Origin of the sequence: Streptomyces sclerotialus (genome assembly GCF_040907265.1) — a bacterium.
Taxonomy (GTDB): domain Bacteria; phylum Actinomycetota; class Actinomycetes; order Streptomycetales; family Streptomycetaceae; genus Streptomyces; species Streptomyces sclerotialus.
The window spans coordinates 2,132,501-2,187,842 of sequence record NZ_JBFOHP010000002.1 but is presented as its reverse complement, the minus strand read 5'-3'; the positions used below and the strand labels follow the sequence as shown (position 1 = coordinate 2,187,842).

The window sequence follows — 55,342 nt, the reverse complement described above, 5'->3', positions numbered from 1 at the left end:
GGCGCCCGGCACAGCACCGCGCCGCCCGGCCAGGACCCGCCGTACACGGACCTGCTGCACCGCGCGCTCAAGGACGCGGCGCCCCGCCCGCGCAGCCCGCACTACGCCACGTACAGCAAGGTCGTCCAGCTGTACGTCTCCGACTACCTCACCGGCACGGACGACGCGTCCATCGCCGACGCGCTCGCCGAGGAAGCGACGAAGGCGCTCAGCGGCCGCGGAGAACGCGGACGCTGAGCGCCTTCGGGGCGGGTGCGGGGCGTCGTGCCCCTGCGGTCAGCCGGCGACGATCAGGTAGATGCCGTAGCCGACGGCCGCGAGGCAGAGCGCGAAGCAGGCGTACCCGCCGGTGCGGGCCACGGCCGAGGAGCCGCTGCCGGCGACGGCGGCGGAGCCGGCCTCACCCTCCTGCGGGGCCTTGCGGGAGGTCCCCACGATGCCCAGGGTGAACAGGCCCACCATCGCGACCGTCACCACGAGGGTGGTGCCGAAGACCTGGCCGAGTGCGGCCCAGTCGATGTTCATGGCGTCAGTTCCTTCACGCGAGCGTCCGGGTCAGCGGACGGCCGAGGTGGCACGGGCGGGGGAGGGGGAGCCGGACTGCTGCGCCGGGATGCCGTCGATGGTGCCGGCGCCGGTCGTCGTGGCGCTCGCGGGCGGCGGGGCGACCGACTGGAAGGCGGTGGTGACGACGCCGGCCGGCGTGGCGGACTCGACGGGCTCCACGTCGTTGACGTTGCTGTGGTCCACCGGCTTGCGGCGGGAGGCGGCCCAGATGCCGCCGCAGATCACGACGCCGAGCACGGCGACGGTGACGATGCCCCAGGTGCCCTGGCCGGCGAGGAAGGCGGCGCCGGCGGCGACCAGCCCGGCGGCCGGCAGCGTCAGGCCCCAGGCGATCACCATGCGGCCGGCCGTGGACCAGCGCACCACGCCGCCCTTGCGGCCGAGACCCGAGCCCATGACGGCACCGGAGCAGACCTGGGTGGTGGAGAGCGCGAAGCCCAGGTGCGAGGAGGCCAGGATGGTGACCGCGGCGCTGGTCTGGGCGGCGAAGCCCTGCGGGGGCTGGATGTCGGTGATGCCCTTGCCCATCGTGCGGATGATCCGCCAGCCGCCCAGGTACGTGCCGAGGGCGATGGCGATGCCGGCCGAGGCGATGACCCACAGGGGCGGGTCGGCCTGCGGGGCGAGCGCGCCGCCGGTGATCAGGGCGAGGGTGATGACGCCCATCGTCTTCTGGGCGTCGTTCGTGCCGTGGGCGAGGGAGACCAGGGCGGCCGAGGCGATCTGCCCGGCGCGGTAGCCCTTGGCGGTGTCCTCCTCGGCGCGGTTGCGGGCCAGCCGGTAGGTCAGCCGGGTGGCGGCCGTCGCGGCGATGCCCGCGACGATCGGCGCGGCCACGGCCGGGATGAGGACCTTCATGACGACGGCGTCCGCGTTGACCCCGCTCATGCCGACGGACACCAGGGTCGCGCCGATCAGGCCGCCGAAGAGGGCGTGCGAGGAGCTGGAGGGGAGGCCGGCGAGCCAGGTCAGGAGGTTCCAGACGATGGCGCCGACGAGACCGGCGAAGATCACCTCTGGTCTGATGCCGGCGCCTTCGTCGATGATCCCGCCGGAAATGGTCTTGGCGACCTCCACGGAGAGGAATGCGCCGACGAGGTTGAGCACCGCCGACATCGCCACCGCGACTTTGGGCTTCAGTGCCCCGGTGGAGATGGTGGTGGCCATGGCGTTGGCCGTGTCGTGGAAGCCGTTCGTGAAGTCGAACACCAAGGCCGTGACGATCACGATCCCGATGAGAAGCGTGATGTGTTCCATTCACCCAGGCAATCAGTTCGATGGTCAGTGACGCGAGCGACCGTACGGACGGTGGGTGAACGGAAGATGAACGACAACGGGCCTGGTGGTGACGCCCCCGCCGTTTTCGTGCGGAGGCGTCTCACCCGTCACTTGAGGTTCATCCCGTGGTGCCCTCGGTGTGCTTCGCGCCGGGCCTTCCGGGACGCTGCGCGCCTACCCTCCGGCGAACTTACGGAGCTGCCCGAAGGAGCCGTTCCAGGCGTTCTGGTCGCCCGGCAACGTGCCCTTGTTCGAGTACTGCCAGATGCTCAGGAAGGACCATCCCTTCGGCAGCTCGCCAGGCCTGCCGTGCCAGGACGCCAGCCACAGCGGGTGGCTCTGCGCGAAGGCCCCGCTGCCGCCGGTGCAGGTGTTCCACCAGCGGGTGGTCGTGTAGATCACCGGCCGGCGCCCGGTCTGCCGCTTGATCTCGTCGCTGAAGTCCCAGATCCAGGAGACCATCTTCTTCTTGCTCACGCCGTAGCACTTGTGCTTCTTGCTGTACGGGTTGTGCTCGATGTCCAGCGCGGGCGGCAGCGTCCAGCCGTCCGCCGTCCAGCCGCCGCCGTTGCGCAGGAAGTACCGGGCCTGCGCCGCGCCGGAGGACTGGTTGGGCACCGCGAAGTGGTACGCGCCGCGCAGCAGACCGGCCCCGCGGGCACCGTCGTACTGCTGGTCGAAGTAGGGGTTGGTGTAGTCGGTGGACTCGCTGGCCTTGACGTAGACGAAGCGCGCGCCCTTCGCGCGGGCCTTGGCCCAGTCGACGTTCTTCTGGTGCGAGGAGACGTCGTGGCCGCGCGGCACGCCGGCCGCGGCCGACGGGCTCGCGGCGGCGAGCTCGGTCAGCGCCGTGCCGGCCAGCGCGGCCAGTGCGAGGGCGGTGCCGGTGGCGACGGATGCCAGCCGGCGACGCGGGTGCGGAGGGGTGGACGGGGGCCTGCGGGTGCGGGCACTAGGGGACGGTTTGCGATCACGAGCCATGGTTCCCCCCGGATGGCGACGTGCATGACAAAACATCCAGAGGCTATGGGAAGATCCCGAGATGCCGGATGACCTCCGGCCATTCGCTGGTTACCACCGAGATATCCCGGTTTGCGGGATACCGGAGCGGAATGGTCCGGCTTACAGTGCCGCGGCTGCGCGCGGTACGACCGGTACGGTGCGCGCCGCGGGGGTTTCCAGGAGGGAGCGGGGCGGATGACGGAGCGGGAACCGGGACCGGCGCAAGAGGTGGCGGAGGCGTGGGACGCGCTGGTGGCCACCGCGCGGCGCACGGTGACGGACGGACTGGTGGTCGGCACGTCGGGCAATGTTTCCGTGCGCGCCGGAGGGCTGGTGCTCGTCACGCCCAGCGGCGTCCCGTACGACCGGCTCGGGCCTGCCGACGTGGTGGCGGTGGACCCGGTGGACGGACGGCAGGTGGCCGGCGCGCTGAAGCCGACGAGCGAGCTGCCGATGCACCTCGCGGTGTACCGCCACACCGGTGCCACCGCTGTCGTCCACACCCACGCGGTGCACGCCACCGCGGTGTCCACACTGGTCCCCGAACTCCCGCCGGTGCACTACATGACCGCGGCCCTCGGCGGTACCGTCCGGGTCGCCCCGTATGCGGCGTACGGCAGCCAGGAGTTGGCCGACAACATGCTGCGGGCCCTGCGCGACCGCACCGGCGTGCTGCTGCAGAACCACGGGACGCTCACCTACGGCGACACCCTCGACCAGGCGTACGACCGTACGGCGCAGCTGGAATGGATGTGCCGGCTCTGGCTGACGGCCGCGTCCGTCCCCGGCCGTTCGCCGTCCCTGCTCTCCGCGGGACAACTGGCCGAGGCCGCCGAACGGCTGCGGGGATACGGGCAACGGGACTGACCCCCGTACCCGCGCGGGGAGCGCGGCGCCCCGCCGGTGGCCGGGTCCGTCACCCGGCCGGGCCGGTCCACTGGCCACGGGCCGCCGGGCTCCCCAGACTGGGGAGGGTGCGCCTGGGAACCGCGGCGGCAGCGGCCGTCTCCACCGTGATCGGTACCGGCGCGGCCGCCCTCGCGGCCGGCCGGTACGCCAGCGATGTCGCCCTGAAGCCCGCCCCCGACCGGCCGTTGCCGGGCGACGGGCGGCTGACGGTGCACGCCACCACCGCCGACCGGATCACCCTCACCCGCAGCCTGTCCGCGCTGCGGCCGGGCCGGTACGGGCTGATGGGCCGCGGCTGCCACGCCGTCGTCGGGCCGGTGGCCGACGACGTGCCGCACGAGGCCGACACCGTCGTCCGGCGCCTGGAGCGGGTCACCCACGGGGCCCTCGGGCGCGGCACGCGCGTGTGGCTGACCCCGCAGGTGCACATCGGCAATCCGTCCGACGCGCTCGGCCTGGAGTGCGCCGACGTCGACGTGCCCGGCGAACTGGGCGCGCTGCCGACGTGGTTCCTGCCCGGCGAGCGGGTGACCTGGGTCATCACGGTGCACGGCCTCGGCACGACCCGGGAGCACCCGATGGTCGTCATGCCGTTCCTCCAGCGCCACCACTTCCCGGTGCTGGACCCGGCCTACCGCAACGACCTCGGCGCGCCGCGCACCGCCGACGGCATGGCCCACCTCGGGGACGCCGAGTGGCGCGACGTGGACGCGGTGATCCGGTACGCGCTGCGGTACGGCGCCCGCCAGGTGATCCTGCACGGCTGGTCCACTGGCGCGACCATGGCGCTGCACGCCGCCGCCCACTCCGCGCTGCGGGACCGGATCGCCGGACTGGTGCTGGACTCACCGGTACTGGACTGGCGCGCGACGGTACGGGCGCTGGCGACGGCCCGGCGGGTGCCGCGCCCCGTGCTGCCGCTGGCCGTGCGGGCCGCGGAGGGGAGCACGGGCCTGCACTCCGACCGGCTGGCCGAGGCACGCGACCCGGCGCTGCTCTCCGTACCGACGCTGATCTTCCACGGCCCCGGCGACACCGTCGCCCCGTGGTCGGCCTCCCGCCGGCTGGCCGCCGCCCGCCCCGACCTGGTCAGCCTGCACACCGTCAGGGACGCCCCGCACGGCGCCATGTGGAACGCCGGTCCCGACAGCTACGAAGAGGCGCTCCGCCGGTTCCTGACGCCGTTGATGTGACGGCCGGGGGAGCGGCCGGGGCTCCCGGCGCGGGGAGGCTCTGCCCCTGTGCCTCTGTACCCCTGTACGGCTGTGGCACCGAGGGCCGGAGGGTGTGGCACGGGGTGTCGCGGGGAAGGGTGCGATCATGGGCGGAACGGGCAGGAACGGCGCTTCCGGAGAACGCAAAGCGACTTCCGATTGGGTTTTCGGGCGCACAAGAGCAAGACTGCTCCTGTGACGTCCCGTACTCCGCGCGACTCCCGGCTCCGCCTCGTCCCCAGACAACCGATCGCCGCCGCCCGCCGTGCGGTGAGCACGCGGACCACCAGGCCCGCGCCACGGCCGCCCGAGGGCACCCCGCCGCCCGCCGAGCTGGCCCGGATGGCACGCGGCGGGCTGGCGAGCGCCGTCCGGGTGGCCCGCTGGGCCGCCCGCGAGCGGGGCGAGGGAACCGGCGCGCGCGCCGCCGCCGACGGCTCGCTCCCGGACGCCGCGGCCGAGCAGGCCGCCGCCGCACTGGAACTGACGCCGCAGCAGGTCCGGGCCGACTGGGACCGGGCCCGGCTGGCCGGCCTCATCGAGCTGCACGGCGGGGTGGCCCGGCCGGGCTGGCGGCTGCGCGCCTGGGACCGTGACGACTCCGCCGCGCTGCGCGGCTGGGTCGCGCTCTTCGACGCCTGGTCGCTGGCGCGGCCCGCACCGGCGGACGCGAGCCCGGGAGCGGTCGCCGAGGTGATCGAGGCGCTGCCGCAGGTGCTGTCGCTGCTCTACCTCTCGGCGGGCCCGGTCCAGGTGGCCGACCTCCTGGAACTCCTCGACCAGCGCATCGCCGAACTCCGCACGGAACGCTGCGAGGTCCCGTACGACCGCACGCTTCGCCAGGAGCCGGGCCGGGCCCCGGAGCCCGGCCCGGCCGCGGTTACCGGCCCGGCCGCGGAGACCGGCCCGGAACTGACGCCCGGCCCGGGGCCGGTGCCGACGCCTGCCCCGGAGTCCGGCGGTACGGCTGGTCCGGGAGCCGACGGCACGCCCGGCCCGGGGCCGGTGGCGACGCCCGGCCCGGGGGCGGCCGGTGACGGTGCCGTCCCGGATGCCGATGGCCAGGCCACTGAACACTGGAACGGCCGGCCGGAACCCGGCGGCCCGGACGGCGGCGCTGACGGCGGCCCGGACGGCGGCGCGGGGGCGTCGTCCGCGGCCCTGCTGGACTGGGCGCTGGACGCACTGGCCGCGGTCGGCGCGCTGGTCGTACCGGGCGGGAGCGGCGCCCGTACGCGCGGCGCCGGGGACGCCGCCGCACTGCTGCGCGGCGGCGAGCCGGCCGGCGAGCGGCAGGCGCAGCTCACCCCGCTCGGCAGCTGGGCCGTCTGGGTCAAGCTCGAACAGATCTGCGTGGCCGCGCAGAGCCCCGCCGGCAACATCGAGCAGTCCGCCGAGGCGATGCTGCGCGGCTGCGCGCGGCTCACCCCGGGACCCGCCCGCGCGGAGTACCGGGCATGGCTGGCCGCGCGCTCCGTCGGCAGCGCGGTCGAGGAGCTGCTGGAGGTCGCCCGCGGCGAGGACGCCCTGCTGCGCGGGCTCGCCTTCGAGGCGCTGCGGACGGTCGGCGCACCGGCCGAGCCCGCCGTACGCGCCGCGGCCGACGAGCCGGGCCTGCGGCCGTACGCCCTGCTGTGGCTGGTCGAGCACGAGGGCGGCGACCCCGAGACCGCGCCGGACGTGCTCACCCGGGAGGAGTCGACCTGGCTCTGGGTGGACACCGCGGCCGCCGTCGCCGACCACGGGGAGAGCCGGCTGCTCGTACGGCACCTGGACTCCGCCGTGCAGGGCTCCGTGCCGCGCCTGCTGGAGGAGGTGCGCGCCGTCGGGCATCCGCGCACCGTCCAGGTCCTCGTGGCACTGGCCGCCGCCCACCCGGACCCGGCACTCGCCAAGGCCGTCCGCCGGGCCGCCTTCCAGGTCCACACCGGCGGCGCCTGACCCCGGGCCGGACGGCCGCCCGGCCCGCGCCCGCCCGGCCCTGCCGGGCGGGCGGGCGCGGCTCAGCCCTCCGTCCCGTCGGCGTCCCTGGTCGTCGGGGCGTACGTGCCGAAGCTCCAGATGTTGCCCTCCTGGTCGCGGGCCATGTAGTCGCGGGAGCCGTAGTCCTGGTCGGTGGGCGGCATCAGGATTTCCGCGCCGGCCGCCGCGGCCCGCGCGTGATGGGCGTCGACGTCGGGCACGGCGACGTAGACACCGGTCGGCCCGGCGTCGCCCATCGCCTCGGCGAAGACGCCGCCGCGGCCCTTGGCGCCGAGCATGACCGTGCCGTTGCCGTAGGACAGCTCGGCGTGCAGCACGGTGCCGGACTCGTCCTCGTACAGCGCGCCCCTGCTGAAGCCGAAGGCGGCCGTCAGGAGCTCGATCGCGCCCTTGGGATCGCGGTAGAGAAGGGTCGGGCAGATGGAGGGGGACGGGATGGCGGGCATGGCTCGGTCCCTTCGAGAGCCGGTGTGGCCTGACTCACATCAGTCTGCCAGTGGGGTCTGACAACGCCATGTGACCTGGGCCTACGCCCCGAGTGAGGCATCGTGAGGAGCGCGCGGCGCCGCCGGTGCCGCCGGGAAAAACTGCTTGCACACCACCGTTAGACTGGCCCTATGGCAATTCTCCTTGTGCATTAGACGGCGCAGGCCCGTCCGCGCTCCCACGGAGCGCGCCGCGTTGCGGCTTCTTCCGCCCGTCCGTCCCGCCGTCCACCCTGCCCTGGAGTCTTCCCGTGATCACCGCCTCCGGCCTCGAGCTGCGCGCCGGCGCCCGAGTCCTCATCGAGTCCGCCTCTTTCCGCATCGCCAAGGGCGACCGCATCGGCCTGGTCGGCCGTAACGGCGCGGGCAAGACCACCCTGACCAAGGTGCTGGCCGGCGAGGGCATCCCCGCGGGCGGCACGGTCACCCGGTCCGGTGAGGTCGGCTACCTCCCGCAGGACCCGCGCACCGGTGACCTGGACGTCCTGGCCCGTGACCGGGTGCTCTCCGCCCGCGGCCTGGACGAGGTCCTGCGCAAGATGCGCGAGAACGAGGACCGGATGTCCAACGGCAAGGGCGCCACCCGCGAGCGCGCGATGAAGAAGTACGAGCGCCTGGAGACGGAGTTCCTGACCAAGGGCGGATACGCCGCCGAGGCGGAGGCCGCGACCATCTGCGCCAGCCTCGGCCTGCCCGACCGTGTCCTCGGCCAGCCCCTGCACACGCTCTCCGGTGGTCAGCGCCGCCGTGTCGAGCTGGCCCGGATCCTCTTCTCGGACTCCGACACGCTCCTCCTGGACGAGCCGACCAACCACCTCGACGCCGACTCGATCCTCTGGCTGCGGGACTACCTCAAGACCTACCGCGGCGGCTTCATCGTCATCTCCCACGACGTGGACCTCGTCGAGACGGTCGTCAACAAGGTGTTCTACCTGGACGCCAACCGGTCCCAGATCGACATCTACAACATGGGCTGGAAGCTGTACCAGCAGCAGCGCGAGGCCGACGAGAAGCGCCGCAAGCGCGAGCGCGCCAACGCCGAGAAGAAGGCCGCCGCGCTGAACTCCCAGGCGGACAAGATGCGCGCCAAGGCGACGAAGACCGTCGCCGCGCAGAACATGGCCAAGCGCGCCGAGAAGCTGCTGGCCGGCCTGGAGGAGGTGCGGCAGTCCGACAAGGTCGCCAAGCTGCGCTTCCCGAAGCCCGCGCCGTGCGGCAAGACCCCGCTCACGGCGGCGGGCCTGTCCAAGTCGTACGGCTCGCTGGAGATCTTCACCGACGTCGACCTGGCCATCGACAAGGGCTCCCGGGTGGTCATCCTCGGCCTGAACGGCGCGGGCAAGACGACCCTGCTGCGGCTGCTGGCCGGAGCCGAGAAGCCCGACACCGGCTCGGTCACCCCCGGACACGGCCTCAAGCTCGGCTACTACGCGCAGGAGCACGAGACGCTCGACCCGGACCGCACGGTCCTGGAGAACATGCGCTCGGCAGCGCCGGATCTGGACCTGGTCGAGGTCCGCAAGACCCTGGGTTCCTTCCTGTTCTCCGGTGACGACGTGGACAAGCCGGCGGGCGTGCTCTCCGGTGGCGAGAAGACCCGCCTCGCGCTCGCCACCCTGGTCGTCTCCTCCGCGAACGTCCTCCTTCTGGACGAGCCCACCAACAACCTGGACCCGGCCAGCCGCGAGGAGATCCTCGGGGCGCTGCGCACGTACGAGGGCGCGGTGGTCCTGGTGACGCACGACGAGGGTGCGGTGGACGCGCTGGAGCCGGAGCGGATCATCCTGCTGCCGGACGGCGTGGAGGACCTGTGGGGCCCGGACTACGCGGATCTGGTGGCGCTGGCCTGAGGTCACGCGCCGGGCCTGCCGGGGCGTCCCGCTCCGGCCCGCCGCAGCGCCCGGCACCGATCGGCACGGGCCGTAGGACATCTTGATCAACGCGGTATGGATCATTCGGCCGACGGGTGATCCATCATCTGAGTGAGAACGGCTCGTACCCGGCGCGGCGCGCCGCGCGGGAAAAGGCGGACGGTCACGGATTCGCTCTTGTTCCGCCCCGCACCCCCTGACCTGGCGCTTCTTCGCGCCGCTCGGGCGAGGCGCCGCAGTAAGGCCCTTGGAATCCTCGATTCCAGGCGGTCGTGCGCCGCTCCTCGCGCCAAACGATGTCCTACGGACCTTGCCGAATGGGTGGCCAGGACGGGCGGGAGGGGTGATCATGAGAGTCCAGAGCGCACTTCCCATGAGGAGGCACGGGTGGCCGAGACTCTGAAGAAGGGCAGCCGGGTGACCGGCGCCGCGCGCGAGAAGCTCGCGGCAGACCTGAAGAAGAAGTACGACTCCGGAGCGAGCATCCGGGCGCTGGCCGAGGAAACCGGCCGCTCCTACGGGTTCGTGCACCGGATGCTCAGCGAATCCGGTGTGGTCCTGCGTGGTCGTGGCGGGGCCACGAGGGGCAAGAAGGCCGCCTCGGCCTGACTTGAGGCGGCCCGCGACTCCGAAGAGCCGACGGTGCCACCCGGTCGAAGAAGTGATCGACCGGGTGGTTACTGTTCAGTTAACTTAGCGGTTGCTGTTCAGTAGCCGAGGTGGACCCGGAGGCGCTCCATGACCCTGCTCGACAAGGACGGTGTCCGGCTCACCGTTGACGACGCCGTCGCCACGGTGACCCTCACCAACCCCGCCAAGCGCAACGCACAGTCGCCCGCCCTGTGGCGGGCCCTGGCCGAGGCGGGGCGGCAGCTGCCCGGCAGCGTGCGGGTCGTCGTGCTGCGCGGCGAGGGCAAGTCCTTCTCCGCCGGCCTGGACCGCCAGGCCTTCACCCCCGAGGGCTTCGAGGGCGAGCCGTCCTACCTCGACATGGGACACGGCCCGGAGCACGAACTCGACGCGCTGATCGCCGAGTACCAAGAGGCGTTCACGTGGTGGCGGCGGAACGACATCATCACGATCGCGGCCGTCCAGGGACACGCCATCGGCGCCGGCTTCCAGCTCGCGCTCGCCTGCGACCTGCGGGTGTGCGCACAGGACGTGCAGTTCGCGATGCGTGAGACGAGCCTGGGGCTGGTGCCGGACCTGACCGGTACGCAGCCGCTCGTCCATCTGGTGGGCTACGCCCGGGCGCTGGAGATCTGCGCCACCGGGCGGTACGTCCACGCCGACGAGGCCGAGCGCACCGGCCTCGCCAATCTCGTGGTGCCCGGGGAGCAGCTCGACGGCGCCGTCGCGGACCTCGCCGCTGCGCTGCTCGCCGCGCCCAGGGACGCCGTCATCGAGACCAAGGCCCTGCTGGCCGGGGCCGGTGCGCGCACGTTCGACGAGCAGCGCGCCGCGGAACGCGCGGCGCAGGGCCGCCGGCTGCGTGACCTCGCGGGCGCCGGCGAGTAACCCGGCAGTCCCCGCCCGCGGGGCGCGCCGTGCCGTCCCGCGGGCGCGTGACCGACCGGCCCGCGCCGTTCATCCGCCCTCTCAGCCGCCCACTCGGCGTATCCCGGCGGTATCCCGGCGGCGGTTCGCGCCGACCGCGCCTAATGTGGGCTCCGGAGCGCACGCCAGGTGTGTCCGCTCCTTCCTGCCCGCGGAAAGGGACGATGCGATGAGCGACACCGCACAGGGCGGCCGGCCGCACGGCGAGGGAGCCGCCCGCAAGACCCTCGGTTCCGAGCGCGGCGGAGGCGATCCGGCGACCCGGGGACGCACGACCATCGCGGACGGCGTCGTCGAGAAGATCGCCGGCATGGCCGCCCGGGACGTCATGGGCGTCCACGCGATGGGCAGTGGCCTCGCCCGCACCTTCGGCGCGGTACGGGACCGGGTGCCCGGCGGCCGTTCCGTCACGCGCGGCGTGAAGGCCGAGGTCGGCGAGGTGCAGACGGCACTGGACCTGGAGATCGTCGTCGAGTACGGCGTGGCGATCGCCGAGGTGGCCAGGGCGGTACGGGAGAACGTCATCGCGGCGGTCGAGCGGATGACGGGCCTGGAGGTCGTCGAGGTCAACATCGCGGTCAGCGACGTGAAGCTGCCGGACGAGGAAGAGGAAGAGGAGACGGAGTCCCGGCTCCAGTAGCGGTTCGAGCCGTTCGGGCGGCCGGGCCGGCCGAACGGGCGGTACGGATGCCGGCGGCCGTTCCGGGTTCCGGCAGGTCCGCCATCCCGGTGGGGTGGCAGCGAGGGAGTGCACGATGAGCATGGCCGTGGCCGGTCTGTTGGCCGGCATGGCACTGGGCTTCGCCGGGTACTTCGGCGGATTCGGGGCCTTCTTGCTGGTGGCGGCGCTGGGCGCGGTCGGGTTCGTGGCCGGGCGGTTCCTGGACGGCGACCTGGAGCCCGGCGAGTTCTTCCGGCGCCCGGGAGGCCGCGACCGCGACGTCCGGCGGCGGTGAGGCGTGGCCGGACAGTTTCCGGAGCCCGCCGTCGCGGCGGGGCAGCGCGGCGCGACGCGGATCGCGGACCGGGTGGTGGCCAAGATCGCGGCCCAGGCGGCCCGGGAGGCGCTGCGCCGCGGTCCCGACGACGGGCCGGGCAACGGCAGCGGAGCGCACGCGGCCGACCGCCCGTACACAGACGCGCCGGGCGGCGGCACAGGCACCGGCGCACCGGGCCCCGGCGGCACGGACAACGATGCCGCGCCCGCGCCCGACGACACGGCGCCCGCCCTGACCGGCCCCCCTCCGGGTGCGGTCCGTCCCGGTGACGCCGACGCCTCCGTCGTCGTACGGCGGCACAACACCCTGGACACCTTCGGCGAGGCCCGGGTACGGATCTCCGTCGAGCTCGGCTACCCCGGCGACATCGGCGCGCAGTGCGGCGCGGTGCGTCGGCGGGTGACCGAACGGGTATGGGCGTTGGCGGGCATGACGGTGCCCGAGGTGGCGATCCAGGTGACCCGCCTGCACTCGCCACAGCTGAAGCGGGCCGGGCAGGGGAGAGTGCGATGACACGTACGGTGACCCGGGCGACGGGACGCGGGGCATGAGCGAGCCGGACACCACACGGCGGCTCCCGACGCTGGAGAAGACGGAGCGGGGCCCCGGCGGCCCGGACGGCCCCGAGCAGTCCGCCTCCGCCGCCGCGTACACCTCCGGTGCCGGCAGCGGCCGGGCCGGGCGCTTCTGGTCGGCCCGGCGGCTGCCGGCCGCACTGGTGGCCCTGGTGCTGCTCGCGGTGGCCGGGCTGTTCCTGTACGACGTGGCCGCCGTGCGGGCCGGGCAGTCCGCGATGGCCTGGCGCCGTCGGCTCGCCGACGAGCTCGCGAGCCGCCCGCTGGAGGACCCCTGGGTGCTGGCCGCCGCCGCGCTCGCCATGGCCCTGGGCCTCTGGCTGCTCGTGCTCGCGGTGACGCCCGGGCTGCGCGGCGTCCTGCCGATGCGGCCCGCGACGCCTGCGACGCGCGCCGGCCTGGACCGCTCCGCCGCCGCGCTGGTGCTGCGCGACCGGGTCATGGAGGTGCCGGGCGTGCAGTCCGTACGGATCAAGGTGTCGCGCCGCAAGGTGAAGGCGCGCGCGTTCGCGCACTTCCGCGAGCTGGACGAGGTGCGCGGCGACGTGGACGCCGCGCTCGCCGACGGCCTGGACCGGCTCGGTCTCGCCCGGCCGCCGGGGATGTCCGTCCACGTACGCCGTGCCGGGAAGAGGTGAACGGTGGCGATGCGTCAGGTACGGCGGACGGTCAACCGGGTGCTGCTCGGACTGACCGGACTGGTGCTGCTGGGGGCCGGCGGGCTGGTGCTGGCAGGTGGTCTGGGGGTGCCGGAGAAGGGGCGCGGGCTGCCGGCCGGGTGGCCGTGGGACGCGCCCGGCGACGTGCTGCTGCGGGCGGCCGACCGGACCCGCTGGGCGGGTTCGGGCTGGTGGTGGCCGGTGGTGATCGCCGTGCTGGCCGTGCTGGTGCTGCTCGCCCTGTGGTGGCTGCTGGCCCAGTTCCGCAACCGGCGGCTGCGTGAGGTGCTGGTCGACACCGGGGACGGTGAGGGGGCGCTGCTCCGCGGGCGTGCGCTGGAGGACGTGCTCGCCGCCGAGGCGGAGAGCGCGGACGGTGTGCACCGTGCCGTCATGCGCCTGACGGGCCGCCGCCGGGAGCCCCACGTCCGGGCACGCCTCCTGCTGGAACCGCACGCGGACCCGGCCGGTGCGGTGCACCTGCTGAGCACCCGGGCGGTGGCCCACGCGCGTGAGGCGACGGGCCTGCCGGAGCTCCCGGCCGAGGTCAGGCTGCGCGCCGTACGGCACCGGGCCGAACGGGTCACCTGAAGCCCCGGCGTCCCCGGGCGGCAGCACTCCCGCCGCCCGGGAAGCCCGGAAGCCCCGGAACGGGACGCGTCAGAAGCCGTGCCGCGCGCCGCCGTCGACCGGCACCATGACGCCGGTGACGTAGGACGCCGCCGGGGAGAGCAGGAAGGCGGCGGTACGGCCGTACTCCTCCGGGGTGCCGTAGCGGCGCAGCGGGATCGACGCGGTGTTGCGGGCGCGCGCGGCCTCCGGATCGCCCGACTTCTCGTCCAGCTGCTTCATGCGGTCGGTGGCGATGCGGCCGGGCAGGACGCCGACGACGCGGATGCCCTTCGGGCCCAGCTCGGCCGCGAGCGACTTGGCGAAGCCGGCCAGGCCGGGGCGGAGCCCGTTGGAGAGGGCGAGGCCGGGGATGGGTTCGTGCACGGAGCCGGAGAGCACGAAGCCGATGACGCCGCCCTCGCCGAGCGCCCCGGCCGCCGTACGGGCCAGCCGGACCGCGCCCAGGAAGACCGACTCGAAGGCGTCCCGCCACTGTTCGTCGGTGTGGGAGGTGCCGGTGCCCGGGGGCGGGCCGCCGACGCTGATGAGGATGCCGTCCAGGCCGCCGAAGCGGTCGCGGGCCGCGTCCACCAGGCGCTGGGCCGCGGCCGGGTCGGCGTTGTCGGCGCCGATGCCCAGGGCACGCGGCCCGAGCTTCTCCGCGGCTTCGGTGGCCGCCTCTTCCGTGCGGCCGGTGATCACGACGTTCGCGCCGTCGGCGACGAGCGCACTGGCCGTGGCGTGCCCCAGGCCGCGGGTGGCGCCGGTGACGATGTACGTCCGGTCGGTGAGTCCAAGATCCATGGGGTCAGTCTGCCTTGGGCATCCCCGCCATGGTGAAGGCGGTACCGATCAGGCCGACATGGCTGAACGCCTGCGGGAAGTTGCCCAGCTGGCAGCCGGTGACCGGGTCGTACTCCTCGGCCAGCAGCCCGAGGTCGGTACGGAGGTCCAGCAGGCGGTCGAAGAGCTCGCGCGCCTCCTTCTGCCGCCCGGTGAGGTACAGCGCGTCGGCGAGCCAGAAGGAGCACACCAGGAACGCGCCCTCCTCGCCCGGCAGCCCGTCGGTCGCGTGCTCCCCGTCGGCCCGCTGGGCGCTGTACCGGCGCACCAGCCCGGTGGGGGCACCTCCCATGCTTTTGGGGCCATGGGGGAGGGTGAGCTCCCGGCGGACCGCGTCGACCGTGCCGATGACGCGCGGGTCGTCGCCCGGCAGGAAGCCGACGCGCGGGATGAGGAGCGTCGCGGCGTCCAGTTCCTCCGAGCCGTAGTACTGGGTGAACGTCCCGCGCTCGGGGTCGTACCCCTTCTCGCACACCTCCCGGTGCACCTCGTCCCGCATCGCGCGCCAGTCGTCGAGGTCCGCCTTCAGGCCCGGGTGCGCCTCGGCGGTGCGGATGGCGCGGTCGGCGGCGGCCCAGGCCATGACCTTGGAGTGCACGAAGTGCCGGCGCGGGCCGCGCACCTCCCACAGGCCCTCGTCCGGGCGCCGCCAGTTCTTCCGGAGGAAGGCGAGCAGGGCGCACTGGATGTTCCAGGCGTGCGGCTTGTCCTCCAGGCCCGCGTTGCGGGCGAGGAACAGGGAGTCCAGGACCTCGCCGTAGACGTCGAGCTGGAGCTGGTCGACGGCGGCGTTGCCGATGCGGACGGGCGTGGAGCCGGAGTACCCGTCCAGCCAGGGCAGCTCCGCCTCGGGGAGCCGCCGCTCGCCCGCCAGCCCGTACATGATCTGGAGGTCGGCGGGGGAGCCGGCCACCGCGCGCAGCAGCCAGTCGCGCCAGGCCCTGGCCTCCTCGGTGTACCCGGCGGAGAGCAGCGCGTTGAGGGTGAGGGTGGCGTCGCGCAGCCAGCAGTAGCGGTAGTCCCAGTTGCGGACGCCGCCGACCTCCTCGGGCAGCGAGGTGGTGGGGGCGGCGACGATGCCGCCGGTGGGCGCGTACGTCAGCGCCTTGAGCGTGATCAGGGAGCGGATGACGGCCTCGCGGTGCGGCCCCTCGTACGTACAGTGGGCCGCCCACTCCTTCCAGTCGTCCAGGGTGCACTGCAGCGCCTCGTAGGGGTCGATGCGGCGGGGCGGGGACTGGTGCGAGGGGTGCCAGGTGAGGACGGCGGCGACCTTCTCGCCCGCCTGGACGGTGAAGTCCGAGCGGGTACTGAAGCCCTGGCCGTACGTCGTCACCTCCGGCTCGGAGTGCAGCCAGACCGAGTCGGGCCCGGCGACGGCGACCCGGCAGTCCCCGACGTGCCGGACCCAGGGGACGACCCGTCCGTAGTCGAAGCGCAGCCGCAGTACGCCGCGCATCTCGACGCTGCCCTCCAGGCCTTCGACGATGCGGACGACGTCGGGCGCGCGGTCCCGCTGCGGCATGAAGTCGGTGACCCGGACGCGGCCGGTGCCGGTCGTCCAGTCGGTGTCCAGCACGAGCGAGTCGCCCCGGTACGAGCGCTCGGCGCGTGCCTCGTGGTCGGCGGGGGCGAGCCGCCAGTGGCCGTTGTCGCGGTTGCCCAGCAGCGCGGCGAAGCAGGCGGCGGAGTCGAAGCGGGGCAGGCAGAGCCAGTCGATGGAGCCGTCGCGGCCGACGAGCCCGGCGGTCTGCAGGTCCCCGATGAGCGCGTAGTCCTCGATAGGTGGATGCACGCTGTCACGACTGCCCGGCGGGGGCGGGGGCTATGCAGTACCCGGCTCCGGGCGGTGTCGGCTCAGAGCCTGCGTGCCAGGCGGCGGGCGCCCGGCCGGGGTGCTGACACAGGCTCTCAGTCCTTGGCCGCGGCCCCGGCCGTCTCCTGCGGCCGCTCCGGTTCGGCCGGTGCGGCGGCGTCGTCGGCGGTGGCGGCAGCGGCGCGGTCCCGGCGCTCACGGCGTACGAGGACCACCCAGCCGACCGGTACGGCGGCGGCGAAGAGCCACCACTGGACGGCGTACGCCATGTGCGGGCCGATGCTGTCGTGGTCCGGCTCGGGGACCAGCTCGGGCTTGCCGCTCTTGGGCTCGGGCGCGGTCTGCTCGATGTAGCCGCCGAGCACCGGACGGTGCAGCCGCTCGGCCGCCTGCTTGCTGTTGATCAGCATGACCTGGCGGTCGGGGAGGCCCTTGGTGTCCTTGATCCCGCTCTTGGCGGTGGTCTCGTCGGGGATCGCCCGTCCGGTGACGGTGACCGTTCCCTTCGGCGCCGGCGGCACGTCGGGGAAGGTGGTGAGCGCGCCGCCGCTGGGCGCGATCCAGCCGCGGTTGACCAGGACGGTGCCGCCGCCGGTCAGCCGCAGCGGGGTGAGGACGTAGTAGCCGATGGTCTGCTCGTCGGCGGCGGTGCGGTTGCGCACCACGACCTCGCCCTCGGTGTCGTACCGGCCCGTGGCCTTCACCGGGTGCCAGCGGTCCGCCTCCGGCAGGTCGCGCCCCGGCTTCGCGAGGTCCGTGACCGGCACCGGCTTCGCGTGCAGCGCCTTGGCGATCTGGGCGTTCTGCGCGACCTTGTGCTCATGGCGGTGCAGCTGCCAGTAGCCCAGCTTGACCATGACGGGGATCAGGACGAGGCCCAGGAGGGTGAGGATCACCCACTGCCGGGACAACAGGAAGCGGTACACGGTATTGACGGTACCTGTCACGATTCGGCCCCCGACGGCAGGGTCCCGCCGAAGGCTGCCCGGGGCCGAACCGCCCCGGCCGTCAGACCCGGTCGACGATGCCCACCTTCCCCTCCGCGCGGGCGCAGTGGGCGCAGCAGTACCAGTGGCCGTCGGCCTCGACGCCGTGGCCGATGACCTGGGCCCGGCAGTGCTCGCAGATGGGTGCCATGCGGTGGATGGCGCAGGAGAAGCAGTCGAAGACGTGCACCGCGCCCTGCGCGTGCACCTCGAACGTCATGCCGTAGTCGTTTCCGCAGACCTCGCAACGTGCCATGCGCCCCAGGGTGGGGCGCCGTTTTCCGGGGGGCCAGCCCCATGTGGGGTGTGTTGTCCGGCTTCACCCGGACGGTGGCCGGGGCCCTCGGCTGCCCGCCGTAGGGGCTTCGGACGTTGCCCGGCCGGCCGCCGTGGTGGTTCGCGCAGCTCCCCACGCCCCTTACGGGGCTCACTCTGCGGGAAGCACGTCCTGGAGGAGTTGCATGAAGGCGGCCTCGTCGATCACGGGGGTGCCGAAGGAGCGGGCCTTGGCGGTCTTGGACGTGGGGGAGTCCGGGTCGTTGGTGACCAGCAGGCTGGTCAGCCGGGAGACGCTGGTCGCGACGTGCAGTCCGGCCTCGGTCGCGCGGTCCTCCAGCAGCTCGCGGTCCACGGAGGTGTCCCCCGAGAAGGCGACCCGCATGCCCTGCATCAGCCGGCCGCCGGGCTCGTACCGCCCGGGGTTCGGATACGGGCAGGCCGGGCGCTTGCGGGAGGGGCGCCAGGTCGTCGGGCGGTAGCCGTACCCGGAGCGCTGCGCGGGCGGACGCGGCGCGTCGGTCCACTCGGTCAGCGGCTGGCAGGCCAGCAGCGGCAGCCGGAGGTTCTCCTCGGCGGCCAGCCGGAGGCTCGGCCGGAACGCCTCGGCGAGGACGCGGGCGTCGTCCAGTGCGTGGTGCGCCTGCTGCTGCACGACGCCGTAGTGCGCCGCCAGGGACTCCAGCTTGTGGTTGGGGAGGGGGAGCTTCAGCTCCTTGGAGAGCGCGATCGTGCACAGTCGCTGGCGGACGGGTGCCTGGGCCTTCGCGCGGGCGTACTCGCGGGCGATCATCGACCAGTCGAACATCGCGTTGTGCGCGACGAGGACGCGGCCCGCCAGGCGCCGGGACAGCTCGGGGACGATCTCCGGGAAGAGCGGGGCGCTCTCCAGCACCTCGCTCGTGAGCCCGTGGATCCACACCGGGCCGGGGTCGCGCTCGGGATTGACGAGGGTGTACCAGCGGTCCTGGACCTCGCCGCGGGCGTCCAGTTGATACACGGCGGCTGAGATGATCCGGTCGTCGCGGGCCAGGCCGGTGGTCTCCACGTCGACCACCGCGTACCCCTCGGGATACGCGGTGGGCCAGTCGGCCTGTTCCTCCTGCGGGGCCGGCTGCCGCACGATCTCCGGGGAGAGCGGGCGGTCGGCTGCCGTGCGGTCTTCGAGCATGGTCCATGAGGATACGGGCCGGGACTGACAGCGCCGCCCTGCGGGGGCGCACAGATACGCGCTTGGGGATGATTCGGACATCGCGCGCCCCGTCCGTACCCCGTTCCCCGAAAGGGCGTCAGGTCCCCTGTGGCGCGTGGGTCCTCGGCGCCACCGGTCGTTTCCGGCCGGATCCTGTGCGGGCACCTCGTCGCCGCGGCGCTCCGCGAGGAGTGGAACGGCCGTTTCCACAGGCCCCGTTCGCGTACCGGCGCGAGCGGCGGTGGCCGGCCGTGCTCCTGACCGGTGCACGTCTCTTTACCCCTCACGCGGTCTCGCTGTACCCCTGTTGCAGCACGGGCACGACATGCACGCGACACACGCGTGCGGGACCACCTCGAACGTTTCGTACCGGACCGACCGAGGAGCCGCGATGACGGACCCGACCGACCCGTACCTCATCATCTCCGCCGCCTGCCACGCCGGGCTGCCCACCGAGCGGTACCGGCCCTATCTGGAGGCCGCGCACCACCGCGCCTTCGACGACTGGCTCGGGCAGCGGGGCGCCCGGCGCGCCGGCGCGGTCCGGCGCGGCACACGGAACGAGACGTCCGTCATGAAGTGGTACGAGGACAACGAGGAGGGGCTGCGGGGCGGCTGGGACGCCACACAGCGCGTCAAGGAGCTGGACGGTGACGGGGTGGCCGCCGAGGTCGTGTTCCCCGACGCGGACACCGTGGACGGCGGCACGGCGCCGCCCTTCGGTGCGGGGCTGGACGCGTCCGCCGCGCAGGACCCGGAGGCGGCCGTGGCGGGCGCCCGGGCGTACAACCGGTGGCTGGCGGAGTTCTGCGCCACCGACGCCGAGCGGCACTGCGGCGTCGCCGTCCTCCCGGTCACCGCCGAAGTGGACGCGGTCGTCGCGGAGATCCACCGGGCCAGGGAGTCGGGCCTCGGTGCGCTGCTGATCCCCGCCGGCTGGGACGACGCGGCGCCTTACCACGACCGCCGGTACGACCCGGTGTGGGCGGCCGCCGCCGAGACCGCCATGCCCCTCCTCACGCACGCGGGCGCCGTGCCCCGCCCCGAGTACGGCGGCCACCTCGGCATCCAGCTCTCCGAGGCCGCGTGGTGGCCGGCCCGGCCGCTGTGGTTCCTGCTGTGGTCCGGTGCCTTCGAGCGCCATCCCGGGCTGCGCTTCGGGGTCGCCGGGGCCGGCTGCTGGTGGCTGCCGGACCTGCTGTGGCACATGGACCGGCTGTACCTGGGCGCGCACGGCGGCAGGCCACTCTCGCCGTTCGCCGCGCTGAAGCGGTCCCCGCACGAGTACCTGGACCGCCAGATCTTCGTCTGCGCCACCGCCCCCACCCGGCACGAGCTCGCGCGGCGCTACGAGATCGGCGTGGACAACGTCCTCTGGGGCTCCGGTTTCCCGCACCCCGAGGGCACCTGGCCGCACACGGGGGAATGGCTGCGCAGGGCCTTCCACGACGTCCCGGTGGGGGAGACCCGCCGGCTGCTGGGCGAGTCGGCGGCCGAGGCCTTCGGCTTCGACAAGTCCGCGCTCGTACCGGTCGCGCGCCGCATCGGGCCGGTGCCGGACGACCTGGGGCAGCCGCGCAACCAGGCGCCGGTGGAGGCGTCCTGGCGGCGGGCCCGGGAGACCGGGCGGCACTGGCTGACGGGCTTCGACTTCCCGTTCGTCGGCGTCGGTGAGTGAGGTGAAGCAACCAAGGGAGGCCGGCGTGCCGACCTGAGCGTACCGGCGGTAACTACGGCTGATACTCATTGGTAACAACCTCTAGCCGAGTCGTCGTACGCCGCTTTAAGGTGCCCCACATGCCGCACCTGCCCGATGTCGTGTTGTGGTCCATACCGGCCTTCGTCCTGCTCACCGTCCTGGAGATGGTGAGCTACCGGCTGCATCCGGACGAAGAAGCCGCCGGATACGAGACCAAGGACGCCGCCACCAGCATCGGCATGGGGCTCGGCAGCCTGGTCTTCGACGCGCTGTGGAAGATCCCGATCGTGGCGATCTACGCCGCCGTCTACGAGCTGACGCCGCTGCGCATACCCGTGCTGTGGTGGACGCTGCCCCTGATGCTGCTCGCGCAGGACTTCTTCTACTACTGGTCGCACCGCGGCCACCACGTCATCCGCATCCTGTGGGCCTGCCACGTGGTGCACCACTCCAGCCGGAAGTTCAACCTCACCACCGCGCTCCGCCAGCCCTGGACCAGCTGGACGGTCTGGCCGTTCTACGTACCGATGATCGCGCTCGGCGTGCACCCGGCGGCGGTCGCCTTCTGCTCCTCGGCGAACCTCGTGTACCAGTTCTGGGTGCACACCGAGCGGGTCGGCAAGCTGCCGCGCCCGTTCGAGTACGTGTTCAACACGCCCTCGCACCACCGCGTCCACCACGCCTCCCAGGGCGGCTACCTGGACCGCAACTTCGGGGGCATCCTCATCGTCTGGGACCGGCTGTTCGGCTCGTTCGTCGCGGAGACGGAACGGCCCGTCTTCGGGCTCACGAAGAACATCGACACCTTCAACCCGCTGCGCGTCGCCACGCACGAGTACGCGGCCATCGCCCGGGACGTACGGGCAGCGCGCAGCTGGCGGGAGCGCGCCGGACGCGTCTTCCGGGGGCCGGGGTGGCAGCCCGCAGGGAACGGCGACGACGCCGCGCCCCGGGTGCCGGGCCCCGGCGCCGAGACGTCCGCCGCATGACCCGTGGGACGGCCGCACGTGCTCTCCTCGCCGCCTTCGGAGTGCTCGCAGCGGTCCACCTCGGCGCCCTGCTCGCCGGGGCCGGCACGGTGGAGGTGGTGACCAAGCCGGCCCTGATGCCGGTCCTCGCCGCATACGTGCTCGCCCGCGGCGGCCCCGTACTGCTCGCCGCCGCGCTGCTCTTCGGGTGCGGCGGCGACACGCTCCTCCAGGCGGGCGGCGACACCGCCTTCCTGGTGGGGATGGCGTCCTTCGCGGCCGGGCACGTCTGCTACCTGGTGCTGTTCGTACGGCGGGGCGCCGCACCGGAATGGGGCCGCAGGTGGCCGCAGGCCGCGGTGGCCGCCGGGTACGCCGTGGCCTGGCTCGGCACCGTGGCCCTGCTGTGGCCGGACCTGACGGCCGATCTGCGCGGCCCGGTCGCCGGGTACAGCCTGCTGCTCACCGCGATGGCGTACGGGGCGCTGCGGGCCGGACCGCGGGCCCTCCTCGGCGGCCTGCTCTTCCTGGGTTCCGACACCCTGATCGCGAGCGGGATCGCGCACTGGCCGCAGCCGCCGGCCCCGCAGTTCTGCATCATGCTCGGCTACCTCGCGGCCCAGTGGCTGCTGGCCGACGGGGTGCTGCGGACGGTGCGCCCGGCTGCCGCCGCACAGTAGGCCGCTGCGGTCCGCCCGCCCCAGGGACGGGCGGACCGCCCGGCCGCCGGGACCCGGCTGCCACGGGCCCCGGCGCCGATCAGGTCAGCGCTGTTCGACGGCGTCCAGCGCGTCCACGATCCCGTACCCGTAGTGGCCGTTGACGTGCTGAGTACCGGTGCACGTCGCGTCACCCTGGGGGCAGCCCGGGTTGTCGGCGTCCTTCTTCAGCAGCCACTGGATCTCCTGCGGGCTGCTCTTCGGGTGCGCGCTCTTCACCAGCGCCGCGACGCCCGCCACATGGGGCGAGGCCATCGACGTGCCCGCCAGGTAGGCCCAGTCGCCGCCCGGCATGGTGGAGAGGATGTTGCCGTTCTTCGCCGGGAGCTCCGGGACCTGCCGGCTGTCGCCGCCCGGCGCGGCCACGTCGATCACGCCGTTGCCGTAGTTGGAGTAGTACGACTTGAGCTTCTTCACGCCGGTCGCGGCGACCGTGACGGTGCCCGGGAGCTGGGTGGGCACGTCCCAGCACTTCGACGGGTCGATCTTCCGCTCCACCGGAGTGGTGTCGTTCGGGCTCGACTTGTCGGTGAGCTCCTTCGCCGCCAGGTCGAGGTTGGAGTTGCCGGCAGCGGCGACGTTGATCGCGCCCTTGCGCTCGGCGTACTTGGCCGCCCGGCCCACCGCGTCGACGATGGCGCCCTGGTCGGCGTCGTCCTTGCAGTTGAACATCCACGGGTCGACGTAGTAGCTGTTGTTGGTGACCTCGACGCCGTGGTCGGCCGCGAACATGAAGGCACAGACCACGCTCTCGGCGTAGAACAGGCTCGTCTTCGGCTCGCTGACCTTGATGGCGGAGATCTTCACGTTCGGGGCGACGCCGGCCATGCCCGCGCCGTTGCGCGCGGCGGCTATCGTGCCCGCGACGTGCGTGCCGTGGTAGTCCTCGGCGGGGTCGTACGGGCGCCAGGAGCCGCGGGTGGTGTCGGCCACGCCGCCCACGCAGTTGGCGGACTGCCCGGCGGAGAAGTTGGGCTTCAGGTCCGGGTGGGTGTCGTCCACGCCGGTGTCGATGACCGCGACGGTGACCTTCCGGCTGCCCGGGTTCACCTTCGCCGCCTGGTCGGCCTTGATGGCGGGCAGATCCCACTGGAGGGACTCCAGGGGCTCCTCGCCGGCCGCCTGGGCCCTGGCGCCGGCCAGCTTCGCGGCCTTGCTCAGATCGGCCTTCTGCGGCTTCCCGATGTCGGTGGTGCCGGAGGCCTTCAGGGGGCGGTGCGGGTGGCGCCGGCCGACTGGACGTCGCGCACCGTGCGTATCGCCTCGGCGAACTGCGGGTTCGCCGAGTGGACGACTATCACGCCTATCTTCTCGTGGGCGATCACCACCTTGCCGCCGGCCGCGCGTATCGCCTTGCCGACCCGGGCCACCGAGGCCTTGCCGGGCGTGGCGTTGACGACGTACGAGAGCAGCGGACCGTCGGCCGCTGCCGTGGCCCGGGGCGTCTCCTGAGGGGCGGCGGTGGCCGCTTGCGGGAGGAAGCCGAGGGAGGCCACGAGGGCCAGTCCGACCGGTACGGCGAGCGCGCGCACCCGTCTGGATCTCAGATGTGCCATGGGTACTCCACATCATCTCTGACCGCTCGCGGGCAGGTCGCGCGCGAGCCGGTTCGTGACGAGTGAAGCTATCCGTGATCACCCGGACAGTTCAACGGTCGGCAAAGAAAACCCGCCCGCCGGCGGGGGAAAACCCGTCAACTGCCGCAGGTGCGGGCTCCGTCACCCGCATCGGCGGCGGCGCAGCGCGCCGATGCTCAGCAGCGGCAGCGTGATCCGCCGGCCGTCCCAGCGCCGGGCATCGGCCCAGGCAGGGCGGGGTGGCACAGATGGAGCGGCGGCGACCGGGGAGGGCAACCGCACGGCGCCGTACGGCAGTCGGCCCGGTCCTGGCGGCTGCCGGGGCGGCGGAGGCGTCACACCCGGACAACGATCCGGCACGCCGCCGGTGGCGGCCGTACCCCCCGATTTCCTGGGGATTTCGGGCCCTGCCCCTGTCGTAAGGCGGTCGCGCACCCTTAGCATGCGTGATCCGCATCACTGATCTGAACTTTATGTCTTCGGACAGAATCCGCCAGAAACAGGAGACCGCGTGAGCACCGCCGCCCAGCCGCCCGCCGAACCCGGGCCGCGCAAGGACCACGAGGCGCCGCACGACGCGCCGCACGAGGCGCCGCCCTTCACCGAAGTGCAGTCCGGCGCGGAGTTCACCGAACTGCGCCGCTCCTACCGTTCGTTCGCCTTCCCGCTGACCGTCGCCTTCGTCCTCTGGTACCTGCTGTACGTGCTGCTCAGCAACTACGCGGGCGGCTTCATGGGCACCAAGGTCGTCGGCAACGTCAACGTCGCGTTCGTCTTCGGCATCGCCCAGTTCGTGACGACCTTCCTCATCGCCTGGTGGTACTCCCGGCACGCCGCCGCGAAGCTCGACCCCAAGGCCGAGGCGATCAGGGCCCGACTGGAGAACGGCACCGCGCGCGGGGAGGGTGACGCATGAGCCTCACGTACCAGCTCGCCGCCGGGACCCCGGCGCTGGCCGCCGAGGGCGCGGGCCAGCACCGCGCGCTGATCATCACGATCTTCGCGCTGTTCGTCGCCGCCACCCTGGCCATCACCGTGTGGGCCGGGCGGCAGACCAAGGGCGCCGAGGACTTCTACGCCGGCGGCCGGCAGTTCTCCGGCTTCCAGAACGGCCTGGCGATCTCCGGCGACTACATGTCCGCCGCGTCCTTCCTCGGCATCGCGGGCGCCATCGCCCTCTTCGGCTACGACGGCTTCCTGTACTCCATCGGCTTCCTCGTCGCCTGGCTGGTCGCGCTGCTGCTGGTCGCCGAGCCGCTGCGCAACTCCGGCCGCTTCACCATGGGCGACGTGCTCGCCTACCGGATGCGGCAGCGCCCCGTGCGCACCGCGGCGGGCGTCTCCACCATCGTCGTCTCGATCTTCTACCTGCTGGCCCAGATGGCGGGCGCCGGCGCCCTGGTCACGCTGCTGCTCGGGATCACCAGCGAGGCCGGCAAGATGCTCGTCGTCGTCCTCGTCGGCATCGTGATGATCCTGTACGTCTCCATCGGCGGCATGAAGGGCACCACCTGGGTGCAGATGGTCAAGGCCGTCCTGCTGATCGCGGGCACCCTGCTCATCACGTTCCTGGTCATGCTGAAGTTCAACTTCAACATCTCCGAGCTGCTCGGCAGGGCCGCCGAGGAGAGCGGCAAGGGCGCGGCGTTCCTGGAGCCGGGCCTGAAGTACGGCGCCACCGCCACCTCGAAGATCGACTTCATCTCGCTGGGCATCGCGCTGGTCCTGGGCACCGCGGGCCTGCCGCACATCCTCATCCGCTTCTACACCGTGCCCACGGCCAAGGCCGCCCGTAAGTCCGTGAACTGGGCCATCGGCATCATCGGCGTCTTCTACCTGATGACCATCGCGCTCGGCTTCGGCGCCGCGGCCCTGGTCGGGCCCAAGACGATCACCGAGTCCAACCCGGCGGGCAACACGGCGGCCACCCTGCTCGCCCAGGAGATCGGCGGCGGCGCGGACTCCACCGGCGGCGCGATCCTGCTCGCCGTCATCTCGGCGGTCGCCTTCGCCACCATCCTCGCGGTGGTCGCCGGACTCACCCTGGCCTCCTCCTCGTCCTTCGCGCACGACCTGTACGTCAACGTGATCAAGAAGGGCAAGGCGTCGGAGAAGGAAGAGGTCCGGGCAGCCCGCTGGGCCACGGTCGGCATCGGCGCCGTCGCGATCGTCCTGGGCGTCTTCGCCCGCGGCCTGAACGTCGCGGGCCTGGTCGCCCTGGCCTTCGCGGTCGCCGCCTCCGCCAACCTGCCCACGATCCTCTACAGCCTCTTCTGGAAGCGGTTCACCACGAGCGGGGCCCTGTGGTCCATCTACGGCGGACTGATCTCCTCGGTCCTCCTGGTGCTCTTCTCGCCGGTCGTCTCCGGCAAGGAGACCTCGATGTTTCCCGGCGCCGACTTCGCCGTCTTCCCGCTGGAGAACCCGGGCCTGATCTCCATCCCGCTGGGCTTCCTGCTCGGCTGGCTCGGCTCCCTGCTCTCCAAGGAGGAGCCGGACGTGAAGAAGTACGCCGAACTGGAGGTCCGGTCCCTGACCGGCACCGGAGCGCACTGACCCCGTACCGCCCGCACGGAGCGCCGGCCGCGTCGTAGATCCCTACGACGCGGCCGGTCCCGCATCGTGACATCGGATCCGTGCTCGTTGTCACACCCATCGCGTAGGCTCGACAACGTACTGATCCGCCACCGGGGGAGGGGGCCTCGTGCTCATCGACACATACGGGCGAGTAGCCACCGACCTGCGGGTTTCGCTGACCGACCGGTGCAACCTGCGGTGCACGTACTGCATGCCCGAAGAGGGCCTGCAGTGGCTCGCCAAGCCCGACCTGCTCACGGACGACGAGATCGTCCGCCTCATCCGCATCGCCGTCACGGACCTCGGCATCGAAGAGGTCAGGTTCACCGGCGGCGAGCCACTGCTCCGCCCCGGCCTCGTCGGCATCGTCGAGCGCGTCGCCTCGCTGGAGAAGCGCCCCAAGATGTCGCTGACGACCAACGGCATCGGCCTGGAGCGCACCGCCACCGCGCTGCGCGACGCGGGCCTGGACCGGGTCAACGTCTCCCTGGACACCCTGCGCCCGGACGTCTTCCAGACCCTGACCCGCCGCAAGCGCCACGCCGACGTGCTGCGCGGGCTGGCGGCAGCCCGCGCAGCCGGCCTCACCCCGGTCAAGGTCAACTCCGTCCTGATGCCGGGGCTCAACGACGACGAGGCACCCGACCTCCTCGCCTGGGCGGTGGAGAACGAGTACGAGCTCCGCTTCATCGAGCAGATGCCGCTCGACGCCCAGCACGGCTGGAAGCGCGAGGGCATGATCACCGCGGGCGACATCCTCGCGTCGCTGCGCACCCGCTTCGAGCTGACCCCCGAGGGCCAGGACGAGCGCGGCTCCGCGCCCGCCGAGCGCTGGCTCGTCGACGGCGGCCCGCACCGGGTCGGCGTCATCGCCTCGGTCACCCGCCCGTTCTGCCGCGCCTGCGACCGCACCCGGCTGACCGCCGACGGCCAGGTGCGCACCTGCCTGTTCGCCACGGAGGAGACCGACCTGCGGGCGGCGCTGCGCTCGGACGCGCCGGACGCGGAGATCGCGCGGATATGGCAGGGCGCGATGTGGGGCAAGAAGGCGGGCTCGGGCCTGGACGACCCGAGCTTCCTGCAGCCGGAGCGGCCGATGTCGGCGATCGGCGGCTGACCGCCGGGCGGGGGCCGGCCCCGGCCGGTCCGTCGCCGGGCGGGGCGGGCTCAGTCCTCCTGGGCCGAGGCCTCCCACTCCTCCAGTTTCACCACGTCCTTCAGGAAGCCGCGGACACCGAGGAATTGGGAGAGATGCTCGCGGTGTTCCTCGCACGCGAGCCAGGTCTTGCGGCGGTCGGGCGTGTGCAGCTTCGGATTGTTCCAGGCCAGCACCCACACCGCGGCCGCACGGCAGCCCTTGGCGGAGCAGATCACTGTGTTGTCAGGGGAGTTCACAGCCTCAACCCTACGTCGCGCCGGACCCGGCGCTTCCGGACCCGGTGCTTCCGGATCCGGACATGGCGACGCCGGGCAGCCACGGGGGGAGCCGCCCGGCGTCGGTCCGTCGCTCCGACGGGGGATGCGGAGCGCGTACGAAGTATGTCACGGGGGACCGTGCCAGGTGCACCGGAACCACATGATTGATCTGAGCTTTTCTTGAGCTTTGCGTACTGTCGGGAGATCAGCCGTGCTCACCGCGGTGTTCGGCGGAGTCCGTCCGCCCTGCTTCCGGCGACGGTTCCGCCGGAGTATCACCCGATCGAGCGGTCAGCATCGGCCGCGACGGGGCCGCGATGAAGCTCGACGGGAGCGAAGTGACGTTCTCCCGGCCCGCGTTGGCGATGACGACCGCGATGTAGGGCAGTACCAGACCCGCGATCAGGGTGATAATGGCGACGTGGCGCTCGACGTTCCAGAGCACGGCGGTGAGGACCACCGCCACCGTCCGTACGGACATCGAGATCACATAGCGTCGCTGCCGCCCACGGACGTCCTCGGTCAGCCCCTGGCGGGCTCCCGTGATCCGGAAGGTCTGGGCACTGCTCTGCTTCCGCATCACGTTCCACCACCTGTTGTCATACCGGGCACACCCCGATGCCGGACCTGTTCCACGTTACGCCGGGCCTGCGCAGGCTTCGAGACCGGGGCACCTTACGCCCGGCCAGGTACATACCGGTGTCATACGTACAGGCGGCTCCGACGTGCGCCGTACGGGTGGCGGTACGAAACTGAACGATGCACGGCCTTGTACACCGCGCCCCTCTAGGAGGCGACATGAATTGGTTGTGGGCCATCATCCTGGGTCTGGTCCTGGGTGTGATCGCGAGGGCGCTCATCCCCGGGAAGCAGGCGATTCCGCTCTGGCTGACGGTGATCTTCGGCATGCTCGGCAGCGTGCTGGGCAACTGGGCGGCCACCGGAATCGGAGTCGAGGACACCAAGGGCATCGACTGGACCCGGCATCTGCTGCAGCTGATCGGCGCGGTGATCGTCGTCGGCGTGGGCAGCCGGCTGTGGGCCATGGTGCGCGGGAGGACACACCGGCAACAGCGGGTCTGACACCGCCGTCGCACGCCGTTCCGGTGGGCCTGCCGGCAGGCCCACCGGAACGGCGATGTCTCAGGCGTCGCCCTGCAGCTGGGCCAGCTTGCGGCCCGCCTTGAGGTAGGGCGTGCCGGGCGTGGCGGCCAGCTTCTCCGCCAGCACCTCGGACAGCGGGCGGATGGCGTCGGCCTCGGCCAGCACCACGGTCTCCTGGCCCGACTCGGCCTCGATGACCAGCCGGAGGGCGTTCTGCTTGGCCAGCCGGCGGGCCGCCGAGGCGCTCTGCGTGAACTCCAGCACCTTGGTCAGCACCGTGGCCACCGTCTCCGCGCCGTGCTCGGCGAGGTCCACCGACGGCAGCGTGCCGACGTCGGCGAAGGACTTCTTGGAGAACTGCGCGACGAACCCGGCGCGGGCCGTCATGGCCGCCTCGATGCCGTACAGCGCGGTCACGACCTCACCCGCGAGGATCTTCTTCAGGTCCATCGGGTGCAGGGTCTTCGCCTCGATGCGGGTGAGCGCCTGGGCGATCTCCTCGTCCGTCCACTCGGTCCACGCCTTGAGGTACGGCTCCATCAGCCGGTCCGGGACCGACATGATCTTGCCGAAGACGTCGTCGGCGGGGGCGTTGAGGCCGACGTAGTTGCCCTTGGACTTGGACATCTTCGCGCCCGTGCCGTCGGTGCCCTCGATCAGCGGCATGGTGACGACCAGCTGCGGCTGCTGCCCCTTGAGCTCCATGAGCTTGCGGCCCATCTGGAGGTTCAGCAGCTGGTCGGCGCCGCCGAGCTCCACGTCGCACTCCAGCGCCACGGAGTCCAGGCCCTGCGCGATCGGGTACAGCATCTCCGTCATGGTCAGGCCCGAGCCCGCGGCCAGGCGGGTACGGAAGTCCTCGCGCTGGAGCAGCTGGGAGGCCGGCACCTTGGAGAGCAGGCTCAGCAGCTCCGGGAAGGTGTACGGCGCCAGCCACTCGCTGTTCTGCCGGAAGCTGACCTTCTCGAAGTCGAAGAACGGCCGGACCTGCTCGCGGTAGCTCGCCAGGTTGTGCGCGATGTCCTCGTCGGTCAGCGGCGGGCGCTCGGCCGTGCGGCCCGAGGGGTCGCCGATCTTGGCCGTGAAGTCGCCGATGATCAGCGTGACGTCGTGGCCGAGCCGCTGGAAGCGGCTGAGGATGATCAGCGGGACCGCGTGCCCCAGGTGCACGTCGGTCGCCGTCGGGTCGATGCCCAGCTTGATGTGCAGACCCTTGCCGGCCGCCCTGCGCTCCTCGATGCGCTCGGCGAGCTGGTCCACGCCCGGCAGCACCTCGACCGTACGGGAGGCGATCAGCTCGGCCTGCTCCTTGGCCGGCAGGTCCGTCAGGTCGAGATAGCGCCGCGAGCCGGTCTCCTTCAGCAGCTCCGCGACGGTGGCGTCGGCGGAGAGGTCTGCGGAGAGCAGCGAGCTGGCGCGGGCGACGGATTCGCCGAGGCGTGTCATGGCGTTCCTGATCGGTCGTTGATCCCAAACGGGAGGACGGAACCGATTCTATTAGCCGTGCGAAGCGTGGCCGACCGAGTATCCACAGGCCGGCCACGCGGTACGACAAGTGCCCGCCGCCCGGGGACGGGCACACGGGCGGGTCCCGGGACGGGCACGACAGGCCCCTCCCGGTACGGACTCCGCCGTCACACCCCCGGGCTCACCGAGCTCATGTTGAAGTCCGGGATCCGCAGCGCGGGCATCGCGGCGCGCGTGAAGTAGTCGCTCCACTCGCGCGGCAGGGTGCGCTCCGTACGGCCCGCCTCGCTCGCCCGCGCCAGCAGGTCCACCGGCGACTCGTTGAACCGGAAGTTGTTCACCTCGCCGACCACCTCGCCGCCCTCCACGAGGTACACACCGTCCCGGGTCAGCCCCGTGAGCAGCAGCGTCGCCGGGTCCACCTCGCGGATGTACCACAGGCAGGTCAGCAGCAGCCCCCGCTCGGTGCCGGCCACCAGCTCGTCCAGGGACTTGCTGCCGCCCGCCTCCAGCAGCAGGTTGTCGACGGCCGGGGCCACCGGCAGGCCGGTCAGCTCCGCGCTGTGCCGGGTGGTGACCAGCTGGTTCAGCACGCCGTCCCGGATCCAGTCGGTGGGCTCCAGCGGCAGCCCGTTGTCGAAGACCGAGGCGTCGTCCCCGGAGCTGTGCGCCAGCACGAAGGGCGCGCACTCCAGACCCGCGGCCCCCGGGTCGCTGCGCAGCGTCAGAGGGAGCCCGGAGAGCTTCTCGCCGGTCCGGGTACCGCCACCGGGCGCCGAGAAGACCGTACGGCCCTCGGCCGCGTCCCGGGCCCCGGACGACCACGTCTGGTACACGAGCAGGTCGGCGACGGCGGTGGGCGGCAGCAGCGTCTCGTACCGCCCCGCCGGCAGCTCCGTACGCCGCTCCGCCCAGGCCAGCCGCCGCGCCAGGTCGGCGTCCATGGCCAGCGGGTCGACGTCCCGGAAGTCCCGGGTGGCCCGGCCCGCCCAGGCCGAGCGGGTGCGGTCGGGCGACTTGGCGTTCAGCTCCAGCGTCCCGGTGGGCTGGTCGTGCCGCAGCCGCAGCCCGGCCGAGGAGCCCAGGTACGAGGAGACCACCGCATGGCTGGCGAACCCGTACAGCTCGCGGCCGCCGTCCCTGGCCCGCCGGAAGGACTCGCCGAGCGCGGGCGCGAAGTCCGCGAAGACGTCCGGGGAGGTCTCGGCGGGCGGCTCGGTGAAGCCGGGGGAGGGGGCGCCACCGGTGACGAGCGGCTGTGCGTCCTCGGCGGGCCCCGCGGCCCTGGCGGCCGCCTCCGCGGCCCGCACCAGCGCCTCCAGGTCCTCGGCGGTGACCGCGGCACGCGAGACGACGCCGGAGGCGGTGCCCTCCTTGCCGTTCACGGTGGCGATCACGGTGAGCCGGCGGCCGCGGGTGACGCCGTTGGTGGTCAGCGCGTTGCCCGCCCAGCGCAGGTTGGCGGTGGTGGTCTCGTCCGCGATCACCACGCAGCCGTCGGCCCGGGAGAGCGCCAGCGCCCGCTCGACGATCTCGTGCGGCGCGTTCGTCCGCGGCGTACGTGTGCTCATCGACCGGCCTCCTGCGTTGTGTTGAGGACGTTGACAGCCGTGAAGAGGGCGGCGGGGCAGCCGTGCGAGACGGAGGCGACCTGGCCCGGCTGGGCCTTGCCGCAGTTGAAGGCGCCGCCCAGCACGTACGTCTGCGGGCCGCCCACCGCGGCCATCGAGCCCCAGAAGTCGGTGGTGGTGGCCTGGTACGCCACGTCGCGCAGCTGCCCCGCCAGCCGCCCGTGCTCGATCCGGAAGAACCGCTGCCCGGTGAACTGGAAGTTGTACCGCTGCTGGTCGATGGACCACGAGCGGTCGCCGACCACGTAGATGCCGTGCTCGACGCCCGAGATCAGCTCCTCGGTGGACGGCCCGTCCGGCGCCGGCCGCAGCGAGACGTTGGCCATCCGCTGTACCGGCACATGGCCCGGCGAGTCCGCGTACGCGCACCCGTTGGACCGCTCGAAACCGGTCAGCTTCGCGATCCTGCGGTCCAGCTGGTAGCCGACCAGGACGCCGTCCCTGACCAGGTCCCAGGACTGCGCCTGGACGCCCTCGTCGTCGTACCCGATCGTCGCCAGCCCGTGCTCGGCGGTCCGGTCGCCCGTGACGTGCATCAGCTCCGAGCCGTACTTCAAGGTGCCCAGCTGGTCGAAGGTGGCGAACGAGGTGCCCGCGTACGCTGCTTCGTACCCCAGCGCCCGGTCCAGCTCGGTGGCGTGCCCGATCGACTCGTGGATCGTCAGCCACAGGTTGGAGGGGTCCACCACCAGGTCGTACCGCCCGGCCCGGACGCTCGGCGCGCGCATCTTCTCCGCGAGCAGCTCCGGCATCTCCGCCAGCTCCGCGTCCCAGTCGTACCGGCCGTCGGTCAGGTACTCCCAGCCTCGGCCGGCCGGCGGCGCGATGGTGCGCATCGAGTCGAACTCGCCGGTGCGGTCGTCCACCGCGACGGCCGTCAGCTCCGGATGCAGCCGGACCCGCTGCTGCGTGGTGGTGGTGCCCGCGGTGTCGGCGTAGAACTTGTTCTCCCGGACCGTGAGCAGCGAGGCGTCCGCGTGCGTCACGCCCGGTGCGGCCAGCAGCCGCCCGCTCCACTCCGCCAGCAGCCCGCTCTTCTCCGTGTCCGGCACGTCGAAGGGGTCGGTCCCGTACGAGGAGACCCATGTCCGGTCCGGGTACGCGGGCTCGTCGGCGAGCTCGACCTTCTCCTGGGACCCGGCCGCGTCGATCACCTTCGCCGACAGCTTGGCCATCGCGACCGCCTGCGCGGCCACCCGGGCCGCCGCGTCCATGGTCAGATCGACCCCGGAAGCGAAGCCCCAGGCCCCGCCGTGCACCACTCGTACCGCGTATCCCAGGTCGGTGGTGTCGGAGGAACCGGCCGTCTTCGCGTCCCGCAGCCGCCAGGACGCGTACCGGATCCGTTCCATCCGGAAGTCCGCGTGGTCGGCCCCGAGCGCCCGGGCCCGCGCGAGCGCGGCGTCGGCCAGCGCGCGCAGGGGCAGGGCGAGAAAGCTCTCGTCAACGGAACGAGGTGTAGCAGGCACGGCATCCCTCCCGTGGTCGGCGTCACGCATCATGCCGTGCCGAGCCCCTTACGCGCAGGACGTCCGGCCGGTCGGCCGGGGTGTTCCGCGCGGGCGCGCCGCGGTCGGTTCTGTAGGGACCCCACAGTGACCGGGATGTGCCCCTGTGCGAGGTCGATTCTCCGTATGGGCCCGCTGACCGCTAGTTTCGTAGGGAACACACGTCGGACAGGACACGGAAAGGGTGATCTCTTGAGCCGCTCGGTTCTGGTCACCGGAGGCAATCGCGGCATCGGCCTCGCCATCGCCCGAGCCTTCGCCGAGGCAGGCGACAAGGTCGCCATCACCTACCGCTCCGGCGAACCCCCGGCGGGGTTCTTGGCCGTGAAGTGCGACATCACCGACACGGAGCAGGTCGAGCAGGCGTACAAGGAGATCGAGGAGAAGCACGGCGCGGTCGAGGTGCTGGTGGCCAACGCCGGCGTCACCCGTGACCAGCTGCTGATGCGGATGTCGGAGGACGACTTCGCCTCGGTCCTGGAGACCAACCTCACCGGTACGTTCCGCGTGGTCAAGCGCGCCAACCGCGGCATGCTGCGGGCGCGCAAGGGCCGCATCGTGCTGATCTCGTCCGTGGTGGGCCTGCTGGGCTCGGCGGGCCAGGCGAACTACGCGGCCTCCAAGGCGGGCCTCGTCGGCTTCGCCCGCTCGATCGCCCGCGAGCTGGGCTCGCGCAACATCACCTGCAACGTGGTGGCCCCCGGCTTCGTCGACACCGACATGACCCGCGCGCTCACCGACGAGCAGCGCGAGAACATCGTGAAGCAGGTCCCGCTCGCGCGTTACGCGCAGCCCGAGGAGATCGCCGCCTCGGTCCGCTTCCTGGCCTCCGACGAGGCCGCGTACATCACTGGAGCCGTCATTCCCGTCGACGGCGGATTGGGCATGGGTCACTGATCGATATGAGCGGAATCCTCGCCGGCAAGCGCATTCTGGTCACGGGCGTACTGATGGAGTCCTCCATCGCCTTCCACACGGCGAAGGTCGCCCAGGAGCAGGGCGCCGAGGTCATCCTCACCGCGTTCCCGCGGCCCACGCTCACCGAGCGCATCGCCAAGAAGCTGCCGAAGCCTGCCAAGGTCATCGAGCTGGACGTGACCAACCAGGAGCACCTGGACGGCCTGGAGGCCAAGGTCCGCGAGGAGCTCGGCGGCCTGGACGGCGTCGTCCACTCCATCGGCTTCGCCCCGCAGGACGCGCTCGGCGGCAACTTCCTGAACACGTCCTTCGAGTCGGTCTCCACGGCCATGCACGTCTCGGCGTTCTCGCTCAAGGCGCTGACCATGGCCTGCCTGCCGCTGATGCCGGAGGAGGGCGGCGCGGTCGTCGGCCTGACCTTCGACGCGCAGTTCGCCTGGCCGCAGTACGACTGGATGGGCCCGGCCAAGGCCGCGCTGGAGTCCACCAGCCGCTACCTGGCGCGTGACCTGGGCGCGCGGAACGTCCGCTGCAACCTCGTCTCCGCCGGCCCGATCGGCTCGATGGCCGCCAAGTCCATCCCCGGCTTCTCCGAGCTCGCCAAGGTGTGGGACACCCGTTCCCCGCTGAACTGGGACATGGCCGACCCGGAGCCCGCGGGCCGCGGCGTCGTCGCCCTGCTGTCGGACTTCTTCCCGAAGACCACCGGCGAGATCGTCCACGTCGACGGCGGCGTGCACATGATGGGCGCCTGACCGACCCCTGCGTGTGAGGGCCGGGGGCCGCCGTACGACACGGCGGCCCCCGGCCCTCTGCCGTGCGGTGACACAGGCTCTCAGCCGTTCCGCAGCCGCCCCGGCCGGCAGCCGTACGGATGGGTGCTCGCCTCGGCCGCCGCGCGGTCGCCGTCGCCCTCCCGGATGGCGTCCACCAGCCGGGAGTGGTCCAGGTGCGACTCCGGGCGCAGCTCGTCGCCCACGTCGGCGCGGAGGAACTCGCGCAGCACCCCGCCGAGGTCCGCGTACAGCTCCGCCAGCACGTCGTTGTGCGAGGCGGCCACGATCGCCATGTGCAGAGTGGCGTCGGCCTCCACGAACGCCGCCGCCGCGCCCGACGCCCACGCCTGCTCCCGCCGGTGCAGCGCGGCGTCCAGCTGCTTGAGGTCCGCCTCGGTACGCCGCTCGGCGGCCCGCCGGGCGGCCTCGGCCTCCAGCGCGCTGCGCAGCTCGGCGACGTGCCGGGGGTCGGCGTCGGCGAACCTGCGGTTCATCACGCCCGCCAGCTCGCTGGTGGCGACGACGTAGGTGCCGGAGCCCTGGCGGATGTCCAGCAGGCCGTTGTGGGCCAGCGCCCGGACCGCCTCGCGGACGGTGTTGCGGGCCACTCCGAGCTGTTCGACCAGCTCCGGCTCGGTGGGGATGCGCGCTCCGACCGGCCACTCGCCCGAGGTGATCTGGGCGCGCAGCTGTGCGATCACCTGGTCGGCCAGGGCGGAACGCCGGGGCGAGGTCAGCGGCATGGGGGCGCTCCTGGAGACACGAGCTCGAACGTGGCATCGCTGATGCTAAGCCTTCCCCGGCCGGTCACCGGGAGGCGAGAATCACCTGGACAACCATTCATCCCATGATTCTATGATGTACGTATGGCAGACGACGACCTCGCGACCCTCGGCACCGCCCCCGAGGCACCGCAGACCACCACCGGAACACCCGGCGGCGATCCGCACGACCGTGCCCCCGCGCCCGTACCGCGCTGGCTCGGCGCGGTCCTGACCGCCGGTCTCGTCCTCGCCGCGCTCAACCTCCGCCCGGCCATCACCAGCCTGGGCGCCCTCATGGAGGAGGTGCGGGACGGACTCGGCATGAGCGGCACCGTCGCGGGCCTGCTCACCTCCGTACCGGCCCTGTGCTTCGCCGTCTTCGGCATCGCGGCGCCGCGGCTGGCCCGCCGCTTCGGGCCGGGCGCCATCGTGTGCGCCGGCATGGCCGCGATCACGGCCGGCGTCGTCGTACGGCCCTTCGCGGGCGGCACGGCCGGGTTCCTCGCCGCCAGCGCCCTGGCGCTCGCCGGCATCGCGGTCAGCAACATCCTGCTGCCCGTGGTCATCAAGACCTTCTTCCCCGACCGGGTCGGCTCGATGACCGGGCTGTACTCCATGGCGCTGGCCCTGGGCACCTCGCTCGCCGCGGCCCTGACCGTACCGGTCACCGGCGCGCTCGGCGGCGGCTGGCAGGCCGGCCTCGCCGTCTGGGCGGTGCTCGGCGCCCTCGCCGTCGTCCCCTGGCTCGCCGTGCTGCGGCACCGCGCGCCCCAGGCGGCACCGGCGGCCGGGGCGCCGCAGCAGGACGCCCCCGCCATCCGGATCAGCCGCTCGCCCACCGCCTGGTCGCTCGCCGTCTTCTTCGGCCTCCAGGCCACCGCCGCGTACATCACCATGGGCTGGCTGCCGCAGATCTTCCGCGACGCCGGAGTGCCCGCCGGAACCGCGGGCGTGCTGCTCGCGATCACCATGGCCATGGGCATCCCGCTGTCCTTCCTGCTGCCCCGGGTGGCCGCCCGGATGCGCCACCAGGGGCCGCTGGCCGTGCTCCTCGGGGCCTGCGGGCTCGCCGGGTACGCGGGCCTGTGGCTGGCGCCCGCCGCCGGGGCCTGGGGCTGGGCGCTGCTGCTCGGCATCTCGAACTGCGCCTTCCCGCTCGCCCTCACCATGATCGGTATGCGCGCCGGCAGCGCCGCCGGCGTCGTCAAGCTCTCCGCCTTCGCCCAGTGCATCGGTTACCTGATCTCGATCCCCGGGCCGCTCCTGGTGGGCACCCTGTACCAGCACAGCGGCGGCTGGGGCCTGCCGATCGCGCTGATGGCGGGGCTCATGGTGCCGCAGATCGTGGTGGGCGTGCTGGCCGGCCGGAACCGCCGGATCGAGGACGAGGGCTGAGGGCCCGCCCGCCCCGGCGCCCGGAAGCCCGCCGCCGGGCCCGCCGGCCGGCTCCGGCCGTCCTTGCCCGGTACTGCCGACCGGCGGCCCGGAGCCGTTTGCGACACTGGGGACATGCCAGTGCTCGAACCGAATCCGCAGGGCGGCCAGAAGAAGCTGCTCCTCGTCCTGGGCGCGATGCTCGCCGTGACCGTCGTCGTCGGGATCATCGCCAGCATCGCCTCACCGTGACCCGGCGCCGCGCACGCGCGGGTAGGGCTGTCCCCACCGTCCCCTAGGGGGCCAGGGTCAGGGGCAAGTGGGTGGTGCACCTGATGGGAGGCGCGGTCCCGGACCCGTAGGTTCGAAGGACACCGCGCCGCCGCGGTGGGCGCGGCCGCACGGGGGGCCGCGCCGTCCCCACCGACCGCACGGAGGCGATCCCATGTCCGCCGCTCACACCCGGCACGCCGAGAACGGTGCCCGGCCCGCGCGGCTGCCGTGGTGGGCCCTGGCCCTGCCGGTGGTCTCGTTCGTGACGCTGCTCTTCGTGATCACCCCGGCCGCCGAGGCCGACGCGGCCGGGGCACCGCCCGCCACGGTGTCCTTGGTCCACTTCCTCGCACGCCTGCTCGGCGCCGGAGTGTAGTCGCCGGTACCGCATCCTGCCTTGTGGGATGAGGCTGTCAACACCCCGCGCCCCGCGCCGCGTTTCGTGCGAAGCTGGGACACATGAGCGTCGATTCTCCTCGCCGGATTGTCCTTCTCCGACATGCCAAGGCCGAGTGGTCGCAGGAGAGCGACCACGAGCGGCCGCTCGCCGAGCGCGGCCGCCGGGACGCCCCCGCCGCCGGACGCTGGCTCGCGGGAGCGGGCATCAACCCCGATCTGACCCTCTGCTCCACGGCCCTGCGCACCCGCGAGACGTGGAAGCTCTGCGTACACGAACTGCCCCAGCGCCCGAAGACCGTCTACGAGGACCGGCTGTACGAAGCCTCACTGGGCGAGCTGATCGCGCTGGTCAACGAGGTCCCGGACGAGGTGGACGACCTGCTGGTGGTCGGCCACAACCCCGGCATGCACGCCCTCGCCGACGCGCTCTCCGGTGAGGCGGACGGCGAGTCGCTGGCGCGGATGAACCGCGGTGGTTTCCCGACCGCGTCCCTGGCCGTGGTGGCCTTCAACGGCTCCTGGAAGTCCGTCGAGCACGGCGTCGGCCGCCTGGTCGCCTACTGGACGCCCCAGGGCTGACCCGCTGCCGGCCACGTACGCCGAAGGGCCCCGGCACCCACCGTGCCGGGGCCCTTCGGCGTACGCCGTGGGCCGCTCAGTCCGCCATGGTGTCCGCGGCCTCGACCTCTTCGCGGGTGATCCCGAGCAGGTACAGCACGGTGTCCAGGAACGGCACGTTCACGGCCGTGTGCGCGGCCTCCCGTACGACCGGCTTGGCGTTGAACGCGACACCCAGACCCGCCGTGTTCAGCATGTCCAGGTCGTTGGCGCCGTCACCGATCGCGACCGTCTGCGCCAGCGGCACCCCGGCCTGCTGGGCGAAGGAGCGCAGCAGCCGGGCCTTGCCCGCGCGGTCCACGATGTCGCCGGTGACCTTGCCGGTCAGCTTGCCGTCCACGATCTCCAGGGTGTTGGCCGAGGCGAAGTCCAGCCCCAGCTCGTCCTGGAGCGCGTCGGTGACCTGCGTGAAGCCGCCGGAGACCACACCGACCTGGTATCCCAGGCGCTTGAGGGTGCGTACCAGCGTCCGCGCGCCCGGGGTCAGCCGTACCTCCTTGCGCACCCGCTCCACGACCGAGGCGTCCAGGCCCGCCAGCAGCTCCACGCGGGCGTGCAGCGACTGCTCGAAGTCCAGCTCGCCGCGCATCGCGGCGGCGGTCACCTCGGCGACCTCCTTCTCGCAGCCCGCGTGCGCCGCGAACAGCTCGATGACCTCGTCCTGGATCAGTGTGGAGTCCACGTCCATGACGACCAGGCGCTGCGCCCGGCGCTGCAGTCCGGAGGCGCTCACGGCGATGTCGACGCCGAGCACGGCGGCTTCGGTGGCGAGCGCGGTGCGCAGGGTGTCGGTCGGGGTGCCGGAGACCGCGAACTCCACCGCGGTGACGGGGTACTTGGCGAGCCGGAAGATACGGTCGATGTTGCCGCCGGTGGCCGTTATGGCGGCGGCGATGGCGGAGGTGGACTCGGCGGTGAGCGGGTGCCCCAGCACGGTGACGTGCGAACGTCCGACGCCGCGCGGGCGGTTGTCCCCGGTACCGGAGATGATCTCGGCCTGGAGGTGCAGCGAATCGGCCCAGCTGTGCACGGTCGCGCGCAGGTCGCCTTCGGTGGCACCGTTCGACGCGCTCCCCGTGGGCGTGGTGACCAGCGCGCACAGCACGATGCGGCCACGGGTCACGACCTGCTCGATGTCGACGACGTCGACGGAGTAGGCGGCGAGGGTGTCGAAGAGGCCGGCGGTGATGCCGGGCCGGTCCTTCCCGAAGATCTTGACGAGGAGGGTGGGTACGTCGTCGCCCGGTACGGCGGTGGCAGGCGGTGTCTGCGATGCGCTCATGGTGCTCTTACGGTATCCGGCCCCGCCACGGGACCGTACAGGTGTCCCGCCGAGTGGACGCCTGCCACCACGCTGCCGGGTGGGTGGCACGCTCTTCGAGGCGCCCGGCGGCCCGCCTCGAGGCCCCGCGCCCGCTCCTCAGCGGCCCGCTCCCGGGCGTCCGGGCGGCGGGGGCTCGGGCGGCGGCTCGCCCCAGTGCCGCTTCGGCCGGGGACGCTGCCCGGGACGCGGCAGCGGTTTGCCGCTCACAGTGGGTGCCGAGGCGGTGTCGCTGCCGTGCGGCGGCGGCTTCCGGGGGCGCGGCCCGCCAGGGCCCTCCGGCGGGGGCGGCGGGGGGTGCTCCGGTTGCCGGGGCGGCAGCGTCCGCAGGTACGGATTGGTGTCCGGGTTCGGCCGCCGATAGGGAGTGGACGGTGTGTACGGTCCCGGACCGTCCCCCGGCCCGTACGGCGACGCCCTGCCCCCGGGCAGCTCCGCGGCCCGCCGCCCCGCGAGCCCGGTACCGGCCGCCAGCAGCGCCCCCGCCAGCCCCGCCGCGGCGCCCCACACGGCCCCCAGCAGCACTCCGGCGCCGAGGCTCCCGCGCAGCCCCAGGCCGGTCTCGTGGACGCCGATGCCGAAGAAGCTCAGCCGGACCGCCACCGACGCCTCCGTCAGCCACACCAGCAGCGGCACGGCGAGCGCGGTGACCGCGCCCAGCCGCAGCGCGCAGCCGCCCGCGTACGCCAGGACACCGGGCCCCGTACGGGCCGTACGCGTCGCGGTCAGCACCCCGGCCAGCAGCATCAGCAGCACCGCCAGCAGCGCCACCACCCATACCCGCCCGTTCTGCTCCGCCGCCCGCGCCAGGGTGACCGGCCGCTCGCCCCCGCCGCCGATCAGCTCCCGCAACGGCGCCGGCAGCACCTGGAGCAGCGCTCCGCTCGCCGAGCCGTACCAGGGCACGAACAGCCCCAGGGGGATCGCGAGCCACACCCCGTTGGGCGCGCCGAGCAGTGCCGCGCCCAGCGCCCGCTGCGGCTGCCCGCCCTCGGTCCCCCCGTACACCCCGGCGGCCGGCCCGGCGAGCACCGCGAAGAGCAGTACCTGGGTCAGCGCGGAGGCGGCGGGGCGGACGGCGCGACCCGCACCGGACAGCGCACGGGGCAGCGGGGTCCGCCGCGAGGCCGCCAGCGCGATCAGCAGGACGGCCAGTACCCACACCACGCCGGCCACCAGCGACGGCCAGGCCGCCACCGCGAAGTCGACACGGAGCCTGGCGTCCGCGAGGCCGGCCAGTCCGTCGGGGAGCACCAGGCCCGGCAGCTCGCGCCCCAGGCCCAGGTCGCCGAGTCCGGGCAGGTCGCCGAGGTCACCGAGGCCGGGCAGGTCCGGCAGCCGGTCGAGCGGCCCGCCGCCCCCGCCGGCCGGCTCAGGGACCAGCCGCCGGGCCGGGATCGTCACGGAGTCGTGTCCGGCCCAGGCGAGGCCGCCGACCAGCGCGGTGAACAGGGCGGTCACCGTCGCCGCACGCGCCAGCAGCTCGCGGACCGTGGCCCCGCCCGGCACGGCCCGCAGCGACCGCAGGAACAGCAGCCCCAGCAGCAGCGCGCCGACCACGGACACGCCCAACGGCACGATGTCAACGGCGGTTTCGGCCGTCACGCCGGACACCCCGAAGGCCGAGACGTCGCCGTGCGGGGTGACCGTCCCGCCCACCGCGAGCACGAGGACGGCCGCCGTCATCGGGCCCAGCGAGCCGTACGCATCGGCGCCCAGCAGGTACAGGCCGAGCGCCGCGACCCCGGTCATCGCCAGGAACGTCCAGCAGACCGTCGCGACGGCGGACAGCAGCACAGCAGCCGCTCCGGTGTGCGGACTTGCGGTCACGCTCATCGCGCCCCCCGATCGATGCCGAGTTGTCCGCTTCGCGTGGCATCCGTACGGATCCGTGGGTGTCTCCCACTCTCCGGGGGGCTTTCGGCGGCGTCAACGCTGTCCGCTTCACGCTCTTGTCACGGCCCGGCTTTCGGTCGCGGCCCTCTGCCTGGAATAGTTCCTCACGATGTTCACCATCCCTAGACTTCCCGTACAGGGGGTCACTCGGGGGACAACTAGTGGGGCATGGAGTGCCTGAACTCGTACTCGAAATCAACGGAATGACCTGGACGCTCGATCCGTCCCGGTCGTACAGCCTGGGCCGCGACCCACAGGGCGACATGGTGCTGGACGACGCGCGGGTGTCCTGGCGGCATGCGACCGTGCGCTGGGGAGGGCGCAGTTGGGTCATCGAGGACCACGGCAGCACCAACGGCACGTACGTGCAGGGGCAGCGGATCCATCAGATGGAGATCGGCCCCGGCTCGACCGTGCACCTCGGCAACGCCACCGACGGTCCCCGGCTGACCCTCAGCGGTACCGCGGCGGCGGCCGCCGCCGACGCCTACGCCGCGCAGCCCACCGCCCCGGCCAACGACGTCTACGCCGCCCAGCCGGCCGCCGCGGCCCCCGCCCAGCAGGGCGCCCCCGGCTGGGCCGGAGCCCAGCAGCCGCCGGCGCAGCAGCAGGGATGGCAGGGCGCGCCGCAGCAGCACCAGGCCCCGCCGTCGCACGGCGCCGGCATCCCGCCGCAGGGCGGACCGCAGCAGCCCCCGGCACAGGGCGCAGCGGCCGCGCAGCCGGCCGGTGACCGCAGCCCGACCACCTTCCACCAGCTGGACCTCGGCCGTGTCATGCGCATCGGCCGTGCCCTGGAGAACGAGCTGGTCGTCTCCGACCTCCAGGTCTCCCGGCACCACGCCGAATTCCGGGCCACCCCCGACGGCCGCTTCGAGATCCACGACCTGGGCAGCCACAACGGTACGTACGTCAACGGCCAGCCGGTCCCCAAGGGCGGCTCGGCGCTCATCGGCCCGAACGACACCGTCGGCGTCGGTCACTCCACGTTCCGGCTGGTCGGCGACCGCCTCGAAGAGTTCGTCGACACCGGTGAGGTCTCCTTCTCCGCACGCCACCTGACCGTCACGGTCGACGGCGGCAAGCAGATCCTGAAGGACGTCTCCTTCGGCGTGCCCGAGAAGTCGCTGATCGCGGTCATCGGCCCGTCCGGGTCCGGCAAGTCCACGCTCCTCAAGGCGCTCACCGGCTACCGCCCCGCCAACCAGGGCGACGTCCTCTACGACAACCGGAACCTCTACAAGCAGTTCGCCGAGCTGCGGCAGCGCATCGGACTGGTCCCGCAGGACGACATCCTGCACAAGGAGCTGACCGTCCAGAAGGCGCTGCGGTACGCCGCCAAGCTCCGCTTCCCCGGTGACACCGCGGAGGCCGAGCGCGAGGCCCGCATCGACGAGGTGCTGCACGAGCTCAAGCTGCACGTGCACAAGGAGAAGAAGGTCACCTCGCTCTCCGGCGGCCAGCGCAAGCGCGTCTCGGTCGCCCTGGAGCTGCTGACCAAGCCGTCGCTGATCTTCCTGGACGAGCCGACCTCCGGCCTCGACCCGGGCATGGACCGCGACGTCATGAAGCTGCTCCGGGACCTCGCCGACGACGGCCGCACGGTCCTGGTCGTCACGCACTCCGTCGCCGAGCTCGCCCTCTGCGACAAGCTGCTGGTCATGGCGCCCGGCGGCGGCGTCGCCTACTTCGGCCCGCCCGAGGAGGCGCTGAACTTCTTCCAGTACGAGTCCTGGGCCGACGTCTTCTCGGCGTTCGAGAACTACCGCGACTACGACTGGATGGGCCGCTGGCGCGGCTCCCCGCACTACCAGATGTACGCGGCCGACATCGACGCCGTCGCGCCGCAGTCGGTCAGCGTCCAGGCGCCGCCGGCCCGGATACAGAAGTCCCAGAGCTGGGGCTCGCAGCTGTGGACGCTGATGCGGCGGTACGTCTCCGTGATCGCCTCCGACCGCGGCTTCCTGGGCCTGATGCTGGTCCTGCCGGCCGTGCTCGGCGTGGTCTCCATGCTGATCCCCAGCAATTTCGGCCTGGGTTACGGCCCGATCGACCGGGCCCGTACGAACCGCGACGCCACGACCATCATGCTGATCCTCACGGTCGGCATGTGCTTCTCCGGCGCGGCCAACTCGGTACGAGAACTGATCAAGGAACGCGTCATCTACGAGCGTGAACGGGCCACCGGCCTGTCCCGCTCGGCATACCTGATGTCGAAGGTGATCGTGCTCGGCGTGGTCACCGCCGTACAGGGCGTGATCATCGCGGTGATCGGCTTCTCGACCCGCAACATGCCCGCCGAGGGCCTGATCGTGAAGGACCTGCCGGCCATCGAGATGACGGTCGCGATCATCGCGCTCGGCTTCACCTCGATGATGTTCGGCCTGCTGATCTCCTCGCTGGTCAAGACCGCCGAGAAGACCATGCCGCTGCTGGTCATGTTCGCCATCGTGCAGGTCGTCTTCACCGGCGTGCTCTTCCAGCTCTACAACACGCCGGGCGTCGCCCAGTTCTCCTGGCTGATGCCCTCGCGCTGGGCGGTCGCGGCACTGGGCGCCACCGCCGACCTGAACACGCTCCTGCCGTGGGACAAGACCGACCCCGACCCGCTGTGGCAGCACCAGACCGGTGTCTACGTGATGGACATGGTCTTCCTGCTGGCGCTCGGCGTGATCCTCGGCTTCGCGGTGGCGCGCCTGCTGCGCCGCCACGAGCCCGAGGTCATGCGCAAGTAGCCGGCGCCCGCCGCACGACGACAGCCGCGAGGGGCGGCACCCGGGATCCGGGTGCCGCCCCTCGCGGCGTTCATCGTCCGGCGCCGGTGCTCCGGCGCGCCGTGGCGGCTCAGTACGCCGAGTCGACGTTGTCCATCGAGCCGTACTTGTCGGCCGCGTAGTTGCAGGCCGCGACGATGTTGGCGACCGGGTCGTACAGGTCGTGGGCCGTGCCCTCGACGTGGTACTGCTCGAAGGTCGGCTGGATGACCTGGAGCAGGCCCTTGGACGGGATGCCCATCTGGGCGTTCACGTCCCAGTTGTTGATCGCGCGGGGGTTACCGCCGGACTCACGGATGATGTTGCGCTTGATGCCCTCGTAGGAGCCGGGGATCCCGTGCTTCTTCATGATCGACAGGGATTCCCGGATCCAGCCGTCGAGGTTGTTGGCGTAGGTGACCGGCTTGCGCTCGGCGGACCGGCTCGCGGCCTGCGTGGTGCGCTGCTGGTCGGCCTTGTTCTTGGCGGCCTCCTTGGCCTGGGCGGCCGCGTCGGCGGCAGCCTTGGCCTTGGCCTGAGCGGCGGCCTTGGCGTCTCCCTCGGCCTGCTTCTTCGCGGCGAAGGCGGCGTTGCCGGCCTGCTCGGCGGCGCGCGTGCTGTTCTGGGTCAGCTCGGCGTTCTGCGCCTTGGCGGCGGCGTTGTCGACCAGGCTGTAGGCCGAGGAGTCGTCGACCACGTGGTAGGCGACGGGCTTCACGTTCTGGGCCGCCGCGGCATTGTGGGTCGGCTCGGCGTTGGCCGAACCCGGGACGACGGCGAAAACCACGGCGGCGGCACCGCCCGCGGCGACGGCAGCGGCGGAGAGCTTGTGATTCCGGTTCAGGCGGCTGTAGCCAGGAATGGCGTGCAGGGGCATGCGGAAAGAACCTCTTCCAATGGGGGACGTCGCGTGGGCCGGAATGGCGCGAGAACGCCGAGATCCTTTTCCACGGCGCCGGGCGACGTCAGCCATTGTTAGCGGCCGGAATTTGACCAGGCAATCATGTGACGTACGAAGCTGTTTAGTGGAACCTGGGGCCGCCTAATTGCGTCCGGAACGGTTCAGTCCATGGAGTGGTGCGGGTCAGCCCTCACTGCTGCCCGCAGAACCACCCCACTAACGATGTTCGTAAGTGATGTACGCCCTGTGCGGGGGCTCACACGTTTAGAGACGGCGAATGGCGTTATGTCATTGCGGCCGTACGCACCGTGAGCGTTTCAGATCTCCACCAGGACCTGGTCCAGCGATTTGCGCACCAGGTCCGGTACCTCGCAGTCCGCCGCCGGATACCCCACCGGGAGCACCGCGAACGCCTTCTCGTTGACCGGCCGCCCCAGCACCTCCCGGAGGAACCCCATCGGGCTGGGCGTGTGCACCAGCGCCGCCAGGCCCGACAGGTGCAGCGCCGACAGCAGCATGCCGACCGCGATGCCCACGGACTCGTCCACGTAGTAGTGCTTGCGCTTGGTCCCGTCCGGCCCCAGCCAGTAGCGCTGCTGGAAGACCACGAGCAGGTGCGGCGCGTCCGTCAGGTGCGGCTTGACCTCGTCGGTGCCCAGCGGCCGCAGCGCGGCCAGCCACTCCGCACCCAGCCGGCCGTCGTAGGAGACGCGTTCCTCCGCCTCCGCCGCCGCCCGAATGCGCCGCCGCACTTCCGGGTCTTTCACCAGGACGAATGTCCAGGGCTGCTGATGCGCCCCGGAAGGCGCGGTGGCGGCGCACGCAATGGCGTCCCTGACCACCTGCTCGGGCACCGGATCCGGCGCGAATCGCCGTACCGTACGGCGCTCCGCCATGCGTTTCCGCAGCTCCGCCGCGCGTTCCCGGGATTCCGCCGCCGGTATCCGCGCGGGGCGGTACGGAACGGGGCGGTACGGCTCGCCGTGGGTGGGGGCCCAGATTCTCGGAGAAGTCGTCATGAGCGGGAGTGTGGCCCGCACCGGCGGACCGCGAAAGACCGCCTTTCCTTTCCCCCTATATAGAGGGAGGGCAGAAAGTCCGGCCGCCAGGCCGGTCATGGTCCCTCCTTCCGGGCGGCCATGGTCCCCGTACGAGACGGAAAAATGCCCGCGCGGCCCCGCGCCCGGCACCGGGACTCCGGACCTACGTCCCGGGACCCGGCCAGGGCCCCGCCGCGGGCCGATACCGGCCGTGCGGAGCGCCGGTACCGTGAGTGCATGACCAAGGGACCAGGGGCGGAGCGGGGCGCCGGCCTCTCCGCGGTGAGCAGCGCCATCCTCGCCATGAGCCGGCACCTGGAGGTGCGCGACGTACTCAAGACGATCGTCGCCTCCGCCCGCGAGCTGCTGGACGCCGAGTACGCCGCGCTCGGGGTGCCGGACGACCACGGCGGCTTCGCGCAGTTCGTCGTGGACGGGGTGAGCGAGGAGCAGTGGAAGGCCATCGGCCCGCTGCCCCGCCAGCACGGCATCCTCGCCGCGATGCTCAAGGAAGCCACCCCGCAGCGCCTGGGCGACGTCCGCAAGGACCCCCGCTTCGAGGGCTGGCCCAGCGCCCATCCCGACATGTCGGACTTCCTGGGCATGCCGGTGGCCGACGGTGACGAGATCCTCGGCGCGATCTTCCTCGCCAACAAGCGGTGCCCGCTGCCGACCGGCGGCTGCAACTTCACCGCCGAGGACGAGGCGCTGCTCGGCATGCTCGCGCAGCACGCCGCCATCGCCCTGACCAACGCCCGGCTCTACGAGCGCAGCCGCGAGCTGACCATCGCGGGGGAGCGCGCCAGGCTCGCGCACGAGCTGCACGACGCGGTCTCCCAGAAGCTCTTCTCGCTGCGGCTGACCGCCCAGGCCGCCACCGCGCTCGTCGACCGCGACCCGGCCCGCGCCAAGGACGAGCTCCAGCAGGTCACCCGGCTCGCCGCGGAGGCCGCCGACGAGCTGCGGGCCGCCGTGGTCGAGCTGCGGCCCGCAGCCCTGGACGAGGACGGCCTGATCGCCACGCTGCGTACCCAGGTCCAGGTCCTGGACCGCGCGCACAGCGCCGAGGTCACCTTCGCCTCCCACGGACTGCGGGCGCTCCCCGCGGCCCAGGAGGAGGCGCTGCTGCGGGTGGCACAGGAGGCGCTGCACAACGCGCTGCGGCACGCCGACGCGCAACGTGTCGAGGTGACTCTGGTCCGTCACCGGCAGGGGGCGGTGCTGCGGATCGCCGACGACGGCCGCGGCTTCGACCCCGGTGCCGTACGCCAGGCCGGGCGCCACCTGGGCCTGGTGTCGATGCGGGACAGGGCGAGCGGCGTCGGTGGCACGCTCACGGTGGAATCGGAGCCCGGCAAGGGCACCGCTGTCGAGATGGAGGTCCCCGGTGGCTGACGGAGGCAGGGGCCCGGCCGGCGCCCCCATCAAGGTGCTGCTCGTCGACGACCACCAGGTCGTACGGCGCGGGCTGCGCACGTTCCTGGAGGTCCAGGACGACATCGAGGTCGTGGGCGAGGCCGCCGACGGCGAGGAGGGCGTGGCCGCGGCGGAGCGGCTGCACCCCGACGTCGTCCTGATGGACGTGAAGATGCCCGGCATGGACGGCGTCGAGGCGCTGCGGCTGCTGCGGGAGCAGCACAACCCCGCCCGGGTGCTGATCGTCACCAGCTTCACCGAGCAGCGGACCGTCATCCCCGCGCTCCGGGCGGGCGCCGCCGGCTACGTCTACAAGGACATCGACCCCGACGCGCTGGCCGGCGCCATCCGGTCCGTGCACGCCGGGCACGTGCTGCTGCAGCCGGAGGTGGCCGACGCGCTGCTCAGCCAGGAGGACGCGGGCAACGGCCAGGGCCGCGGCGGCTCCCTCACCGACCGGGAGCGCGAGGTGCTGGCGCTGATAGCGGACGGCCGCTCCAACCGCGAGATCGCCCGGGCCCTGGTCCTCTCCGAGAAGACGGTCAAGACCCACGTCTCGAACATCCTCATGAAACTGGACCTCGCAGACCGCACCCAGGCGGCTTTGTGGGCGGTACGCCACGGAGTGAGCGCCCCGTAAGGGGCGCGGGGAACTGCGCGAGCAACCACGACGGTGGAGCACTCGTCCGCGTACGGAGACGCCCACGGCGCTGAGGGGCGCGGGGAACTGCGCGCCCGGCCACAACGGCGCCGCGCCGGGGGCACTCGCCGGGCCCCCGCGGCGCGGCCCCCTCGGAGAACCGGCCCCTACGGGGCCCGCCGCTCCTGCTCCTCCACGAACGCGTTGTACGCCGCTACCTGCGCCCGCCGCGCCGTCCGCTCCACCGGACGAAGCGCTTCCGCCCGAGCCGCGATCTGCGACGAACTGACCGCCGCCCCGTGCTCCCGCCCGTCCCCGCCGGCCCCCTGGGCGATATCGATCAGCGCCCCCACCTTCTGGGCCAGCTCCAGCACCCGGACCGCCCGCGGCGGATACCCCGGCGCGAGCAGCTGCCGGCCCGCTTCCGCACGCGCCCGGTACGCCTCCAGCGCCGCCTGCGCGACCGGTCCGGATCCGGCCACGTCCAGCTTCGCCAGCAGCTCGGTCGCCTCCCGCAGCGCCTGCGCCAGCTCCCGCTCCGCCTCGCCCAGCGCGGGCACGTCGGCGGGCGGCGCGTCCCGTACGGCCATGCAGTGCCACACGACCTCGACGTGCACATCGCCCTCGGGCCCGGCCTCGTGCACCTCCGGCACCAGACCCAGCGCGACCCCGCAGGCGGTGACCGCCTCCTCGGCCGCCAGCGCCCGCGCGTTGAACTCCGGCGGGCCGCTCAGCCCCAGCGGGTGGCCCGGCACCGGCAGCGCCACCCGCAGCCCGGTCGCGCCCAGCGCCCGCAGCCGGCCCAGCGCGAGCGTCAGCCCCACCGGACCCTCCTCGCCGGGCAGCCCGGCGACACGGTGGACCGCGTCATCCGCCGCGATCCGCTGCGCTGCGTCATCAGGTGGGACAAGCCCGGCCAACAGGGCATTTCCCCACGCGGCCAGCCGTCCTGAACGAGGTTCATCGAGCATGGACCCAGCCTAAGGACAGCCACTGACAATGGGTGGCGTAGGTTTGCAGGGGGGCTGCGCCTACAGGTGCACGCGACGACCGAGATGCAATGGGAGACAACGCGCTCATGAGCGATGTTCTGGAGCTGGTGGACGTATCCGTGGTCCGCGAGGGCCGGGCTCTGGTGGACCAGGTCTCCTGGTCGGTGAAGGAGGGAGAGCGCTGGGTGATCCTGGGCCCGAACGGCGCCGGCAAGACCACCCTCCTGAACGTCGCCTCAAGCTACGTCTTCCCGACCACGGGCACCAGCACGATCCTCGGCGAGACGCTCGGCAAGGTCGACGTCTTCGACCTCCGGCCGCGCATCGGCATGGCCGGTATCGCGCTCGCCGACAAGCTGCCGCGCCGCCAGACCGTGCTGCAGACGGTGCTCACCGCCGCGTACGGCATGACCGCCACCTGGCAGGAGCACTACGACCCGGTCGACGAGGAGCGCGCCCGCGCCTTCCTCGACCGGCTGGGCATGACCCCGTACCTCGACCGCAAGTTCGGCACCCTCTCCGAGGGTGAGCGCAAGCGCACCCTCATCGCCCGCGCGATGATGACCGACCCCGAACTGCTCCTGCTGGACGAGCCGGCCGCGGGCCTGGACCTCGGCGGCCGCGAGGACCTGGTACGCCGCCTCGGCAGACTCGCCCGCGACCCGTTCGCACCCTCGATGATCATGGTCACCCACCACGTCGAGGAGATCGCGCCGGGCTTCACCCACGTCCTGATGATCCGTCAGGGCAAGGTGCTCGCCGCCGGCCCCATCGACCTGGAGCTGACCTCCAGCAACCTCTCGCGCTGCTTCGGCCTCCCGCTGATCGTCGAGCGCAACGGCGACCGCTGGACGGCTCAAGGCCTGCCGCTCACCTGACACTTGACGGGACGAAGGCCCCGGCCGCGGCCGGGGCCGAAATACCCCGCATGATCCGGCCGCGATCGATCGCACCCTGTCCGCGACCCCGCCTGCCGATCTACCATGACACCGTGGATGCATGGGTGTGGTGGCTCATCGCTGCCGTAGGGCTGGGTATTCCTCTCGTCGTCACCGCGATGCCGGAGTTCGGGATGTTCGCGGTCGGCGCCGTGGCCGGTGCCGTCGTGGCCGCCCTCGGCGGCGGCACGGTGATGCAGGTCATCGTCTTCGCGGCCGTCTCGGTCGCGCTCGTCGCCGTCGTACGCCCGATCGCCAACCGCGCCCGCTCCCGGCGGCCCGGCATGGCCTCCGGAGTCGACGCGCTCAAGGGCAGGCAGGCGACGGTCCTGGAGCGGGTCGACAGCTCCGGCGGCGGACGGATCAAGCTGAACGGCGAGGTCTGGTCCGCACGTGCGCTGGACGAGGGCCAGGTGTTCCTGCCGGGACAGAAAGTGGATGTCGTGGACATCGAGGGAGCAACCGCCGTCGTGATGTGACGGTCAAGATCAGCCAGCCCGTGCGGGACCGGCCAACGGCCTGCACGACGGGGCGAGTCTCTGAAAGACTCGATCACCTACACGCCGGGCGGGACCGGCCGACAGCTACGAAAGGGCACGGGGAGCCACTGTGGAACCGATCATCATCGTCCTGATCATCCTGGTGGTGCTGGTGTTCGTCGCACTCATCAAGACGATCCAGGTCATTCCGCAGGCCAGCGCCGCCATCGTCGAGCGCTTCGGCCGCTACACCCGCACCCTGAACGCGGGCCTGAACATCGTCGTGCCGTTCATCGACTCCATCCGCAACCGCATCGACCTGCGCGAACAGGTCGTCCCGTTCCCGCCCCAGCCGGTCATCACCCAGGACAACCTGGTCGTCAACATCGACACCGTCATCTATTACCAGGTGACGGACGCCCGCGCCGCGACGTACGAGGTCGCCAGCTACATCCAGGCGATCGAGCAGCTCACCGTCACCACGCTCCGGAACATCATCGGCGGCATGGACCTGGAGCGCACCCTGACCTCCCGCGAGGAGATCAACGCGGCGCTGCGCGGCGTCCTGGACGAGGCCACCGGCAAGTGGGGCATCCGCGTCAACCGCGTCGAGCTCAAGGCCATCGAGCCGCCGACCTCCATCCAGGACTCGATGGAGAAGCAGATGCGCGCCGACCGTGACAAGCGCGCCGCCATCCTCCAGGCCGAAGGTGTCCGGCAGTCCGAGATCCTCCGCGCCGAGGGTGAGAAGCAGTCCGCGATCCTCCGCGCCGAAGGTGAGGCCAAGGCCGCGGCCCTGCGCGCCGAAGGTGAGGCCCAGGCGATCCGTACGGTCTTCGAGTCCATCCACGCCGGCGACCCGGACCAGAAGCTGCTCTCGTACCAGTACCTCCAGATGCTCCCGAAGATCGCCGAGGGCGACGCCAACAAGCTCTGGATCGTGCCCAGCGAGATCGGCGACGCGCTCAAGGGCCTCGGCGGCGCCATCAACAGTTTCGCCCCGGCCGGCGGCGCCCCCGCGGCCCCGGCCCCGGCGGCCCCGCCCCGCCAGCAGCCGCCCATCGACTGACGCCCGCCGCGGCCGTCTCGGCCCGTGGTACCGCAGCGCACCCACCGAACCCCTGGTGCATGATCGGTTCATGACGCATCGATCACGCGCCGGGGGTTCGGCATGACCGTCTGGGAAGCGCTCGCCGTCTTCGCCGCGGGCACGGGCGCAGGCGCCATCAACGTCGTCGTCGGGTCCGGGACGCTCATCACCTTCCCCGTACTGCTCGGCATCGGCCTGCCGCCCGTCACCGCCAACGTCTCCAACAACCTCGGCCTCGTACCGGGCGCCATCAGCGGCGCGATCGGCTACCGCCGCGAACTGCGCGGCCAGCGCCGCCGCATCGTCCGTTTCGGCATCGCCGCCCTCCTCGGCGGCCTGGCCGGCGCCGTCCTGCTGCTCGCCCTGCCCTCCGACGCCTTCGACGCCATCGTCCCCGCCCTGGTCGCCGTCGCCCTCGTACTCGTCGTCCTGCAGCCCCGGCTGTCCGCCGCCGTCAAGGCCCGCCGCGCCCGCAACGGCACCACACCGCACCGCGACGGCGGCCTCGGCCTCCTGACCGGCCTGCTGCTCGCCAGCGCGTACGGCGGCTACTTCGGCGCGGCCCAGGGCGTCCTGTACATCTCCCTCATGGGCCTGCTGCTCGACGAGGACCTGCAGCGCCTCAACGCCCTCAAGAACGTGCTCGCGCTGCTCGTCAACGGCATCGCCGCCGTCTTCTTCCTCTTCGTCGCCGACTTCGACTGGACCGCGGTCCTCCTGATCGCCGTCGGCTCCGCACTCGGCGGCCAGATCGGCGCCAAGATCGGCCGCCGGCTGCCGCCCCCCGTCCTGCGAGGCGTCATCGTGGCGGTCGGCATCGTCGCCATCATCCAGCTCGTACTGCGCTGAAAGACCCGGGCCCGGACCCCGCCGAGCGGAATCCGGGCCCCGGGCCCTTCGAAGGCCGCCCGCCGCGCTACGCCGTCTGCACCAGCCAGTCCGGCAGCTCCTCCCGCGCGGACACCCCCAGCGCCGCCAGCATCGTGTCGGCGGGCGTCGGCACGAACGGCCGCCGCAGCAGCTCCATCCCCGCCTGCTCCGGCGTACGGTCGGCTTTGCGGTGATTGTCCTCGGCACAGGAGGCGACCGTATTCAGCCAGGTGTCACCGCCACCGTGCGCCCGCGGCACGATGTGGTCCACCGTCGTCGCGCGCCGCCCGCAGTACGCGCAGCGGTGCTGGTCCCGGACCAGCACGCCCCGCCGCGACCACGGCGCCTGTCTTCGGAACGGCACCCGTACGTACCTGCTCAGTCTGATCACCTGCGGCACCGGAAGATCCAGCGAAGCGGCCCGGACACGCAGCCCGGGGTGCGCCTGCTCCACCACGGCCTTGTCCTGCATGACCAGCACGATCGCGCGCCGCAGCGACACCGTCGACAGCGGCTCGAAGCTCGCGTTGAGGACCAGCGTCTCGCGCATCCCGACCACCTCCCGCATCCGTCCGCCGCTCGGCGAAGTGGCTCCACTGTGCAGTTCCAGTGATCCCCTGGACAACGCAATTTCCGCCTGCCGCAAGGGAGATGACAGGTGAGCAACGGGCGAACGAAAGGCGAACCGGGAACGCGGGAAGACAAGGCGAGGAAGGCGACAGGGGAGCGCTCCGGGCCCCGTCCCCCGTGACAAGAGACCCGGAGCGCCCACGGCAGGCGGCGCGGACGTCCGACACGAAGCGGACTCCGGCAGACGGTGGGGAGACACACCTGCGCCCCGCCGCCCCCGCCACTGCGGTGCCGACTGCCCGACGTCCATGTGACAACGTCGGCCGAACACCACTGTGCGATCCGGGGCGCCGGGGCGCAACGGAATTACGGACGCACGGACCCGCACCCGGCAACCGGGCGGGCACGCGCGTCGGGACCCGCGGTCAGCTCTCGGCGGGAATCTCGTACTCGCCGATCAGCTGGGCCCGGCCCAGCGTGTGGAACCGCAGGTTGAAGCCCACCACGGCGGGCGAGGCGTCCGCGTCCGGACCGAGCTTCTCCTGGTCCACCGCGTACACCGTGAAGACGTAACGGTGCGAGCCGTCCCCGGGAGGCGGCGCGGCGCCCCCGAAGTCCCGCGTCCCGTAGTCGTTGCGTACGTGGACGGCGCCCGCGGGCAGGCCCTTCATGTCACCCGAGCCCGCACCGGCCGGCAGCTCCGTCACCGACGCCGGGATGTCGAACACCGACCAGTGCCAGAAACCGCTGCCGGTCGGCGCGTCCGGGTCGAAGCAGGTGACGGCGTAGCTCCTGGTGCCCTCCGGGGCACCCTCCCACCGCAGGTGCGGCGAGGTGTTCCCCGCGCTGAACACCTGGGCGTCCGCCAGCGTCCCGCCCTCCTGCAGATCGTCGCTCACCACCGTGAACGAGGGCACCTGCGGATGAAAATCGTGCGGGAGCGGCCGGCGCTTCTGCTCGGACACTTCGACACCTCCTGATCGCGTTCGGAGACCGTCCGGCCAGGTTAGAACCTCTTCGCGACAGAACCGGTGCCCGGCCCGGCCGGATCTCATGCCCGCACGCCGCCGCCCGGGGCGCGCCGCGCCTCAGAACCAGTTGCGCTTGCCGCCGACCTCGGCCAGCCACTGGTTCAGGTACGCCACCCAGTCCGTGTTCTGGAAGTCGTGCAGCCCCACCTCGAAGGCGCGGAAGGTGTCGCTGCCCTCGGTGAACAGCCCCGGCTTCTTGTCCATCTCCAGGACGACGTCCATCGCCCGGTCGTCCGCCACGAAGGACAGCTCGACCTGGTTCAGCCCCCGGTACTGCTGCGGCGCGAAGAACTCGATCTCCTGGTAGAAGGGCAGCTTCTGCCGCGTACCCCGGATGTGCCCGCGCTCCAGGTCCGCGCTCTTGAAGCGGAACCCGAGCTGCCCGAAGGCGTCGAGGATCGCCTGCTGCGCCGGCAGCGGGTGCACGTTCACCGGATCGAGGTCACCGGAGTCGACCGCACGGGCGATCGCCAGCTCCGTCGTGACGCCGACGTTCATCCCCTGAAGGTGCTGCCCGAGGAACATCGTGACCGGCGTCTCCCACGGGATCTCCAGCCCGAACGGCACGGTGTGCATGGCACCGGCCTGCACCTCGAACGCGCCGCCCAGCTTCTGCCGGGTGAACTCGACGTCCTGCTTGTACTCCTGGTCCTGCCCCTCGACCTCGACCCGCGCCTGCAGCCCGACCGACAGGCCCTCGATCTGCTGTGCGACCGAACCGCCCTGGATACGCACCTCACCCTGGACGACGCCACCCGGTACGACGTTCTCCTCGAAGAGCACCGTCTCCACCG

55 protein-coding genes and 1 pseudogene (2 of these 56 cut by a window edge) are annotated in these 55,342 nt (G+C 72.4%); 32 read left to right on the top strand and 24 right to left on the bottom strand.

Going from position 1 to position 55,342, the window contains the following annotated elements:
- Positions 1-237, top strand: partial view of an extracellular solute-binding protein gene (locus AAC944_RS09765; protein ID WP_030619046.1) — the 3' portion only. 1,110 nt of this gene lie to the left of the window's left edge; 237 of the gene's 1,347 nt are visible here — the last part of the coding sequence; the start codon falls outside the window, past its left edge; its stop codon occupies positions 235-237.
- Between the two features lie 39 nt (positions 238-276).
- Here the strand turns inward: AAC944_RS09765 and AAC944_RS09760 are convergent, their stop codons facing one another.
- The 3 genes from AAC944_RS09760 to AAC944_RS09750 all read right to left on the bottom strand — a co-directional run bounded on the left by AAC944_RS09760 (position 277) and on the right by AAC944_RS09750 (position 2,826).
- Positions 277-525, bottom strand: coding sequence for a hypothetical protein (locus AAC944_RS09760; protein WP_030619044.1), 249 nt, complete (start codon positions 523-525; stop codon positions 277-279).
- A 30-nt stretch (positions 526-555) separates the two neighbouring features.
- A complete protein-coding gene (locus tag AAC944_RS09755) occupies positions 556-1,824 on the bottom strand; it encodes an inorganic phosphate transporter (protein ID WP_030619041.1) in 1,269 nt (422 codons plus the stop codon).
- 195 nt (positions 1,825-2,019) lie between these two features.
- A complete protein-coding gene (locus AAC944_RS09750; RefSeq protein WP_030619038.1) occupies positions 2,020-2,826 on the bottom strand; it encodes a lysozyme in 807 nt (268 codons plus the stop codon).
- Positions 2,827-3,042: 216 nt separating this feature from the next.
- Between AAC944_RS09750 and AAC944_RS09745 the strand changes: the two genes are divergently transcribed.
- From AAC944_RS09745 to AAC944_RS09735, 3 genes are all read left to right on the top strand, one after another.
- Entirely contained in the window at positions 3,043-3,714 is a 672-nt protein-coding gene (locus AAC944_RS09745) for a class II aldolase/adducin family protein (protein ID WP_030619035.1), read from the top strand.
- A gap of 107 nt (positions 3,715-3,821) precedes the next feature.
- Positions 3,822-4,949, top strand: a complete 1,128-nt coding sequence (locus AAC944_RS09740; protein ID WP_030619032.1) for an alpha/beta hydrolase — start codon at positions 3,822-3,824, stop codon at positions 4,947-4,949.
- 216 nt (positions 4,950-5,165) lie between these two features.
- Positions 5,166-6,911 (top strand): hypothetical protein, encoded by a 1,746-nt coding sequence (locus AAC944_RS09735; protein WP_368397082.1) that lies wholly within the window; start codon positions 5,166-5,168, stop codon positions 6,909-6,911.
- A gap of 62 nt (positions 6,912-6,973) precedes the next feature.
- Here the strand turns inward: AAC944_RS09735 and AAC944_RS09730 are convergent, their stop codons facing one another.
- Complete coding sequence (locus AAC944_RS09730) at positions 6,974-7,399, bottom strand: VOC family protein (RefSeq protein ID WP_030619027.1); 426 nt, start codon at positions 7,397-7,399, stop codon at positions 6,974-6,976.
- 290 nt (positions 7,400-7,689) lie between these two features.
- On the opposite strand from AAC944_RS09730, the gene abc-f reads away from it, so the two are divergent.
- From abc-f to amaP, 8 genes are all read left to right on the top strand, one after another.
- On the top strand, positions 7,690-9,288 hold the full coding sequence (gene abc-f / locus AAC944_RS09725) for a ribosomal protection-like ABC-F family protein (RefSeq protein WP_030619024.1): 1,599 nt from the start codon (positions 7,690-7,692) through the stop codon (positions 9,286-9,288).
- Between the two features lie 408 nt (positions 9,289-9,696).
- The gene (locus tag AAC944_RS09720) at positions 9,697-9,918 is read left to right on the top strand and encodes a helix-turn-helix domain-containing protein (RefSeq protein ID WP_006606369.1); all 222 of its coding nucleotides are present in this window, start codon (positions 9,697-9,699) and stop codon (positions 9,916-9,918) included.
- 129 nt (positions 9,919-10,047) lie between these two features.
- Complete coding sequence (locus AAC944_RS09715; RefSeq protein ID WP_030619019.1) at positions 10,048-10,827, top strand: enoyl-CoA hydratase/isomerase family protein; 780 nt, start codon at positions 10,048-10,050, stop codon at positions 10,825-10,827.
- Between the two features lie 208 nt (positions 10,828-11,035).
- The gene (locus AAC944_RS09710) at positions 11,036-11,506 is read left to right on the top strand and encodes an Asp23/Gls24 family envelope stress response protein (RefSeq protein WP_030619016.1); all 471 of its coding nucleotides are present in this window, start codon (positions 11,036-11,038) and stop codon (positions 11,504-11,506) included.
- A gap of 115 nt (positions 11,507-11,621) precedes the next feature.
- Positions 11,622-11,822 carry a hypothetical protein gene (locus AAC944_RS09705; protein ID WP_030619014.1) on the top strand — a complete coding sequence of 67 codons (201 nt, stop codon included), beginning with the start codon at positions 11,622-11,624 and terminating at the stop codon, positions 11,820-11,822.
- A 3-nt stretch (positions 11,823-11,825) separates the two neighbouring features.
- On the top strand, positions 11,826-12,377 hold the full coding sequence (locus tag AAC944_RS09700; RefSeq protein ID WP_030619011.1) for a hypothetical protein: 552 nt from the start codon (positions 11,826-11,828) through the stop codon (positions 12,375-12,377).
- A 34-nt stretch (positions 12,378-12,411) separates the two neighbouring features.
- Positions 12,412-13,077: a DUF6286 domain-containing protein gene (locus AAC944_RS09695; RefSeq protein ID WP_030619009.1), complete on the top strand. Its 666-nt coding sequence runs from the start codon at positions 12,412-12,414 to the stop codon at positions 13,075-13,077.
- 9 nt (positions 13,078-13,086) lie between these two features.
- Positions 13,087-13,689 (top strand): alkaline shock response membrane anchor protein AmaP, encoded by a 603-nt coding sequence (gene amaP, locus AAC944_RS09690; protein ID WP_030619007.1) that lies wholly within the window; start codon positions 13,087-13,089, stop codon positions 13,687-13,689.
- A gap of 69 nt (positions 13,690-13,758) precedes the next feature.
- Here the strand turns inward: amaP and AAC944_RS09685 are convergent, their stop codons facing one another.
- The 5 genes from AAC944_RS09685 to AAC944_RS09665 form a co-directional block, all read right to left on the bottom strand.
- Positions 13,759-14,514 (bottom strand): SDR family oxidoreductase, encoded by a 756-nt coding sequence (locus tag AAC944_RS09685; protein WP_030619005.1) that lies wholly within the window; start codon positions 14,512-14,514, stop codon positions 13,759-13,761.
- Between the two features lie 4 nt (positions 14,515-14,518).
- On the bottom strand, positions 14,519-16,348 hold the full coding sequence (locus AAC944_RS09680; RefSeq protein WP_030619003.1) for a glycoside hydrolase family 15 protein: 1,830 nt from the start codon (positions 16,346-16,348) through the stop codon (positions 14,519-14,521).
- A gap of 116 nt (positions 16,349-16,464) precedes the next feature.
- The gene (locus AAC944_RS09675) at positions 16,465-17,295 is read right to left on the bottom strand and encodes an SURF1 family cytochrome oxidase biogenesis protein (protein ID WP_030619001.1); all 831 of its coding nucleotides are present in this window, start codon (positions 17,293-17,295) and stop codon (positions 16,465-16,467) included.
- An 82-nt stretch (positions 17,296-17,377) separates the two neighbouring features.
- On the bottom strand, positions 17,378-17,611 hold the full coding sequence (locus AAC944_RS09670; RefSeq protein WP_078888751.1) for a hypothetical protein: 234 nt from the start codon (positions 17,609-17,611) through the stop codon (positions 17,378-17,380).
- A gap of 171 nt (positions 17,612-17,782) precedes the next feature.
- The gene (locus AAC944_RS09665) at positions 17,783-18,802 is read right to left on the bottom strand and encodes a DEDDh family exonuclease (protein ID WP_030618997.1); all 1,020 of its coding nucleotides are present in this window, start codon (positions 18,800-18,802) and stop codon (positions 17,783-17,785) included.
- 412 nt (positions 18,803-19,214) lie between these two features.
- Between AAC944_RS09665 and AAC944_RS09660 the strand changes: the two genes are divergently transcribed.
- The 3 genes from AAC944_RS09660 to AAC944_RS09650 all read left to right on the top strand — a co-directional run bounded on the left by AAC944_RS09660 (position 19,215) and on the right by AAC944_RS09650 (position 22,170).
- Positions 19,215-20,501: an amidohydrolase family protein gene (locus AAC944_RS09660; protein WP_030618993.1), complete on the top strand. Its 1,287-nt coding sequence runs from the start codon at positions 19,215-19,217 to the stop codon at positions 20,499-20,501.
- Positions 20,502-20,620: 119 nt separating this feature from the next.
- Positions 20,621-21,511: a sterol desaturase family protein gene (locus tag AAC944_RS09655; protein ID WP_051872049.1), complete on the top strand. Its 891-nt coding sequence runs from the start codon at positions 20,621-20,623 to the stop codon at positions 21,509-21,511.
- The gene (locus AAC944_RS09650; protein ID WP_030618987.1) at positions 21,508-22,170 is read left to right on the top strand and encodes a lysoplasmalogenase; all 663 of its coding nucleotides are present in this window, start codon (positions 21,508-21,510) and stop codon (positions 22,168-22,170) included. The genes AAC944_RS09655 and AAC944_RS09650 overlap by 4 nt, the downstream gene beginning before the upstream one ends.
- Positions 22,171-22,254: 84 nt before the next feature.
- Here AAC944_RS09650 and AAC944_RS09645 read toward each other — a convergent pair.
- Positions 22,255-23,765, bottom strand: a pseudogene (locus AAC944_RS09645) (S8 family serine peptidase).
- A 532-nt stretch (positions 23,766-24,297) separates the two neighbouring features.
- Between AAC944_RS09645 and AAC944_RS09640 the strand changes: the two are divergent.
- From AAC944_RS09640 to moaA, 3 genes are all read left to right on the top strand, one after another.
- Positions 24,298-24,702 (top strand): DUF485 domain-containing protein, encoded by a 405-nt coding sequence (locus AAC944_RS09640; protein ID WP_030618981.1) that lies wholly within the window; start codon positions 24,298-24,300, stop codon positions 24,700-24,702.
- Positions 24,699-26,342, top strand: coding sequence for a solute symporter family protein (locus AAC944_RS09635; RefSeq protein WP_030618978.1), 1,644 nt, complete (start codon positions 24,699-24,701; stop codon positions 26,340-26,342). The genes AAC944_RS09640 and AAC944_RS09635 overlap by 4 nt, the downstream gene beginning before the upstream one ends.
- Before the next feature lie 148 nt (positions 26,343-26,490).
- Positions 26,491-27,480, top strand: coding sequence for a GTP 3',8-cyclase MoaA (moaA, locus tag AAC944_RS09630; RefSeq protein ID WP_030618975.1), 990 nt, complete (start codon positions 26,491-26,493; stop codon positions 27,478-27,480).
- A 50-nt stretch (positions 27,481-27,530) separates the two neighbouring features.
- Here moaA and AAC944_RS09625 read toward each other — a convergent pair whose 3' ends face one another.
- Together AAC944_RS09625 and AAC944_RS09620 are read right to left on the bottom strand one after the other, a co-directional pair.
- Positions 27,531-27,758: a hypothetical protein gene (locus tag AAC944_RS09625; protein WP_030618973.1), complete on the bottom strand. Its 228-nt coding sequence runs from the start codon at positions 27,756-27,758 to the stop codon at positions 27,531-27,533.
- Between the two features lie 226 nt (positions 27,759-27,984).
- A complete protein-coding gene (locus AAC944_RS09620; RefSeq protein WP_030618971.1) occupies positions 27,985-28,359 on the bottom strand; it encodes a DUF3099 domain-containing protein in 375 nt (124 codons plus the stop codon).
- A gap of 218 nt (positions 28,360-28,577) precedes the next feature.
- Between AAC944_RS09620 and AAC944_RS09615 the strand changes: the two genes are divergently transcribed.
- Positions 28,578-28,862 (top strand): GlsB/YeaQ/YmgE family stress response membrane protein, encoded by a 285-nt coding sequence (locus tag AAC944_RS09615; RefSeq protein ID WP_030618968.1) that lies wholly within the window; start codon positions 28,578-28,580, stop codon positions 28,860-28,862.
- A 60-nt stretch (positions 28,863-28,922) separates the two neighbouring features.
- On the opposite strand, the gene tyrS is transcribed toward AAC944_RS09615, so the two are convergent.
- The 3 genes from tyrS to AAC944_RS09600 all read right to left on the bottom strand — a co-directional run bounded on the left by tyrS (position 28,923) and on the right by AAC944_RS09600 (position 33,480).
- Positions 28,923-30,329, bottom strand: coding sequence for a tyrosine--tRNA ligase (gene tyrS / locus AAC944_RS09610; RefSeq protein WP_030618967.1), 1,407 nt, complete (start codon positions 30,327-30,329; stop codon positions 28,923-28,925).
- Positions 30,330-30,517: 188 nt separating this feature from the next.
- A complete protein-coding gene (locus AAC944_RS09605) occupies positions 30,518-31,921 on the bottom strand; it encodes a metallopeptidase TldD-related protein (protein WP_030618965.1) in 1,404 nt (467 codons plus the stop codon).
- Complete coding sequence (locus tag AAC944_RS09600; RefSeq protein WP_051872060.1) at positions 31,918-33,480, bottom strand: TldD/PmbA family protein; 1,563 nt, start codon at positions 33,478-33,480, stop codon at positions 31,918-31,920. The genes AAC944_RS09605 and AAC944_RS09600 overlap by 4 nt, the downstream gene beginning before the upstream one ends.
- A 201-nt stretch (positions 33,481-33,681) precedes the next feature.
- On the opposite strand from AAC944_RS09600, the gene fabG reads away from it, so the two are divergent.
- Positions 33,682-34,386 (top strand): 3-oxoacyl-[acyl-carrier-protein] reductase, encoded by a 705-nt coding sequence (gene fabG / locus AAC944_RS09595; RefSeq protein WP_030618957.1) that lies wholly within the window; start codon positions 33,682-33,684, stop codon positions 34,384-34,386.
- A gap of 5 nt (positions 34,387-34,391) precedes the next feature.
- Positions 34,392-35,162 carry an enoyl-ACP reductase FabI gene (gene fabI, locus AAC944_RS09590; RefSeq protein ID WP_030618955.1) on the top strand — a complete coding sequence of 257 codons (771 nt, stop codon included), beginning with the start codon at positions 34,392-34,394 and terminating at the stop codon, positions 35,160-35,162.
- A gap of 80 nt (positions 35,163-35,242) precedes the next feature.
- Here fabI and AAC944_RS09585 read toward each other — a convergent pair whose 3' ends face one another.
- A complete protein-coding gene (locus tag AAC944_RS09585) occupies positions 35,243-35,926 on the bottom strand; it encodes a FadR/GntR family transcriptional regulator (RefSeq protein ID WP_030618952.1) in 684 nt (227 codons plus the stop codon).
- A gap of 123 nt (positions 35,927-36,049) precedes the next feature.
- Here AAC944_RS09585 and AAC944_RS09580 point away from each other — a divergent pair, with 123 nt between their 5' ends.
- From AAC944_RS09580 to AAC944_RS09565, 4 genes are all read left to right on the top strand, one after another.
- Entirely contained in the window at positions 36,050-37,342 is a 1,293-nt protein-coding gene (locus tag AAC944_RS09580; protein WP_030618950.1) for a CynX/NimT family MFS transporter, read from the top strand.
- Between the two features lie 114 nt (positions 37,343-37,456).
- Positions 37,457-37,573: an SGM_5486 family transporter-associated protein gene (locus tag AAC944_RS09575; protein ID WP_281179396.1), complete on the top strand. Its 117-nt coding sequence runs from the start codon at positions 37,457-37,459 to the stop codon at positions 37,571-37,573.
- Positions 37,574-37,766: 193 nt separating this feature from the next.
- Positions 37,767-37,970 (top strand): hypothetical protein, encoded by a 204-nt coding sequence (locus AAC944_RS09570; RefSeq protein WP_030618947.1) that lies wholly within the window; start codon positions 37,767-37,769, stop codon positions 37,968-37,970.
- A gap of 83 nt (positions 37,971-38,053) precedes the next feature.
- On the top strand, positions 38,054-38,572 hold the full coding sequence (locus AAC944_RS09565; RefSeq protein ID WP_030618943.1) for a SixA phosphatase family protein: 519 nt from the start codon (positions 38,054-38,056) through the stop codon (positions 38,570-38,572).
- 76 nt (positions 38,573-38,648) lie between these two features.
- Here the strand turns inward: AAC944_RS09565 and serB are convergent, their stop codons facing one another.
- Both serB and AAC944_RS09555 read right to left on the bottom strand, forming a co-directional pair.
- Positions 38,649-39,893: a phosphoserine phosphatase SerB gene (gene serB / locus AAC944_RS09560; RefSeq protein WP_030618939.1), complete on the bottom strand. Its 1,245-nt coding sequence runs from the start codon at positions 39,891-39,893 to the stop codon at positions 38,649-38,651.
- A gap of 138 nt (positions 39,894-40,031) precedes the next feature.
- Positions 40,032-41,768 carry a streptophobe family protein gene (locus tag AAC944_RS09555; protein ID WP_030618936.1) on the bottom strand — a complete coding sequence of 579 codons (1,737 nt, stop codon included), beginning with the start codon at positions 41,766-41,768 and terminating at the stop codon, positions 40,032-40,034.
- Between the two features lie 233 nt (positions 41,769-42,001).
- On the opposite strand from AAC944_RS09555, the gene AAC944_RS09550 reads away from it, so the two are divergent.
- The gene (locus tag AAC944_RS09550) at positions 42,002-44,563 is read left to right on the top strand and encodes an ABC transporter ATP-binding protein/permease (protein ID WP_438272790.1); all 2,562 of its coding nucleotides are present in this window, start codon (positions 42,002-42,004) and stop codon (positions 44,561-44,563) included.
- A 109-nt stretch (positions 44,564-44,672) separates the two neighbouring features.
- Here AAC944_RS09550 and AAC944_RS09545 read toward each other — a convergent pair whose 3' ends face one another.
- Complete coding sequence (locus tag AAC944_RS09545) at positions 44,673-45,458, bottom strand: transglycosylase SLT domain-containing protein (protein ID WP_030618930.1); 786 nt, start codon at positions 45,456-45,458, stop codon at positions 44,673-44,675.
- A 341-nt stretch (positions 45,459-45,799) separates the two neighbouring features.
- Positions 45,800-46,501 carry a nitroreductase family protein gene (locus AAC944_RS09540; RefSeq protein WP_030618928.1) on the bottom strand — a complete coding sequence of 234 codons (702 nt, stop codon included), beginning with the start codon at positions 46,499-46,501 and terminating at the stop codon, positions 45,800-45,802.
- Between the two features lie 258 nt (positions 46,502-46,759).
- Between AAC944_RS09540 and AAC944_RS09535 the strand changes: the two genes are divergently transcribed.
- Both AAC944_RS09535 and AAC944_RS09530 read left to right on the top strand, forming a co-directional pair.
- Positions 46,760-47,917, top strand: coding sequence for a GAF domain-containing sensor histidine kinase (locus tag AAC944_RS09535; protein WP_030618925.1), 1,158 nt, complete (start codon positions 46,760-46,762; stop codon positions 47,915-47,917).
- A complete protein-coding gene (locus AAC944_RS09530) occupies positions 47,910-48,578 on the top strand; it encodes a response regulator (RefSeq protein ID WP_051872045.1) in 669 nt (222 codons plus the stop codon). Before AAC944_RS09535 ends, AAC944_RS09530 begins: the two co-directional genes overlap by 8 nt.
- Before the next feature lie 167 nt (positions 48,579-48,745).
- Here AAC944_RS09530 and AAC944_RS09525 read toward each other — a convergent pair whose 3' ends face one another.
- Positions 48,746-49,549 (bottom strand): Rv1486c family protein, encoded by an 804-nt coding sequence (locus AAC944_RS09525; protein ID WP_030618919.1) that lies wholly within the window; start codon positions 49,547-49,549, stop codon positions 48,746-48,748.
- Positions 49,550-49,638: 89 nt separating this feature from the next.
- Here AAC944_RS09525 and AAC944_RS09520 point away from each other — a divergent pair, with 89 nt between their 5' ends.
- The 4 genes from AAC944_RS09520 (at position 49,639) to AAC944_RS09505 (ending at position 52,926) form a co-directional block, all read left to right on the top strand.
- Positions 49,639-50,448: an ABC transporter ATP-binding protein gene (locus AAC944_RS09520; RefSeq protein WP_030618916.1), complete on the top strand. Its 810-nt coding sequence runs from the start codon at positions 49,639-49,641 to the stop codon at positions 50,446-50,448.
- A gap of 125 nt (positions 50,449-50,573) precedes the next feature.
- Complete coding sequence (locus AAC944_RS09515; protein ID WP_030618913.1) at positions 50,574-50,987, top strand: NfeD family protein; 414 nt, start codon at positions 50,574-50,576, stop codon at positions 50,985-50,987.
- Positions 50,988-51,117: 130 nt separating this feature from the next.
- On the top strand, positions 51,118-52,056 hold the full coding sequence (locus AAC944_RS09510) for an SPFH domain-containing protein (RefSeq protein WP_030618909.1): 939 nt from the start codon (positions 51,118-51,120) through the stop codon (positions 52,054-52,056).
- Positions 52,057-52,158: 102 nt separating this feature from the next.
- On the top strand, positions 52,159-52,926 hold the full coding sequence (locus tag AAC944_RS09505) for a sulfite exporter TauE/SafE family protein (protein ID WP_030618906.1): 768 nt from the start codon (positions 52,159-52,161) through the stop codon (positions 52,924-52,926).
- Between the two features lie 67 nt (positions 52,927-52,993).
- Here AAC944_RS09505 and AAC944_RS09500 read toward each other — a convergent pair whose 3' ends face one another.
- The 3 genes from AAC944_RS09500 to AAC944_RS09490 form a co-directional block, all read right to left on the bottom strand.
- Entirely contained in the window at positions 52,994-53,497 is a 504-nt protein-coding gene (locus AAC944_RS09500; RefSeq protein WP_030618904.1) for an HNH endonuclease, read from the bottom strand.
- A gap of 445 nt (positions 53,498-53,942) precedes the next feature.
- The gene (locus AAC944_RS09495) at positions 53,943-54,482 is read right to left on the bottom strand and encodes a YbhB/YbcL family Raf kinase inhibitor-like protein (RefSeq protein WP_030618900.1); all 540 of its coding nucleotides are present in this window, start codon (positions 54,480-54,482) and stop codon (positions 53,943-53,945) included.
- 123 nt (positions 54,483-54,605) lie between these two features.
- Positions 54,606-55,342 carry the 3' portion of a sporulation protein gene (locus AAC944_RS09490; protein ID WP_030618897.1) on the bottom strand. Its footprint extends 46 nt past the window's final position, so 737 of the gene's 783 nt are visible here — the last part of the coding sequence; its start codon lies beyond the right edge, outside the window; the stop codon is at positions 54,606-54,608.

Excerpts from the sequence above, each read along its gene's own strand:
- AAC944_RS09760 (WP_030619044.1), bottom strand. The coding sequence starts at position 525 with ATGAACATCGACTGGGCCGCACTCGGCCAGGTCTTCGGCACCACCCTC.
- AAC944_RS09755 (WP_030619041.1), bottom strand. The coding sequence starts at position 1,824 with ATGGAACACATCACGCTTCTCATCGGGATCGTGATCGTCACGGCCTTG.
- AAC944_RS09750 (WP_030619038.1), bottom strand. The coding sequence starts at position 2,826 with ATGGCTCGTGATCGCAAACCGTCCCCTAGTGCCCGCACCCGCAGGCCC.
- AAC944_RS09745 (WP_030619035.1), top strand. The coding sequence starts at position 3,043 with ATGACGGAGCGGGAACCGGGACCGGCGCAAGAGGTGGCGGAGGCGTGG.
- AAC944_RS09730 (WP_030619027.1), bottom strand. The coding sequence starts at position 7,399 with ATGCCCGCCATCCCGTCCCCCTCCATCTGCCCGACCCTTCTCTACCGC.
- AAC944_RS09715 (WP_030619019.1), top strand. The coding sequence starts at position 10,048 with ATGACCCTGCTCGACAAGGACGGTGTCCGGCTCACCGTTGACGACGCC.
- AAC944_RS09710 (WP_030619016.1), top strand. The coding sequence starts at position 11,036 with ATGAGCGACACCGCACAGGGCGGCCGGCCGCACGGCGAGGGAGCCGCC.
- AAC944_RS09705 (WP_030619014.1), top strand. The coding sequence starts at position 11,622 with ATGAGCATGGCCGTGGCCGGTCTGTTGGCCGGCATGGCACTGGGCTTC.
- AAC944_RS09695 (WP_030619009.1), top strand. The coding sequence starts at position 12,412 with ATGAGCGAGCCGGACACCACACGGCGGCTCCCGACGCTGGAGAAGACG.
- amaP (WP_030619007.1), top strand. The coding sequence starts at position 13,087 with ATGCGTCAGGTACGGCGGACGGTCAACCGGGTGCTGCTCGGACTGACC.
- AAC944_RS09685 (WP_030619005.1), bottom strand. The coding sequence starts at position 14,514 with ATGGATCTTGGACTCACCGACCGGACGTACATCGTCACCGGCGCCACC.
- AAC944_RS09670 (WP_078888751.1), bottom strand. The coding sequence starts at position 17,611 with ATGGCACGTTGCGAGGTCTGCGGAAACGACTACGGCATGACGTTCGAG.
- AAC944_RS09665 (WP_030618997.1), bottom strand. The coding sequence starts at position 18,802 with ATGCTCGAAGACCGCACGGCAGCCGACCGCCCGCTCTCCCCGGAGATC.
- AAC944_RS09660 (WP_030618993.1), top strand. The coding sequence starts at position 19,215 with ATGACGGACCCGACCGACCCGTACCTCATCATCTCCGCCGCCTGCCAC.
- AAC944_RS09655 (WP_051872049.1), top strand. The coding sequence starts at position 20,621 with ATGCCGCACCTGCCCGATGTCGTGTTGTGGTCCATACCGGCCTTCGTC.
- AAC944_RS09650 (WP_030618987.1), top strand. The coding sequence starts at position 21,508 with ATGACCCGTGGGACGGCCGCACGTGCTCTCCTCGCCGCCTTCGGAGTG.
- AAC944_RS09635 (WP_030618978.1), top strand. The coding sequence starts at position 24,699 with ATGAGCCTCACGTACCAGCTCGCCGCCGGGACCCCGGCGCTGGCCGCC.
- AAC944_RS09620 (WP_030618971.1), bottom strand. The coding sequence starts at position 28,359 with ATGCGGAAGCAGAGCAGTGCCCAGACCTTCCGGATCACGGGAGCCCGC.
- AAC944_RS09615 (WP_030618968.1), top strand. The coding sequence starts at position 28,578 with ATGAATTGGTTGTGGGCCATCATCCTGGGTCTGGTCCTGGGTGTGATC.
- tyrS (WP_030618967.1), bottom strand. The coding sequence starts at position 30,329 with ATGACACGCCTCGGCGAATCCGTCGCCCGCGCCAGCTCGCTGCTCTCC.
- AAC944_RS09605 (WP_030618965.1), bottom strand. The coding sequence starts at position 31,921 with ATGAGCACACGTACGCCGCGGACGAACGCGCCGCACGAGATCGTCGAG.
- AAC944_RS09600 (WP_051872060.1), bottom strand. The coding sequence starts at position 33,480 with ATGCGTGACGCCGACCACGGGAGGGATGCCGTGCCTGCTACACCTCGT.
- fabI (WP_030618955.1), top strand. The coding sequence starts at position 34,392 with ATGAGCGGAATCCTCGCCGGCAAGCGCATTCTGGTCACGGGCGTACTG.
- AAC944_RS09585 (WP_030618952.1), bottom strand. The coding sequence starts at position 35,926 with ATGCCGCTGACCTCGCCCCGGCGTTCCGCCCTGGCCGACCAGGTGATC.
- AAC944_RS09580 (WP_030618950.1), top strand. The coding sequence starts at position 36,050 with ATGGCAGACGACGACCTCGCGACCCTCGGCACCGCCCCCGAGGCACCG.
- AAC944_RS09575 (WP_281179396.1), top strand. The coding sequence starts at position 37,457 with ATGCCAGTGCTCGAACCGAATCCGCAGGGCGGCCAGAAGAAGCTGCTC.
- AAC944_RS09570 (WP_030618947.1), top strand. The coding sequence starts at position 37,767 with ATGTCCGCCGCTCACACCCGGCACGCCGAGAACGGTGCCCGGCCCGCG.
- AAC944_RS09565 (WP_030618943.1), top strand. The coding sequence starts at position 38,054 with ATGAGCGTCGATTCTCCTCGCCGGATTGTCCTTCTCCGACATGCCAAG.
- serB (WP_030618939.1), bottom strand. The coding sequence starts at position 39,893 with ATGAGCGCATCGCAGACACCGCCTGCCACCGCCGTACCGGGCGACGAC.
- AAC944_RS09555 (WP_030618936.1), bottom strand. The coding sequence starts at position 41,768 with ATGAGCGTGACCGCAAGTCCGCACACCGGAGCGGCTGCTGTGCTGCTG.
- AAC944_RS09545 (WP_030618930.1), bottom strand. The coding sequence starts at position 45,458 with ATGCCCCTGCACGCCATTCCTGGCTACAGCCGCCTGAACCGGAATCAC.
- AAC944_RS09540 (WP_030618928.1), bottom strand. The coding sequence starts at position 46,501 with ATGACGACTTCTCCGAGAATCTGGGCCCCCACCCACGGCGAGCCGTAC.
- AAC944_RS09535 (WP_030618925.1), top strand. The coding sequence starts at position 46,760 with ATGACCAAGGGACCAGGGGCGGAGCGGGGCGCCGGCCTCTCCGCGGTG.
- AAC944_RS09525 (WP_030618919.1), bottom strand. The coding sequence starts at position 49,549 with ATGCTCGATGAACCTCGTTCAGGACGGCTGGCCGCGTGGGGAAATGCC.
- AAC944_RS09520 (WP_030618916.1), top strand. The coding sequence starts at position 49,639 with ATGGGAGACAACGCGCTCATGAGCGATGTTCTGGAGCTGGTGGACGTA.
- AAC944_RS09505 (WP_030618906.1), top strand. The coding sequence starts at position 52,159 with ATGACCGTCTGGGAAGCGCTCGCCGTCTTCGCCGCGGGCACGGGCGCA.
- AAC944_RS09500 (WP_030618904.1), bottom strand. The coding sequence starts at position 53,497 with ATGCGCGAGACGCTGGTCCTCAACGCGAGCTTCGAGCCGCTGTCGACG.